Raw genomic sequence first — 54,846 nt, forward strand, 5'->3', positions numbered from 1 at the left:
AACATTTTTAGTACCCAAGGGAGGTAGAGAAAGCTTGTCCAAGCGGTGATTTGGTCGTTGTCGATGCCGAGTTTTTTGTAGAAGATGACGGAAACGCTGCTGATGAGAACGTTGGGGACACCTTCAGCGAAGTAGAGGGTGGGAATGTATGTCCACGGGGAGGGGGTTTGAGGTTTCATAGTATTTAATGAACCGCCAAGACGCCAAGAGCGCCAAGAGAAGATTAAGAAGATAGGATAATACGTTTGATGCCGTCTTTGAGGAGATGGACGTTAAAGTTTATGAGGAGGGCGAGGGGAGAGTTAGTAATTTTTAGGTATGAGATTACTTGTGCTTCATGGATTGGGGCTAAATTCTGGACAGATTTCAATTCCACAATTAGGCAATTAGCAACAAAAAAATCTAATCTACTTGTACCTACTTCCTGTCCTTTGTAAGTAACTGTTACCGACTTCTCGCATTCATAAGGTATTCCACGGGCTAAAAATTCTATAATCAACGCTTGCTTATATACCTCCTCCAAAAACCCTGGCCCTAATACCCGATGTACCTCAATCGCCGCCCCAATCACAGCATAAACTAGCCTGTCCAATTCTTGACTTGGCTCTCTTCTCTTGGCGTCCTTGGCGTCTTGGCGGTTCATTTCCATAAATCCCTCTCCAACCCTGTGGCAAAATTTATTAGAGTCCTTCCAAACGTAGTTTTCCCCGCATGACCGCAACTATACCTAATCTCCCAAGTCTCTACGAACCCTTCTCCACAGAAGCCAAATGGCAAAAATTCTGGGAAGAAAACCAAATTTACAAAGCCGACCCCAATCACAGCGGCGAACCTTACTGTGTTGTCATCCCCCCACCAAACGTCACCGGTAGTTTACACATGGGACACGCCTTTGAAAGCGCGTTAATTGATGTGCTGGTACGCTATCACCGGATGCAGGGACGCAACACTTTATGGCTACCCGGAACTGACCACGCCAGCATCGCTGTACATACCATGCTGGAAAAGCAACTCAAAACTGAGGGTAAAACTCGCTATGAGTTGGGGCGCGAACAATTCTTAGAACGCGCTAAACAATGGAAGGCGGAATCCGGCGGATTTATTGTCAATCAGCTACGCCGCTTGGGTGTTTCAGTGGACTGGTCGCGGGAAAGATTTACCCTGGATGAGGGTTTATCGCAAGCTGTGGTGGAAGCGTTTACTCGCCTGTATGCGGAAGGCTTAATTTATCGCGGTGAATATTTAGTTAACTGGTGTCCTGCTTCCCAGTCGGCGGTATCGGATGTGGAAGTAGAAAACCAGGAGGTAAATGGTAATCTCTGGCACTTCCGCTATCCCCTCAGTGATGGGTCTGGTTATGTGGAAGTAGCGACAACTCGACCAGAAACAATGCTGGGCGATACGGGGGTAGCTGTTAACCCCAGTGATGAGAGATACAAGCATTTAATTGGCAAGACGGTAACTCTGCCAATTACACAACGGGAAATCCCGATTATTGGCGATGAATTTGTCGATCCCACTTTCGGTACTGGTTGCGTCAAGGTGACTCCCGCCCATGACCCCAATGATTTTGAAATGGGTAAGCGTCACAATTTGCCGTTTATTAATATCCTGAATAAAGATGGGACACTGAACGCAAATGCGGGTGAGTTTCAAGGCCAAGACCGCTTTGTAGCGCGAAAAAATGTGATTGCCCGCCTAGAGGCAGATGGCTTTTTAGTCAAAGTAGAAGCTTATAAGCATACTGTTCCTTATAGCGATCGCGGTAAAGTCCCCATCGAACCTTTACTATCTACTCAGTGGTTTGTGAAAATTCGCCCCTTAGCTGACCGGGCGCTGGAATTCCTCGACCAGAAAAATTCTCCCGATTTTGTCCCCCAACGCTGGACTAAGGTTTATCGCGATTGGTTAGTCAAGCTCAAAGATTGGTGTATTTCTCGTCAATTATGGTGGGGTCATCAAATCCCTGCTTGGTACGCAGTTAGTGAAACAAACGGACAAATTGCTGATAATACTCCCTTTGTCGTCGCCAAAAATGCTGATGAAGCATGGGAAAAAGCCAAATCACAATTTGGTGAAAATGTCCAGCTTGAGCAAGACCCAGATGTATTAGATACTTGGTTTTCTTCCGGACTGTGGCCGTTTTCCACATTAGGCTGGCCGCAACAAACCCAGGATTTAGCAACTTACTACCCCACGACTACCTTAGTTACAGGCTTTGACATTATCTTTTTCTGGGTAGCCAGAATGACGATGATGGCGGGTCATTTTACCGGACAAATGCCATTTAAAGACGTTTACATCCACGGGTTAGTTTTGGATGAAAAAGGTCAAAAAATGTCGAAGACTAAAGGTAATGGCATTGACCCCCTATTATTAATAGATAAATATGGCACTGATGCCCTACGTTATACCTTAGTTAAGGAAGTCGTCGGTGCAGGTCAAGATATCCGCTTGGAATATGACCGGAAAAAAGATGAATCGCCATCGGTGGAAGCTTCCCGTAACTTTGCCAATAAGTTGTGGAATGCGGCGCGGTTTGTGATGATGAATTTGGACGGACAAACACCGCAACAATTAGGTGAACCCATAGCCACCGAATTATGCGATCGCTGGATTCTTTCGCGCTACCATCAAGTAATTAAACAAACCAGTAATTACATCGATAATTATGGTTTAGGTGAAGCAGCAAAAGGATTGTATGAATTTATTTGGGGTGACTTTTGCGACTGGTATATTGAACTAGTGAAATCTCGCCTGCAAAAAGATGCAGATCCCGCATCACGACGAGTAGCACAACAAATCCTCGCTCATGTTTTAGAAGGAATTTTAAAACTGCTTCATCCTTTTATGCCTCATATTACCGAGGAAATTTGGCAAACTCTCACCCAACAACCAGCAGATTCCCCCCAAACTATATCCTTACAAACCTATCCCCAACTGAATACGCAGCAGATAGCGCCAGAAATTGAGACTCAGTTTGAGCTTTTGATTGATACCATCCGCACTATTCGCAATTTACGCGCCGAAGCCGAAATTAAGCCAGGGGCGAAAGTCACGGTAAACTTCCAAAGTGAAAACCCAACAGAACGCCAAATTCTGACTTTGGGACAAGCCTATATTAAAGATTTGGCTAAGGTGGAGACTTTAACCATTGCGGATAAGTCTAATCAAGCTACAGTTACTCCTAAAGAATCTGTTAGGGGTTTAAAAACCATAGGCTTAATTATTGTGGCGATTGTGTTTACTCGGTTGGCTTACACTGTTGGTTATGCAATTGATGAAGTTCCGCTATTTGGAACCTTCTTTGAAATTGTCGGTTTAGGTTACACAGCTTGGTTTGCTAGTCGCTATTTACTCTCAGCGTCAGCGAGAAAACAGTTGTGGACAAAGTTATTCCCACCCACAACAGAACAAGCGCCACAAGCAACACCGCAACCTGAATCAGCAGAAAATTCTATTGCTGGTGTTGTGGGTACAATCCAAGTTGTCATTCCCCTCAAGGGTGTAGTGGATATTGAAGCAGTGCGCGCCAAGCTAGAAAAAAGCCTCAGCAAAGCTGAAGCAGAAGCGCAATCTCTCACTAGCAGATTAAGCAACCCTAACTTTGTTGATAAAGCACCAAAAGATGTAGTCCAAACTGCGCGAGATGCTTTAGCAGAGGCGCAAAAACAAGCGGAAATTTTACGCGTACGTCTTCAGACGTTGCCGTAGGCATCGCCTACGTGGTTTAGTATAAATGCAAGCAGTAATGGGTAAATTAATCTATAGTTACCCATTACTCCTTTAAAAGCTCCAAATTTTTGAATTTTGCATTGAAGCTTTCTGCAAAGCAGTTAAACAAAAGTAGCGACAGCCATGCGATATTTAGCCCAAGTTCACAAAAACGAATTTTTAGAAAAGTACCAATTGCGCTTATTAGCACGCCAGGAAGCCGACAATCTTTGGGAAATTATCCCAGAAGAGGCGGTAATTCTCCTCGGAGAAGAAAACACCATGAGCGAAAAATTACTGGTGTTCGTGGAACTTTCCGCAACAGGGGAAATAGAAAGATTAAAAGAAGCCACCAATTGGTAATTACGATCAATTTACCCATTACCAGTTAAACTAACCAAAAAATCGAAAATTAAACATCAAAACTAAATTTTGAGTTTTGAATGGAGCAAATTTACAGCCATGCGATATTTAGCCCAAGTACACAAAAACGAATTTTTAAAACAGTACGAATTGCGCTTATTAGCGCGAGAGGAAGCCGAGCATATTTGGTCAATTATCCCAGAAGAGGCGGTCATTCTTTTAGGTAAAGGTAACACCATGAGTGAAAGATTGCTAGGTAACACCATGAGCGAAGGATTGCTGGTGTTAGTAGAACTTTCCGCTACCGGAGACATCGAAAGATTAGAAGATGCTACCAACTGGGTACTACATTTAGTCCAAGCTTACCTATCTACAGGTGTTAGCCCAGATTTTTTACAACAAGAAGCAGAAAGAGCAGAACATTGGCGACAAACCTTGACTTTACAAAATCAAGATTTAGCCCGACGTTCTTTAGAATTGGAAGCCCGGCGCGAACAAATTCAAGCCTTAGAAGAAAGTATTAAAAAAGAAAAGAATGGCCACCACAAACAAGAGCAAGGTGATTCATAATCAATACAGAAATATTTATTAAAGTAGCCAATTTTTTTGTATCAAAAAGAATTACTAATTAATAGTGATTTTCTCACATTAATTCAGAAACTACAACTCAAACATCCAGATAAAATATTGTATCAATACAAAATCAAAAACCTCATATATAGTAAGGGTTTTGTCATTGACTATGAGTTTAATTAGAATGTTTATAGATTAAATATTTGTAGTGCAACCCTCCGGAAAAGCAAGCTAGCAAAAGCATCTCGTAGAGAAGAGAGGATTTTAGTCCTCAGATAGAAATAAATGCCAATATTTTTACATCAATTAACAAAGTTAGCTTTATTCCCATCAACTTACTGCAATCAGACTTTAGATGGAAAAAATTTCTGATTATTTAGATTTATCTTCAAAGTCTGTTAAGGCGCAAGCAAACTCTCTAAACGAGGTTTTAATTAATACTTCTTTCATTCCCCTTTCTAAAGCAGAATCGCGAATCATATCTGCTAATTCTACAAATAATAGAGAAACCATAAAACGGTCTTGACGATCGATTTGTTTCAAACAAGACGAGATAAATTCATACAACTCTGTTTTTCTGGGTTTGGTTTCTTCTTCCCACAATTGAAAAGCTAACCTAAAAGTTTTCAAGCGGATTTCACTAGTATTATAAGACGTATCTTTGTAGCGAATTGATACGCGCTGGGGCATTTCCATAGATTTTAACAGATAGACTCACTATAAAGTCTTATTCAGTTTTTATCTGGACTCATCCGGAGAAATATTCTTGTTAAGAATGAGGGACTATGAGTTAGGGATGAAGAAAATCAGATTTTGTGCTGAATCAGGGAATGAATTCTGATTTATTGAAATTATAAATTCCTGATTCTCTCTGTGTCTTTGCGCTTCTGCGTGAGATAAATACTCCCGTAATTTTGCAACGTTGTTTATATTATTGAGTAATAGAAAAATTATACATTTACGGGTAAATTCTCACTAAACTTGATCTCAGAAATCGCTACAATCAGAATGTTTACTTAGTTGACGCTGAAGTTGTGGCTACTGTATCTTGTCCTCGCTGTCATCAACTCGTAGATAATCAGGCGATTACTTGTCCTTATTGTCGCGTAACTCTCAAAGCTTACGGTCATCCGGGTATTCCCTTGCATCGTGCTGTTGGCGATGAGTATCTTTGTGATAGTTGTACCTATCACGCTGATGATACTTGCAATTTTCCGCAACGTCCCTACGCTAAAGATTGCACCCTTTACCAAAATATTGCGGAGAGTAAATTACAGTCACAACCGCAACTTACTAATCAAAGTTTCGGTGTAACTGTGAAAAGTTGGATTAAACGCAATCAGGCTTTGCTGTTGTTATTAGGTTTAGTATTGATCTGTTTACTAATTGCGCTTTCAACATCTTAAATAATTTGTTAGTTGTTAAACTAATTTAATTTTACTGGCGGCTCTGGTGGCTTTTTCTCTTGCTTGTTGGATATCTGCACCTTTAGCCAAGGCTACACCCATACGGCGATAGGGATGGGAAGTCGGTTTACCAAATAAGCGGATATCTACATCTATTTCTGATAAAGCATCTGCAACACCTGTATAGGTGATGGAATCTGATTTTTCGGAAGCTAAAATAACCGCACTAGCTGAAGGGCCAAATTGTGCAATGTTGGAAATTGGTAAGCCTAAAACTGCTCTTAAATGTAATTCAAATTCATTGAGATTTTGGGAAATTAAGGTGACCATTCCCGTATCATGGGGTCTGGGAGAAAGTTCGGAAAAAATTACTTCATCTTTAGTGATGAAAAACTCCACGCCAAAAATTCCTGCACCGCCTAAAGCATCGGTAACTTTTTTAGCAATTTCTTGAGCTTTTAATATTTTATCTTCAGATATACCTGCTGGCTGCCAAGATTCTTGATAATCGCCTCTTTCTTGACGATGACCAATAGGAGCGCAGAAAATTGTCGGTGCATTCCACTGTTTAATTGTCAGTAAGGTAATCTCAATTTCAAAGTCAATAAATTCTTCGACAATTACCTTTTGAGTATCACCGCGAGAATTTGCGATCGCATAATTCCAAGCCTGTTCAACTTCATCTTTATTTTGTATTACCGACTGACCTTTTCCAGAAGATGACATCACAGGTTTTAACACATTAGGAAAGCCAATTAAATCAGCAGCAATGCTCAATTCTTCTAGGGAGTTAGCATAACCATATCTAGCTGTTCTAATGGCTAATTGTTGATTGGCTAAATCGCGTATTCTATCCCGATTCATGGTGTAATTTGTAGCCGCAGCCGTGGGAATAACTGTAATTCCCCTCTGCTCAAATTCCAAAAGTTTTTCGGTTCTAATCGCTTCAATTTCCGGTATAATTAAATCAGGTTCATGCTTAGTGACTATCGCTTCTAAATCATCAGCGCTGAGCATGGAAATCACTTCTGAGCAGTCAGCAACTTGCATTGCTGGTGCATTGGGATAACGGTCAACAGCAATTACATAATTACCCAGGCGTTGAGCAGCAATGACAAACTCTTTACCCAATTCTCCCGCACCCAATAGCATTAATTTTTTAGGTAATTTAATCGAATTATTCATTAATCTGATTTTCTGATTTTACGTTTAATTATCATCGGTCGAAGTTCTAAACCTAGCACCACGTATTTGTAAATCTTTACGTTGCTGAGGGGTTAAACCCGTACCATTACTAAACTGACATTCATCTACAAGCGCACTCAACCAAATCGTCTCATTTAAGGTTGCGCCGCTTAAATCTGCATTACGTAAATCAGCGTTGGTAAAATTTGCAAATAACAGGTCTGCATTGACTAAACTGCAACCTTGGAGATTTGCTCCTGATAAATTACCACGAATAAAATTAACTGATTCTAAGTTTAACCCAGATAAATCTGCGCCGCTCAAATTAGGAAATTTCAGATTGCTGGGATTATTTAAAAAACGGCTAATACAGGTGATATTCGCTGTATTTAGCTTTATTTGTGTTAAAAACATATACCGAGATATACCTAATTTTTGGAGTATTTTTAACCGTTGTTGTGGAGTTTGTTCTAAGAAATAAATAGCGCGATCGCGTAACTCTTGAGTTGGGATATTGAGCATTATTCCATTGTTGAGCATTATGATCTAATGTTTATACGTTGAGTATACTGCCGATTGTTTGTGCTGGGATTCTCACCTCGTGAAATAGAAAACAAAAGAGCGATCGCAGAATTCGCCAACAAAGAAAGTAGTTTTTAAATTTCTCTATCTGCTGGATAATCGATATCTCTGTAAACATGCCGATCTATCTAAAATTAAAACTATCCTACCTGTGCAATAACTTTGCCAATTTCTTGAGGGGTTGCACCTGTCGCTAACATTGCGCGAATCAAAAGTTCAATGGAAACAGAAGAGTCACAATTTTCAGCTTTAGCAATACGAGGCTGGCTTGAGTGCAATTTCTCTGCTAATTCTGTTTGAGTCATTAATTTTTGTCGTCGCTCTTTCAAATTACGACTAAGTGCAAGTTTAATCTCAATAAGTGCAGCTTCTTCTTGTGTTAGTTCCAAAAATTCGGAAACATTTCCAACTTTCCAGCCTTTTTCTTCTAAACGTTTTCTTTTAGCTTCATCCATAATATTAATCCTGTGTGTCCTGCTCGTACTGGCTCAGTCTTTTTTTGCTGTTGTCGATTACGCTATTTGGTGTAGTTCTAGTTGTTTTATTAAAGACTTCCAGAATTAAAATCGCATCGTCATCAACGCGGTAAATAATTCGCCAATTTTTACCTGTATCCCGAATCCGCAGTTCATGACAATGTTTTCCAATACTAGGCATTGGTCTTGAATGTGGCAATCCCAGATTTTCACCTTGCTGTAAGCGCCTGAGTAATACTCCTGCTTCTATACGTGCTTCCTGGCTAAAGGGAGAAGTTTTAATCTCGCCATGTAACCAGACTAAAGGTTTGTCGCTTGCGTCCATTTATCAAATATATCAAATTTGATATATTTTATGATTGCAGCAAACAAACTTGTTTAAGTTAGCAGAAAATTGCCATGATTTAAGAATCCATTTCGGCTAATTCTAACCACCGCTCAGTCGCCTTATCAATTGCTTGCTTTAACGTTTCCACCTGCTCGTATAATTTTTGTACTTGGCTATAATTTCCCGGTGAAACATTCAATAAAGCTTTTTCAACTTCGGATTTCTCATCCTCTAATTGAGAAATTTTACCTTCTAATTGTTCAAATTCTTTTCTTTCCCAATTTGACATCCTGCGCCGCTTTTTCGGTTCGGTATCTTGCGGTTTAGATGCAGGTTTTTCTGCCTCTACCTTGTTAGATTTTTCTTTATTTGTGGCTTCTTGTTGTGCGGCTTCCTCAGCTTTTTTATAATCAAGATAAACTGAGTAATTACCAGGATATTGACGCAGCAACCCACCTTCTTCAAAGGCAAAAATAGTATCTACAGTTCTGTCTAAAAAATAGCGATCGTGGGAAACTACAATTACAGATCCAGAAAAATCTTCTAAATAATCTTCGAGTACGGCTAATGTTTGCACATCTAAATCGTTAGTCGGTTCGTCTAAAATTAAGACATTAGGTACGCTCATGAGGACGCGCAACAAAAATAAGCGGCGTTTTTCCCCACCAGATAATTTATGAATTGGTGCATACTGCTGGTTACCAGGAAATAAAAATCGCTCCAACATTTGGGAAGCTGTAATTTTCGTTCCATCAGCTATTTGCACAAATTCGCCTTCTTCTTTGATGTAGTCAATCACGCGCTGATTTTCGTTTAAAGCTGTGAGTAATTCTTCGGAATGTTGGTCAAAATAACCGATATGAATTGTCGAGCCAATATCTACATTACCTGAATCTGGCTGTACTCTGCCAGTTATCATATCCATTAATGTGGATTTTCCCGCACCATTACCACCAATAATGCCAATGCGGTCTTCAGGACTAAATTCGTAGGTAAAATCTTTAATTAAGGTGCGTCCATTATAGCCCTTGGAAATGTTATCTATCTCAATAACTTTTTTGCCAATGCGCCTACTAGCTGTGGAAATATCTACTTTACCTTGAGCTTGTTTAAACTCCATTTGGCGCATGGCGTGAACGCGCTCAATTCTCGCTTTTTGTTTGGTACTCCGCGCTTTAGGGCCGCGTTTAAGCCATTCTAATTCTCGCCTTAATACGCCTTGGTGTTTGCGTTGACTGCTAACAGCAGATTCTTCAGCTAAAGCTTTCTTTTCGAGGTAATATGAATAGTTACCCGTATAGGTGTAAATATCACCTCGGTCAATTTCAATAATCCGATTGGTGACACGATCTAAAAAATAGCGATCGTGAGTAATTAAAAATAAGGCACCACGATAACGATTTAAATAACTTTGCAACCACTCTACAGAAAGCGCATCCAGATGGTTTGTTGGCTCATCCATGAGCAAAACATCAGGTTCAGATAGCAAAGCTGTGGCTAAAGCAATCCGCTTTCTATAACCTCCTGATAATGTGCCAATTACGGTATCAAAGTCAGAAATTCCTAATTTGGTGAGGATAATTTTGGCATTAGTTTCTAATTCCCATGAGCCAGTTGCATCCATTTTTTGCATTACCGCCGAAAGCCGGGACATTAACTGACTATCTTCGGGATAATGGGCTAATTTATCAGAAAGTTCTTCATATTCCCGCACTAAAGCCATGTGTTCGCCACTATCAGCAAAAATCTGCTCTAATACTGTGCGATTTTCGTCTAAATCTGGCTGCTGGGGGAGATAGATAACTTTGGCACCAGAGTTAACTAAAATTTGTCCGCTATCAACTGGTTCTAGCCCAGCAATCATTTTTAATAAAGTTGATTTACCAGAACCATTAGTACCAATTAAACCAACTTTATCAGTTGCATCTAAACTAAAGTTGGCATCTTTTAAAATTTCTTTGATGCCAAAATCTTTTTTAACTGATTGTAGGGTAATAACGCTCATAAAAGTTAGTAATTGGTCGTGCAAATTGATGTTCTAGGTAAGATATCTACCCTACCTAGAAACGCAAATTTTAGAGAAATAAATCCAGAGGTAAATGTCCATACATTTCGTTAATTCCTCCAGGATTGTGAGATTGGCAAGAAACTAAGACTCCACGATGATGTCCAGAATAGGAATCGATATAACATAAGCCATTCTTACCATTTAATTTGATATAAACTGGGCCTTCAATGTCGGGTAAGTTGCTGGGAACTTCATAACCTAAAGCGTGGGTATAGGTTTTCATTGCTAGCTTACCTGCTTCGGCGTTATCAGCACAAATACCCAAAATTTGGTAATCGGAAAGTTTGGCGATCAAAATTAAAGCTCGCCTCACGGAAGCTTTTTCTGATGGCTTGAGGATGGGAGCAATATCGAGACAAGTAAATTTATTGAGAACCTTTCTGGCGTCTTCAACTGTGAGATTGGGATGATTAGGAGTTGACATGAATGTAGTTGGTTGGAGTTCTGGATGACGATTAGGAATTTGCGGTTGAGATTGTTTACTATCCTAAGAGGATGTACTGCATTTGGCGGATCTTGTTTGTTCTGGTTTCATACTCCATGCGATTTGTGAGTAGTTTCAATATATCTTTACAACTGACTACTGACTACTAACTACTGACAAACTTAAGGCTGATTTTGATTATTCCCTAGGTTAAAAATAAAAGGTACGCTGCTTTTGGCGTCGTTCCCCATAACTAAAACATTTGGCATTTGCGAACCACCAGCTTTCCAAGCTTCTATCGCTTCTTTTTGTAGCACTAATTGCCCACCTTGGGCTTTAAGGGTTTCTGCCAACAGCCTCTGCGCCTCCGCCTTACCTTTAGCGCGATTAATTTCTGCTTGTGCTTCTTGTTCTGCTTCTCGCGCTATGTACACTGCTCGTTGTGCCCTTTGTTCAGCGATTTGTTTTTCTTCCACTGCTCTGGCAAATTCTGGGGAAAAAGTCAAGTCAACTACACTAGTATCCAGCACGATTATCCCATATTTATCTAAGCGATCGCCTAAGGCGTTGTCAAAGTCTTCCTTCAATTCGCTACGTTTGGTAATTGCCTCTTCCACGGTTCTTTTCGCAGCCGCAATTTTAAATGCTTCTTGGGTTTGGGGAGCAATAATTTTTGAGACAATATTTTCTAAGGTACCTTGTTTTCTTCTCACCTCTACTACCTGGGTAGGATCGAGACGAAAGTTAATGGCAAATCGTGCCGATAAATTTTGCAAATCTTTGGTAGAACTCTCGGCGGGAACTTCAAATTTTTGCACTGTTAAATCGTATACATCAATTGCCGATATAAAGGGCGGTTTTAAGTGAATACCCTCCAGTAAGGCTCCATCTTTAGCTTTACCCAAGATACTAATTACTCCTGCTTGTCCTGGGTTAATAATGATAAAGGAATTCAGACCGATACTCACCAGTATGGCTAACACCACTCCTAAAACTGTAGTTTGCCAATTCGCAAATTGCTGATTTTTCAAATTGTTATCTCCTTATGATATGGGCATTGGGCATGGGGCATTGGGCAATTCAATTTTGGATTTTGGATTTGCGATAGCGCAGCGTTAGCGAGTCCGCGAGCGTCTTTTGGATTGGGTTTGAATCTAAAATCTAAAATCTAAAATTCCTTGTCCCCCTGATCCCTGCTCCCTGCCCCCTTGCCTAATCTCCCTCATCACCTTGTATAAATCGTGGTAATATCAGTTGCACGCGACTGAGACTAATTGTGGCTACAGCATCTAAATCTCATCAGGTATCAAGAAGGCGTAGACATTCTGTGCATCCCCTCCAGCGTCTCTTAGACTATGGGCATCAGTATCGTAAACAAATTTGGCTAGCTATTGCTTGTTCAATCCTCAATAAGTTTTTTGATTTAGCACCACCGGCTTTAATTGGGGTGGCGGTGGATGTGGTAGTTAAGCAACAGGATTCTATTATTGCTCAATGGGGAGTAAAAGATGTTTTTGGACAATTTTTAATTATCTCCCTGCTGACGGTTATCATTTGGATACTAGAATCGGTTTTTGAATACGCATACGCTCGACTTTGGCGAAATTTAGCACAAAATATTCAGCATAACCTGCGTCTGGATGCATATAAACATTTGCAAGATTTGGAATTAGCTTATTTTGAAGAACGCAGTACTGGCGGTTTGATGTCGATTCTCAGTGATGATATCAACCAACTAGAGCGATTTCTCGATGTGGGAGCTAATGACATTATCCAAGTAGCCACAACAGTTGTAATTATCGGTGGTGCTTTTTTTGTTTTGGCTCCTAGTGTAGCGTGGATGGCGATGTCACCAATGCCATTTATTCTCTGGGGTTCTTTTGCATTTCAAAAGTTGTTAGCACCACGTTACGCCAATATACGGGAAAAGGTGGGTTACCTGAATGGGCGATTGGTGAATAATTTAAGCGGAATTACGACGATTAAAAGTTTCACCGCCGAAGATTATGAAAATTCTAGGGTAGCACAAGACAGTAATGCTTACAGACAAAGTAACGCTAAAGCTATTCAACTATCTGCGGCGTTTGTACCTTTAATTCGGATGCTGATTTTGGTAGGGTTTACAGCTTTACTATTGTACGGCGGGATGGCGGCGGCGGCAGGTACTATGTCTGTAGGTACTTACAGCGTGTTGGTGTTTTTAATTCAACGCTTGCTGTGGCCTTTAACTAGATTAGGGGAAACTTTTGACCAATATCAACGGGCAATGGCTTCTACTAATCGCGTCATGGATTTATTAGATACACCAGTCGCCATTCATCCAGGGAATATGGCTTTACCTGTGGAGACGGTGCGCGGTGAGGTGGAATTTAAAAATGTGACTTTTGCTTATAAAGATAGATTACCAGTGATTAAAAATCTATCTTTGCAGATTCCTGCCGGACAAACGATCGCCATTGTTGGTTCTACAGGTTCGGGTAAAAGTACTTTAGTTAAACTTTTGTTACGGCTGTATGAAATCAAAACTGGCAATATTACCCTAGATGGCATTGACTTACAAGATTTAAACTTGCGAGATTTACGCCGTTGTATTGGTTTAGTTAGTCAAGATGTATTTTTATTTCATGGCACGGTAGCCGAGAATATTGCTTACGGTACCTTTGAGGCGTCAGAAGAAGAAATTATGATTGCGGCGAAGGTAGCAGAAGCTCACGACTTTATTATGCACCTGCCCCAAGGTTATGAGACAATTGTTGGGGAAAGAGGACAAAAGTTATCTGGTGGACAAAGACAGAGAATTGCGATCGCGCGTGCAGTGTTAAAAAATCCCCCAATTTTGATTTTAGATGAAGCGACCTCGGCGGTAGATAATGAAACAGAAGCTGCTATTCAGCGATCGCTCGAACGGATTACAGTTAATAGAACCACAATTGCGATCGCTCATCGTCTTTCTACTATCCGTAATGCCAATTGCATTTATGTCATGGAACATGGAAAACTAGTAGAATCTGGAACCCATGACCAATTGCTACAGCAAGATAGCGTTTACGCTAGTCTCTGGCGCGTACAAAGTGGGTTGCGGTAAGTCAATAGTCAAAAGTCAGTAGGGGCGGGTTTATTGAGAATCATCGTTGATAGGTGAAAATATTTGTGAACCCGCCCTTACATTGATCAACAGTCAAATGACAAATGACAAATGACAAATGACAAATGACGAATTACAAACTACGAATTATTTATGTTTTTTGGTACTAGCCAAACGGAATCAGGCGATAGTAAATGGCGTAAAGAATTGGATAGATTTGTGAAAGCAAATCAACCAGAATTGGCGGCGCTGTTTTGGGGATTGTGGTTAGAAAATGGTAATAGTCAAGGTACTATCGGGATTGATTTACAACCTGCACCGCATTTTGTTTATTGTCCGCAAGATGAGATAGAAAAATTAAATAGTCGAGTTGAGAATCGACTGCAAGAAATTATAGGAATTATCGAGAATCATAAACCAGAAGTAGAAGTGGTGATGATTGGTATTGGTAAGGGAGAAATTAAGTTAATTCAGTTTGCGCCAGAACCAGCACCACCTGTTTGTTTTGAGCAAGTTGGTAAGGATGTTGATGGGTTATTAGAATTATTAGAACAAAGGATGAGGGAAGAGATTGTAATTTAACGCAAAGGTACGCAAAGGTATGCGCAGAGTATCGCAGAGGAAGATAAATAACTCTGCGCTTATTTTTTAGTTTATTAATTGTGCCAAGCTGTATAAAAATCTGGATAGTTTAGATTATTGGCACAATGCCAGATAATATTAAACACAGCATCGTAGCGATAAGAACTGTTTTTAGCAAACTGTTCGCTGAGGTAGCCTTTTAAAGCTGTGATGACTTGCGGAAGATGTTCGGTGCGGAGGATTTTTGTCAAAACATCAGCTATATCCATTAAATAATCTTCGTAGGATGGCTGATTTGTGGTTTGACTGTTGAAGCAGTTTTGATTGTCATCATCTGGCGTCAATGGTTGAATAAATTGGATGAGAGTAGAGATAACTTTGTTCAATTTCTCTGGTAATATTTGGTTTGCCAGATGAAGTTGTTCTAAATTAAGAACTGTAGCAAATAGGATTGATTCATATTGACATAGATTGCTTTGTCGTATTTGGAATAAAGTAGCGATCGCAGTTGGATTAGTCAAGTCAATTTTCAAGAGATTCTGAGTAGCAGATATCCGCACCCACTCATTTTGAGTAGTTGTAATTAGGTGAGATAACTTGTTAATTGCGAAGATGTTACCGGGAATTAATTCTCCTAAGTAAGCAGTAGCTTGGCAACAAATAGACTCATCCTCAGTAGTTTCAATTATTTGCAATAAAGTAGGGATGGCTATTTCATTACCGGGATTAATTTTACCTAAAGTAGGGGCTATATCGCATAATAGGTAATCATTTTTCGTAGTATAAATCAATTCGATTAATGCTGCAATTACCGCTTGATTTCCTTCATTCAGGCTGGTATGAACCTCCAACAATCTCTCAGTTGCTACACATGCAATATATCTGGCATAATCTACATGTTCTGAAAATTTGGCGATATTTTTAATTGAATCGCATAGAGCATCAATACCTACTTGATTAGCTGGTTCAATTTCGAGTAAATACACAGCAGCACATTCTCTGATAGATGTACTTGCAGAATTTTCCAGAAGATAAATTAAAGCCTGGATTACAGCAGCATTACCAGGATCGATTTGCCAAAGTACCTTAGCTGCATCTAAACAGATTCTATCGCCTTGGTTGATTTGCAAGAATTTAACGAGAGATGCAATCGCAGTTTGATTACCGACAGCGATTTTTCCTAAAGTTGCGATCGCCTCCAGGCAATTATACTTGTTTGGCGTTGTCTCCATCATTTGAATTACAGATGCGATGGCTGCGCCAACGTCTTTGACGAACGCACTTTCACCGCCAACAGCTATTTTCTCCTGACTTGGAACAGAATGTAGTAGCGCCAAAGCTGCTAATGCACTTTTATTACCCGGATCGAATTGTGCTAATTTCTCTGCTGCTAGACGCATAATTGTGCGACTTTCAGTAGTATGAACCAAATCCACAAAGCCAGCAACTACCCGTTTTCTATCGGTTAATTCCAGAGTTTTTCTAGCTGCTTTCACTAAAGGTTTTGGAACTATTTGCCAATCTCGCTTATCCTGACGAAAAAAGCCATAACTCCATTTCAGCAGTTGTGCAACAATCGTATCCCCTAAACTGCATTCAGGGAAGTAAGCTAAAGCTTCAGCCGCTAAAAAGTAGGCGCGGTAACGATAAAAATCGCCGCAATTATCATCAAAATCTATTAAAGCTTGAATAAATGCTTCTTTTTGCGCCTTAGCTACATCCTCTCGCCTAAACCATTGGAGAATTTCGGTTTTCCAGCTTGGCTCAAAGATGCGGTAATTATCTTGATTTAGAAAAGTGCGATCGCAGTTAAAGAAATATTGCCAATCATGCATAGCCTCCTATCCACTTTACAGCGTGGTACGAAAGGGACTTGAATCGAATCATGCTACATCTATTGGCTTGTTGTCAAGTCTCAGCAAATAGCCTGCTTTTAACTGCGAGAAAATCGCCTTACCTGGGAAACATAACAAATATGACTATTCAGTTAATACCTGTTTATTTTCCTAAAATATGTAAAGTTTTATGCAGCAGTTCAAAAATAAAGTTACAAATAAATTAGAGCGAATATTAGAACAATATTTAATACCCCGTTTAGTCAAGTGGGGAGAATATTTAGAAAATAAAATCAGGCGTTATAAACATCAGCAATTGAAACCGCAATTAAAATTTTGTGGTGCAGATGTGCGATTTAAGCGAGATATTACAATTAACCACCCGCAAAATGTTTCTTTAGGTGATAAAGTCTACATTGGCCCGGATGTATTATTAGATGGGCGTGGTGGTATCACTATTGGTGACAATAGCACAATTGGATTTAATGTTGTCATCCTCTCTGCAAACCATGATTATCAAAGTAATGACCTGCCTTATGAATATAATGTTTATATTCATAAACCAGTGGTAATTGGGCCCAATGTTTGGATTGGTGATAATGTGCTAATTATTCCCGGAATTACTATAGGAGGTGGAGCAATCATCGCTGCTGGTACAGTTGTTACTAGCAATGTTGAACCCTTAGCAATTGTGGGTAATCAACCAATGAGAATAATTAAATATCGTGATAAGGAACATTATGAACGTCTAGCAAATGAGCAGAAAAATACAAATTTATTAGTTCACAGTATTGATAATCAAAAGTAAAATATTAAAATTATTGTAGGTGCGTTATTAGTCATGAACGCACCCTGATTTTTAATTACAAATTAAACCCCTACTGGCTTACTTGCACGCTTAACTTGAGGTTTGGCAATCATCCGCATTCCTGATGGTGGAGCAACAGTAAAACCACGCCTTACAGGTTCTATAGGGCGTTTATTCACCAGCGAAATTTGAAATGTTGACAGAATTGTTGCTAAGACAATTTTCATTTCATATTGGGCAAATGCTAAACCAATACAGCGACGATTACCACCACCAAAAGGTAAGTATTCATAGGGAGAAAATTGCCTTTCTAAAAAGCGTTCTGGTTGGAATTGTTTAGGATTAGGGTAAACTTCTGGGCGATGATGTGCTAAGTAAATACTAGGGATAATTACATTTTTTTCAGGAATTGTATAACCTTTAATTTCAATTGGGGATTTAACAATTCTCGGTACCCCATTCATCACAATAGGATAAAGCCGCAATGTTTCCTGACAAACTGCTGTCAAATAGGGTAACTTAGCAATGCTACTCGGATCTGCATTAATATCAATAGTATCTAGTTCTCGCAGTAACTTTTCTTGAACTTCTGGTAATCGGTCAATCCAGTAAAAAGCCCATGTTAATGCAGAAGCTGTAGTTTCATGTCCGGCGATTAACAATGTCATTAATTCATCACGTAATTCTACATCAGACATTGGTTGCCCATCTGCATCACGAGCAGCCATCATTAAACTGAGGATATCTTGGCGATTTTCCTGAGTATCATTGCGTCTTTCCGCAATGAGAGCATAAATCAATTCATCGATTTGTCCTAATAAACGCGATACTTTACCCCAAGGACTCCACACACCTAAATCTTTGCGTAAGAAGCTGAAAAATAAAGCGCCAGATAATAAAGGAGAACCGAGGAAATCTAAAACAGAAGATAGTAAATGCTGAAGTTCTTGAAATCGCTTTCCTTCTTCTAAGCCAAATACTACTCGTAAAATCACGCGCAAGGTGATTTCTTGCATTAGATTGCGGATATTGAAAGGTTTACCAATCAAGATTTTGCTACTTACTTGCTCGGTAATTACACGAATATCTTGACCGTAAGCCCGCATTCGATCGCCATGAAAAGGAGGGGTTAATAATTGACGTTGCTGCTGATGGCAATCGCCATCTAGTAAAATTAACGAGTTATCGCCCATTAAAAACCTTAAAGGCCCGTTACCTTCCCCAGACTTAAAATACTTGGAATCAGCAGTAAAAATCTGTTCTAGGGCTTCCGGATCGCTGAAGTAGATAATATGCACATCTTTGCTACCCCAAATAGTAAAGCGATCGCCATAAACTTTGGCAAAGTCTTCTACATATTTTATTGGCTGAGTAATAAATTTAACCAGCCGCAGAAAGCGCGATATTCTAGGCCCATCCGGTAAACTGTTTGTGATTGTCATATCAATGCAGAATATAAGTGTTGGATTTTATTGTGACAAGTTTTTCGTAAATTGACAGTCAACCCTAGCGGCTCATCTACTTTTGCAGTGAATTTGCAGCATATTCTCAATCTTAGGTTTTTCAGAGCGTTTTTTGTGGCGATCGCATCAACTTGAATTTATTAAATATCAATCCGTATTTTTATATAAATATTATATCATCAATAAATATCCATTTGTAAGTAATTACCATGATTTGTGAGGATATTTGAAGCTTTTTTTATTATAAAAAAACTAAAATTTTATCCATATATTATCCAAAGAAAATACAAATAATAAACACATGGATATATAGTGTTTTTATCATAAAATCTTAGCAGTAAATCAAACATTTCCGTGAAAAATAATCTCAAAATGATGGCAGCAAAAACACATTTATCTCAGATGATGTCTCTGGTAATTGCTGCAAATGCCTTAATTTTTCTGACTTTACCTGCACAAGCAGTAACATTTAACTTCACATATAATGATGATGTTACACAAGAGCAAAAAAAGGCTTTTGAATTCGCTGGAATATATTGGTCTCAAAACCTAGCTGATGATGCCTCGGTCAACATCCACGTAGATTTTGCTAATTCTGTGCAAATGCCCAGTGGGGTACTAGGTGGTGCTATTCCAGCTTTTATGAATAATGTCAGCTATAGTAGCTTGCGGAATGCACTGAATAATGACAAGACTTCAACCTACGATAATACTGCTGTAAGTAACTTATCTGCTGGTACCTCTTGGAATGCAGTTGTCAGAGATCCATTATCTACAAACACTAGTTCAATTTCTAATAGCACGCTCAGTTTAACAACAGCCAATGCCAAAGCTTTAGGTTTAATGAGTAATAACAACAGTGCTTTGGATGGCGTAATTCTGTTGAATAAGTTAGACAACACTAACTATTCTTGGGCAACTAGTGAAGTCATTAACACTGTAGGTAATCAACAATTTGATATGACTAGTGTTGCTATCCACGAAATTGGTCATATTCTCGGTTTTGTCAGTAGCTTAGACGGTGTTAATGCAAACAACTACTGGGATATGAATAACCGCAAAAAAATCTTTACCCCCTTTGATTTGTTCCGCTATTCTAGTTACAGCGCTAATAGCAAAGTATCCGATATCAGTAATGGTTATGATACATATTTCTCTCTTGATCGTGGTGCAAGTAGCATCGGATATTTATCTACTGGAACAGATAAAAATAGCTTAAAAGGTGATGGCTTTCAGGGGAGCCATTGGAAGAATTACGATACCACTATCGGTGTGATGACACCTGCTTTACGTATGGGTACATATCGTGACATTGATGTGCGAGATAAAACAGTTTTTGATGTGATTGGTTGGCAAACAAGAAATGTGAGTTTATCCCATAGTGACATGCTAAGCCAAGCAATAAGTAGATCACAGTCAGCAGTTAGTATCAATCGTACTGCTGACATTAACAATATGTTCAATCAAAATCGTTGGGGTGCTGCTAGCACGACTACTACCTTAAACCAAACACAAGATTTAGCAGATTATTTAGCCCAACAAGGATTTTATCAACAAGGTATGCTCTGGGATAGTATACCTACAGATACTACTTCCGTTCCTGAACCAGCTGTTACTGTTGGCTTAATTAGTTTATTGGGTTTAGCTGGTTTGAAATTGAAAAAGTTTCCTCGCAATCATCCAAATTCTATCCAACATTGAGTTCTGACAAATTTGATTTTGGTAGTGAGGAAATATTGGCATCATATTCTCACTACATACCAAACTTTAAACGTACATGATGGTGGGCGAATCGAGAAACTCTTATGGGGTAGGCTTATGGGATAACTAGAGTTGTTGATCATTCATCCAAATCAAGCTTTTCTTCTTGTTTCCTCGGTTCCCTATGTCTTGGCGTCACCCTATCTCCCTACAACCCAATTGTAAGTAAGTGTTAGCAAAGTAAGTCTTTGAGGCACAAAGCATTATATTCTGGTATGACAGCAGCGTCGGAAATGTGAAGTGCCAAAAATTATCGCTATACTCAACGGTAAGGGAGGTGTCGGTAAAACGACGACAGCAGTCAATCTGGCTGCGAACTTTGCCCGAAAACAAAATGTGATTCTGGTTGACGCAGATATTCAAGGATCTGCCAGTTGGTGGTTCGGGCGCAATCAGGATGCTATGGGATTTGATCTGGCTCAAGAAAGTAATCCAAAACTTTTAAGTGATTTAAGAAAGCTAACAGGTTACGATCTAGTAGTAGTGGATACGCCTCCGGCGCTGCGCTCTGAAGCATTGGCGACGGTAGTAGCGATCGCAGATTATCTGGTTTTACCTACACCCCCAGCAGCAATGGATCTCGCTGTCTTGATTGAGACTGTCAGAAAAGCCGTCATCCCTGTGGGAGTTCCCCATAAGGTGTTGCTAACCAAAGTTGATACGCGGAGTCTGGGGGAAGCCATTGAGGCGCAAAAAACTCTCATGGGATTAGGAATTCCTGTATGTAAAAACTTAATCCGTGCTTATAAAGCTCACGAAAGAGCAGCACTTGAGGGTGTACCAATTACTCAATGGCGCGGAAACAACGCACGGGAAGCAGAATCTGATTATCGCCGTGTGGCTAATGAATTACAGCTCGATTGGAGGGAATAATGGTTAAGAAACGTGTCTCTGTATCTGACTTATTACAAGAAGAAGCACAAAAATTTACACCCAATGACGGTGAATCAGCTATTGAAGTGACTGCACAACCAGTGACAGAAGAAAATGTTGCAGCAGAAGAAGCACCTACGCAAGCACCAGAAACAGGAACAACCGCTAGGCGCACAGTTCCTACCAAGGCTGATTTAGAAGCAACTATCAAAGAATTAAAAGAATCTCTAGAACAATCTCAGCAGCAGGAAGCTTCCCTGCAAAAACAAGTTGCAGATTTACAATCATCTGTATCAGAACAAAAAACAGTAGTAAAACGTCTCACAAAAGAGCTTGATGAAGCGAAAAAAGCTGCATTGCATCTGGCTGAATCTAATTCTCAGCTAATCGAAGAAATTAAATCTTTAAAGCAAGAAAAGGAAAATATTGCTGCATCTAATTCTCAGCTAACAGAAGAAATTACTGCATTAACTAAACCAAAGGAAACTTATAAACCAGTAAAACATACCTATAATCAAGATCACTACAGAAAATCTTACCGGACTTCTGAACATCTAGCGACAACCCAACCAGACGAATCAGAAGATACTTCTTCTCAGATGTGGTTGCTTGATTAATATGTAATTCGTAATTACGTTTTTGTTAGGTAAGAGAATCTGATATGTTGATGGTGCGTTGTTGCATAGGGCAACGCATCAGACATTTAAATCTTTGAATTTTAATTCTCTATTGGCTGGATAATTATGTATTATTGCCAAATTCTAAAATAGTTTGCGCAGTAATTTGTGGTTGCTCTAAGTGGGGAAGATGTCCACAATCTTGAATCCAGGAAAGTTTACTTTGGGGAATGGCGTTTTGAAATTTCTGTGCGTCTTTAGTACCCAAAATTTTATCGTTATCGCCCCATAAAATTAATGTAGGTTGGGTAATTTCCGCTAGTTTTTTAATTTTAAAAGCTCGATAACCACCACTTTTAGTAAAAGCAATTAAAGCTTGACTCCAGCTTGGCATTTGTAGATGTAATGCGGCACAATCTACACCATCATTTGATACCAGGTGTTTGGCTTTATAAGCAGCGCGAGAAATGCGATCGCGGACTTTAGGATTACGCAAAAACTCTGTGGCTAAATAATCCAAAGGGGGAAACATTAATTTGCTAATAGGCGAACCTCCCTGCAAACCTGCACTATCCATTAACACGAGTTTTTGCACCGCTTCTGGATAAGTGAGGGTGAAATCAATCGCTGCTGCACCTCCCATTGATGCACCTAGCAAAATTACAGGTTGGTTAATTAGGGTTTTCCAAAAATAATAAAGATGGGTTTTAATAGCAGTTGGACTATATTGAATATCAGCCAATCTTTCTGTAAAACCAAAACCTAACAAATCCATCGCCCAAGTTTCATTTTTAGCGGCTAATAGCGGTAGTAATCGGCGGAATTCTAACACAGAACTATCAAAGCCGTGAATTAAGAGAATTGGTACGCCACCACTACCTTGATGTACATAGGTAGTATTGATTGGTTGATTGGTTAGAGGAGTGGCGATCGCTTGAGATTGAATACTCTGCGCTAGGGCGATCGCGGCTGGTTCTTTTAGTTGCCCAACGGCTGTAGGTAAAAAACTTGCAAACATAAAATCTAGTTTACCATGTTGTGTCCGCAACTGTTTACAACATTGTACATGTACATTAGTTACAGTAAAATCGTCTTTTTGTTGTTTTGAGATGGAGTGCGATTCAGAAGCGCATGAAAACAATTACCATCCTAAAGTTTGCGCCACCTGATTAGAGATAGTCACTGGGTTGAAAGGTTTGGCAATCACACCAGCAACACCCATCTGCGCAAAACGACGGCGATCGCTTGGTTGGACTTTTGCTGTTAATAGTACTACGGGAATAGCTTGTGTATAAGGATCTGATTGCAGCTGTTTAAAGACATCAAATCCATCCATATCAGGCATAGAAATATCGAGAACAATCGCATCCCATTGTCCAGTTTTAACTATCGTTAATGCTTGACTACCAGACTCCGCTGTACTCACTTGCCATCCGGCGATTTCTTCTAAAGATACTTGAAGAATACGACGAATATCTGGTTCATCATCAATAATTAAAAGGCGTTTCGTCATAATTTTCCCTGGCTCAGTGGCAATGTAAAATAAAAATTGCTTCCTTCCCCAACGACGCTTTCTACCCAAATTTGGCCGCGATGCTGTTGGACGATACTTTTACAAATTGCTAGTCCTAGTCCTGTTCCTCCTTTTTGTCGCGCATCAGAGACATCAACTTGTTGAAATCGTCCGAAAATAGTTTCTAATTTATCTTTAGGAATACCCCTACCTTGGTCTTTAACACAAAAAAGAATATCAGAATTATCAAAAGAATTTTCTAACTCTGCGGTTAACCAAACAATGCTATTTTTAGGAGAAAATTTCATCGCATTGCTTAATAAATTGATGAGAGTTTGCACGATCGCATCAGGTGCAGCGGTAATTGTCACAAACAGGGGTTTAAATTCTAGAGTAATTCCCTCTTGGGTAGCGATCGCTTGCACTGCTTCTATCGCCTGTTGCATTAAATCTGCTACTTGACAGCTTTCCATGACTAGCTGCGTTTTCCCAGATTCTAAGCGTTCTAAATCAAGTATGTCGTTCACTAAACGTACTAGGCGATCGCAGTTATTTGCAGCAATCGTCAGCATTTCTTTGACTCTTTCGGGACGTTTGTCAAATACTCCTGCGATCAACATTCCCAAAGCGCCATTAATAGCTGTCAATGGCGTGCGTAATTCATGGCTGACGACGGCGATAAACTCGTCTTTCATTTGGTCAATTTGGTGGCGATCGCTGATATCTTGGACTATGCCATGCCAAGCAATCTCTCCATTTTCTCGTTTTTCTGGTCGAGAATTCGCCTCAATCGATTTAATCTTGCCTGAAGGGGTAATTATGCGCCATTCATGCTTGAATTGCTGCATATTTTCCATACTGTATGCCACTGCCTGTTGATATGCCAAACGATCTTCAGGATGAATCTGGTTAAAAGTTATGCTGGCATCTTCCAGCGCTGAGACTACTGAAATTTCATGAATTTCTGCAAAAGCTGGGCTGAGATATTCATAACGCACCTGGCCACTAGGGTATTCGACAACGGTATAAATTATTCCTGGGGAAGCGGCTGCTAAATGTTGGAATCTTTCTTCGCTTTGCTGTAATGCCGTAGCAATACGTTTACTATTGGTAATATCTGTTACGCGCACAAGATACATTGATTGCCCTGCAACCTGAATCATCTTCACCGCTAAATTGCCCCAAAAGGAATTGCCCTTTTTCGTGAGATATTCTATTTCTAGGCTCCAAAATCCCTGCTGTTCGATTTCCATGCCAATTGCAGCTAATTCTTCCTCTGTGAATTGCCGTTTTTGGAGAATATTTCCTTGAAGTCCAATTAATTCAGCCTTACTGTCTAGTTCAAACAGAGTCACAGCGCGCTGATTGCAATCGAGAATGTATCTATTTGGGGGTGGTTCTACCAAGAAAATAGCATCAGTAGATTCATGAAAAATGGCTTCTCGCAAGTCACGGGCTGTTTTCAGTTCCAGTTCTACTTGTTTGCGTTCCGTGTAGTCTTTAAATACAGAGAGAATGTAACGCTTTCCTGCGAAATCAATCCATTCCGAAGAAATTAAGCCTATTTTCCGTTCCCCCGATTTAGTGTGCAATTCCAACTCAAAATCCTGCACTCGCTGCTGAGTCTGTAATATATCGCACATCTGTTTTATTGTTTCAGGGTTGGCAACTATTCCCAATTCTAAAGGAGTATGGTCAATCACCTCTGCACGGGAATAGCCAGTCATTTCTAAAAAGCGATCGTTCACTTCTACATAACAACCTGTCTCGAAGCTAATAATATGGGCAAAATCGGGGCCGTTGCGGAAAATTTTGGCAAATTTATCCTCTGATTCATTCAGAGCCACTTGGGCAGTTGTAAACGCTTGTTTGAGGTCTTTTGCTGTCTGGTTAAAGGATTGGGTAAGTAGCTTGAGTTCTGCGATCGCAATTTCTTCTGATAGGGGTTGCTGCCATTGTCCTTGTGCTAAAGCTTGACTAGCTTGACTCAAACGCACAATCGGCTTAGTAATTAGCCTTGCAGTAAATATACCAATTATAATTGTCGCAAATAATGCAAATAAACATAAGATATATGTCTGAGCCTTGCTCGCTTCAATTTCTCTCGTAAAGTCGGATGCTGGCACAGTCGTGACCACTAGCCAATCCAGTCCATAGCGATCGCGGTAAGGGGTGATTTGCACAAACTGCTTTTGCCCATCGAGTTCTAAACTCAGTTGGGTAGTGTTTTCTAGCTGACGAAAACCACCGGATTTTTTGACTATTTGTTGAGCGAGCGATCGCGTTTGTGCATCCTGACTCTGGATGGTTGGTAATCTTTGCGGTTCTCCTTTAGCTTTTGCTATATAAGGCAATTCTAATGTAGAAGTAGCTACTAAATTTCCAGAGCGATCGATAATTAAAGCCTTTCCAGAAGGGGAAAAATTTAGCTGATTTAAAAAAGTACCAATCTCCGATAAACTAATATTAGAAAAAAATATTCCTTGAAATTCGCCAACATTGTTATAGACAGGAGCCATTGCTTGAATTACTAAAGTTGGTGCAATATTAGACACAAAAATTGGCGACCAAACTTGTTTTTTTGCAGCTTTGCCATAACGATACCAGGGCAGCTGGCGGCTATCAAAGTCCAGAGTATAAATTAATTTTTTGGGCTGTCCTTGAAAATCAACCAGATAATGTTTTCGTTTGCCTAAGTGAGTAGTTTTAATTTCCGCCAAGAAGACAGTGCCAATTGCTAAGTTTTCCCCAGTTAGCTTATTGGCTATATCCACTAACTCTTGACTTTGGAGTCTTCCGTAGCCAATTTCTTCTCCCCGCTCATTTACATAAGTGTTGCTACCCAACAATGGAGCTAGAGTAATTTGCTGCCATAAGTAATTTTGCAATTGCGTAAAATCTCGGATATTCAACGCCCCTTGTTTAACAGTTTGGGCATTAATCGCCATTGCTTGCTGCTGGGTTTGCAAATAATTATCGAGGCGATCGCTAATCCGGTGGCTGACTTCGTGCATCAACTTATTAGCCAAATTCTCAACCGCTTGTTCACCACTGCGATAAGACAAATAACCCACAAGTCCAACGGCTCCAATTGTCTGCAATACAAAAGGAATCACTAGTACCCACCGCAGGGTAATTTTCGTCAACGGCAGACGCAGAAACAGCATAGGGAAGAGAGCAGAGGGAGCAGAGGGAGTAGAGGGAGCAGAGAGAGCAGAGGATCAGGGAGCAGGGAGCAGAGGAAAAGTAATTACTGACTAATAACTAATAACTAATGACCCATGCGCAATGCCCAATGCCCAATGCTCCATGCCCCATACCCAATGACTAAGTATCCAAGAAAGTTGAGGCAAATGTCAAAATTGGGACTAAAGCCTCGTACAATTGATATCACTTATATTTAACTCAGGAGAATCTAGCCATGCCAATGGCGGTTGGCGTAATAGAAACCTTAGGTTTTCCTTCGGTGTTGGCAGCAGCAGATGCAATGGTAAAATCTGCCGCAGTCACGCTGGTGTATTATGGCCAAGCAGAAAGCGCTCGTTTGCTAGTTGCAGTTCGGGGACATGTTGCTGAAGTCAGAACAGCTGTGGAAGCAGGAATTGCCGCAGGTGAGCAAGTAAAGGAGGGTACAGTCATTACCCATTACATAGTTCCCAATCCCCCAGAGAATGTGGAAACCATACTTCCTATTCACTTCACCGAAGACTCTGAACCATTCCGTCTCTTCTAAACAAGTTTGCGCTTAAAATTTGTAGCGAAGCTTCGTACAATTAACTTGTAACACTACCTAAGTTTATTCATACAGGAGATTATTAATGTCATTACAGGCAGTTGGAGCGCTAGAAACTAAAGGTTTTCCTGCTGTGTTAGCCGCAGCAGATGCAATGGTTAAAGCTGGTCGAGTTACCCTTGTAGGGTATATCCGCGTTGGTAGCGCTCGTTTTACAGTCAATATTCGCGGCGATGTCTCGGAAGTCAAAACCGCTATGGCTGCCGGTGTGGAAGCTGCTGAAAATGTTTATGGTGGTACCTTGGAATCTTGGGTAATTATTCCCAGACCTCATGAAAACGTTGAAGCTGTTCTACCTATTGGCTATACCGATGCGGTTCAACAGTATAGAGAATCTGTAGAAAACCCCATTATCAGATCTGGCAACGGGCGCTAGATTTAATTTCATCGTTTCTCGCCCCAAGTAGAAATAAAATATTACCCTCTGCGCCTTGACAATTAACTTTTGCCAAGACGCAATTAATTATATTTCTACATATTTATTACCGATTTTTGGAGATTGCCCTGTGCTATCTACTATATTTTGGCGGACATTGTCAGCAACACAATGTAACATAAACGCGATCGCAGAGGCTGTGAAAGCTGAAGAAAATCTTCATTTATGAGAAATTTAAGTATATAGAGCAGGATATTACCCTGATGGGTACTATCAAATTTCCAGTAATCCTATTAGATAATGGTGGTATATCTTGCTTTTAAGTTAAATAAGGTTGGCAAAATGTTGAAGAGAGTTCAAAAATGCTGATATTCTCACAGAGAGACTCTGGAGATATGAAACTTATATGAATCAAACTACGTCTGGATTTGAGGTGAATTTTATTCACTCATGCGATCGCTTGCAACATGCCAGCTTTTCTTGACCCCTCTAGAAGACAAGTGTATCTTAATTGACTTACACTGCGCAGGTCGGTTCTCTCAGTTGTGAATTTATTAAGTTTACAAAAATTTATAACTTACAAAGTAGAGAAAAATGCCTCAATTAGTTGGGTTTCCAGTAGTTGGCGATCGACAGTTAAGACCGACAAAGGATAATTTCTGCATAAGTTTAGTCCTTTGAGACGTAATAAAAATGGAATCACTAAAAAATCTTCCCTAGAAGATTCAGTTAGGGGCAGCTGCCAGTTAATAAGTTAAGTGCAGAAAATGGGGGTTGTAATGCAAACTTTAAAACAGGGTTTTGAGGAGTACAATCTCACTATGGCAACAGAAGCCGACAAACTGGCACAATATTGGCGACAACGTCTTGTAAGTGAGTGTCCACAACAAAGTCAGGCAGCCATAGAAAGTATAGTCCTTTGGTTATTGGGGCGTGATAACCAACGCTTTGATATGCTCAATCCCAAAGAACTTGAGATAGCCAAGCAAGCAATGGAATATCGTTACCGGATTTTGTTACAACGTTACTTAGGTACAGGAAGAGAACGTGCTTATCGTAACCTCATCACACGCTTAGCCAGTTTGATGACCTTAAGGAACAAAATTCAAACTTGGGTATCTTTAAGCCGCGATCGCCAGCGCAGTGTCATGGATGTACTACAAGAAATTATCCAAGAATTATTACAAAGCGATTCTTACATTCAAGACCAAATGGCTTGTATCGCCGAAATTACCACCGATCGCCGTTTACGAGATACTTTGCTATTTGCTAGTATCGAAGAATACTGCTTGCGCCCAGTACGCAATCAACCCTTGCTAGTTTATCGCTTCGTCAATTACCTCCGTCGGACTCAACGAGGAGGCTTAACTCAAGTACCCAGCAGCGATTTGATTCGCCTAATTTCCGAAGAAATCCTCACAGATGACAGCGATAATCGGATTAACTTAGTTGATAGTCAAGCGATCGCGGAATATGAAGAAGCGCAAGAACTAGAACAGCAACAAATTTTGCGTCAGTCCGTCCAACAAGAATTTGAAGTATACTTACAAGAAAATCTGGGAACCGAAGCAGTAGAGTGGCTGCGACTGTATCTGCAAGGTAAGTCTCAAGACGAAATCGCCAAAGTCCTCAACAAGCAAATTAAAGAAGTATACAGATTGCGGGAAAAAATCAGCTACCATGCCGTGCGCGTATTTGCCCTCAAAGGTAAACCGGAACTAGTAGATAATTGGTTAGCAATTTCCTTGCAAGAACACAACCTAGGGCTTACACAAAACCAATGGCAGCAACTCTATGCCCAATTGTCTCATCTGGGACAGCAGGTTTTGAATTTACGCAAAGCGGGTAACTCTATTGAAGCCACAGCACAACAATTAAAACTAAAAACCCATCAGGTGATGGGAGAATGGGCTAAAGTCTATCTCGCCGCCCAAACTTTAAGAACTCAGGAGTAACAAAATTTAGATATAATCCTGGTATATACGCAGCGATTCTTAGGTAATACTTATACTGCCTGATAATCTATTTATAAATAGAAACACTGAAAGTTAAGTATTGCAAAAATCGACAGATTCAAGTGTTAGATTTTGGATTAGGGATTTATCCCAAATCCACAATCCTAGCTCTAGTTCCTGCTAGATAGGTATTTGGATGGAGAATCACTTTCTGGGTCTGGCTGATAGGGACTATAGACATTAGTATTTAATTTCACTAGTGCTAACATCTATAAAGTATCTTTATTTACTAAAGCAGAACTTAGACGCACAATAGAATAATAAACAAATAAAAAAAATATTAAATAATTAAACATATGTTGTCTTCAGAAGGCAATTTTACTGATAACAACGCCAGCGTGCCAGTTACAGATGAATTAGAATTAACGAATCTTGAGGAGTTACTTCGCGATCGCCAGCAGATCTTTTCCTTAATAGATCGTCTTTTATCCTTAGAAGTTTGCTTGTATCACCAAATTTTACCTTTGGAGTTAAAAGACAAGCAACTTTTACTAGGTATGGTTAATTCACAAGATACAGAAGCATTAGATTACGTTAATCGAATTTTTTCCTCCCTTCAGTACACAATAGTGGATCGGGTAATTCCCAAAGAAATTCACCAAGCTACTCTTTCAGCCTACCTCAGCTATAAAAACACATCCTCGCCACCAGTCAACTCTACTTCCAATCACAAAGCAGATCCCCCTATAGATCCAATAGATCAGTTTAATACTTACGCCACTACATATATTGAGACACCAGAAGAAATTGCACCAGCTTCTTTTCCCCAAGTAGATACATCTTTAAAAGAAAATCAAGAAAATCAAGAAAATAACCCTAGTGTTTCTAGAAATAGCAACCCTAAGCCGGAGCAGAATGAACAGAAAAAGACTGCTGAGGTAATACCGCCAAACCGCCTAACTGTTCCACCATTGCAAACTTCAGAGATATCCAGGCCCCTAGAATTTCTCATCGATTTACCGCCGAGGAAATTATTAGAACAGTTATTAGCTAGAGTTGTGCGTGGGGGAATTGGTCGCTTGTATTTGGAAAGACAGTACGATCAAGGCAGAATACTCTGGAGTGATAACGGAGTCTTGCAGTCAGTAGTAGAAAATCTGCCTACCTCGGTTTTTCAAGACATAATCAATGAATTCAAGAACTTTGCTGGTTTACCTATAGCCGCGCTGTCAGAACCAAAACAGGTAGAAAAGGAATGTAAATATAAAAATAATAATTTGTTGTTACGTTTACGGGTAATGCCGGGAATTTATGGTGAAGAGGCAACATTACAAGTGTTGCGGGGAGCCGCATTAAAATTTTATCAGCAGCAACAGTTAAATCGTCTCAGTCGCGATACTTTGGTTATGGCCCAAAAACTCAGCTTCAAGTTGCACGAACTAGAAAAAAGGCTAGTGACCAACAATAATATGCAATCTGAGCAATTAAAAGCGGTGGTTACCCTAACTCAACTAGTAGAAAATTTAGACAAACAACTCAACGTCTTAGCTGGGGATACTCAGCCACCTAAAAATAGTAACTAACATTCTGCTGTGTCAGTGAAACCGCTGATTTCGATCCCATACATAATTGTTATGTTGTACTAGAATATCAGACCTTATACCAATTCTTAATTTCTCCTTTTTAATTAAGAGACTTCAGATTGCATCTAAGTTTCTAGACTGAAATGTCTGGCTGAATTGGAGCAAATTGGTATAAACATCTGAAACTTCTCAATTAATTTGCGATCCTATTCCTACCGTATTCATCTGCTGATTACGGTTTTAAAACTTAAAATATCCGCTCTAATGTTCTCCTCCTAAATCCATTTTTTACAGATATTTCATGCAGACTGAGGTTTTTAGTGAACTTTTCCCCTTACTCAGTACAGCCAATCCCCAAACTTTAGAGTGGCTGCTGAATGTTGCGATTGAACATGAATACCCAGCAGAACGAGCCGTTTTAATGGAAGATGCGTGGGGTAATGCCGTTTACTTCGTGGTTTCAGGATGGGTGAAAGTCCGGCGCACATCCGGAGATAATTTTGTCGCCTTAGCAATTTTAGGGCGAGGCGATTTTTTTGGAGAGATGGCAGTTTTAGATGAATCTCCCCGCTCAACTGATGTCATTGCTCTTTCAACGGTAAAATTGCTGAGTGTTGCTAGAGAGCGTTTTATTCAAATATTGTTTAAAGACCCGCATTTACATCACCGAATGCTACAACTGATGGTGCGGCGATTGCGACAAATCAACCTCCGCCTGCAAATGCGTTCTTCACCACCAGCCGTCAAACTAGCTCAGACTTTAGTGAGTTTGGGAGAAAGTTACGGTCAAAAATCTGACAAGGGAAGAGAAATTTTTAACATTCCCTTTAAAGATTTAGCGGAAGTCACAGAAATTAGTGTTGATGAAACTAGCAAAATTATGGACAAGCTCCATGAAAAAGGCTGGATTGAAATTGACAGTACAAATAACATTATTTACTTGGTCAATTTCAAACAGTTGATTAATTTAGCTGGGAAAGTTTAGGGATTGGGCATGGGGGAGCCAGTGGTTGGACGGGTTCCCAAGGGCGCAGTGGCTCCAAAATCTTCCAAAATATAAGATTTCTTATCTCCCTTGCCCTTCTATTCCCTGTTGCTCTTGTTTGCAAGTTCCACCTGTGAGGGTATAGTTATCTACCTGAACCCAGCTATCTTGACCTATTGCCCAGAATCCCGTGACGATGTGGTACTCAGATTCATTACCTGTGACGAATCTTAGTGTTAAGGGTAGGTATTGGGGTAATCTGCCAAACTTGATTTCTACAAATGATTTTTGATTAGCATCTCGCACGCCAAAAGAACCATCTGTGACATTTTCGGATGTGCGCACGTAGGCTTTTAACTCATATTCGGTATTAGGCTGTAGTTTAAGGCGCTGGCTGATACCATTCCATCCATTAATATTGCGCATGGAAATATTGTTTTGACCGGAATTGCTGTTTCCTATGGCTAAATCAACAGCAGTGTTCCCTTCAGCAACCCAAGGACTGCTAACTTTTGGGCTGATTTGTTCTTCAAAATCGCCATCCAAAAGGGGAGTAGGACAGGTGGCTGCTACTTTAGCGGAGCCAAGATCATGGATAATTCCAATGGTAATAAATAATGCAACTGTGCCGAGCGCGAACTGTTTGCTAGTCATTTATGCTGACCTTTTGACTCAGGGCGATTACCCAAGCCAATGAGTATATAATATGCCCAGCAAATCTGGTTGAGGGAAATTACTGAAGGTTGTGATTTTCGCCATCAGAGCGATCGCACTCAGCTTTGTCATGGTAGAAAACAGTTAAAAGTGCGATCGCTTATTGTAGGGAATTCCCTAGAATTGTTTTTGATTACCTACCATTACGAATTTTTCTTTCGATCACCGAAATCCGCTCTTGAGTTCCTGGATGGCTACTCAAAAACGATGGTGCAGAAGATTGACGCACTAATTTTCTCATAAATGCAGGCATCGCATTGAGATTGTACCCAGCCCTTCTCATATACTGCAATCCCTTGTCATCAGCGTCAAATTCTGCTTCCCGGCTATTAGGTAAGTCCACAGCCAGCTTATAAGCTATGGCGGTGACAGCACTTTGATCTAAACCTGCAAGGGAGGCTGCACCTTGAGCCAGTTGTGTTTGTTTCAACTTATCGATCAGGTCGTTGTTGCAAATATGCGCAATTTCATGTGCGATCACAGATGCTAATTGGTCTTCATTATCGGCTGCATTTATTAGCCCAGTGTTAACGTATACATATCCACCTGTGGTTGCAAAGGCATTAATACTAGAGTCTCGAACTACGTAAAATTTAAAGGGAACTTGAGAGCAGTTACTAGCTCTAGCTAGGCGTTGACCAACACGGTTCACATAAGCATTGGTTTTGGAATTAGAATCTAGTCGATAATTTTGTCTAACCTGCTGGTGAATATTTTGTCCTAAGGCGACTGTTTGCTGTGGGGAAATGTTGGACAGTTGTAATAATTGCACCCCATTAAATATTAGCCGCTCCCAAGGAATTGCATTAGCTGGCGTCAGGGAGGTGAAGCCTACGCCTACAGCAGTTCCTACACCAAGTAAGACAGAAAGACTTTTACGCATTCTGGAAATCATAACAAAAAGTTTCAAAGTAATGAACAGCAAAATTGGGTTTTTATTTTTGGGAAACTTAATTATTTTGCTTAAAAAACATAAGAAAATATGTTATTAACTTATTTCCATAAAACGATAAAAGTATTGAATAATCTGCTTAATTAGTTAGATTAGTTAATATTTTAGCGAAACATTTGGGCAAAGAAACCAGCACAAAGGAGGAATTTTACTTGAAAATTCATACTTTCACGATCAGTCGCCAGCATTCAACAACTGTGTGCCGCAATCCAAAGTATGAAGATAACGCTCAAGATTATCGCAGTAAGCTGATATTAAATCACATCGAGCAATATATTCAAAAATTTAACCATAATAACGATTTTTTTAGTGAGTTTTGCAAGAAGGCGGCTCAATATTCTTGCTTTTGCAACTTAGCGACACTAATAAAAGTTTGGTAACAAAAAATCCGAAAATTGGAAACTTGGCTTTGAAGCTTACAATAATCGAACCTTCAATCACTTAATAATTAGAGAATCTATTTACTAACAAACTTAGCCATATTTTAGGAAGTTAATTGTATGATTCATCACATTTCTATTGCGGTTCAAAACCCCCTACATGTTGCCCAAGTTATCGCTGAAGTTTGGCGAGGACAAGCTTTTCCGTTCTTTCCTTGTCCAGGTAGTTACATGGCTTTACCTATGGATGAACATGGAACAGTGATTGAAGTGCTACCGTTACAAACTCAGCTAGTACCGGGTACAGATGATGAGCAGTCTCAGTTTGTACAGGTTAATGACTCTAGAGGGATCACAGCTACTCATGCAGCTATCTCTGTTCCAATTAGCCAAGAAGAAATTGAAGCAATTGGTAAACGAGAAGGTTGGCGGGTATTGCGTTGTAATCGAGATGGTTTTTTTGATGTGATTGAGTTCTGGTTGGAGAACACAGTAATGTTAGAATTGCTCACACCAGAAATGACTGCTGAATATTTAGCAGTGATACATCCAGAAAATCTCAAGAGAATTTTTACGGCTAACCCCATCCTAGCCAGTGTTTAAAAATTTTAGTTTAGGGATTTCCAAGTCAAAAAATATTCTCTTGCTATTGTTCACCGTTGACGGTTGACGGTTGACTGTGAACCGTCAACAAAATGAAGCTGTAGTTTATTTTTTGGAGTTCCCTAAGCTTTAGCCTTCCTAGAAATCTAGGATAAGGCGTTGATGAACTGTTGTACTTTTTCTACAAGCGGTTGATATTCGATTTGTGTAGCTAAATCATGGGCGTTGCAATAGCATGATAGGGCTAATTTTTTGCGTCTTCTTTTGGCGTAAAGGCTACCCATATTTAAGAAAGTAGAACTTTCTCCTAAGCGATCGCCCAATTCTTTATAAATTGCCACAGCTTGTTTATAGCATTTGAGCGCTTGCCAGTGATTTGCCAGGTTATTGTAAGTAAAACCAAGGTTGTTGAGGGTTGTGGCTTCCCCTGCTCTGTCTTTTAATGCCCGACGTGTTAATAGTACTTGATAGTAGATTAACAGTGCTTGTTTAGGTTGCCCTAAATCGCTATACATTGAGGCAATATTATTCATGGTGGTAGCTTCGCCAACTAAACTTTTGACAGCTCTTTGAATTGGCAATGCAGCTTGAAAATATTCTAGAGCTTGCTGATAGTCGCCTAAAGCACTGTAAGCAAACCCAATTCCATTTAGTGTTGTAGCTTCACCAGAAAAGTCCCCTAGTAAGCGCCGCATCCTTAAAATTTGGTTTTGTAGCAATAGCGCTCGTTTTGGTTCTCCCAATCTGGTATAAATTAATGCCACATCATTAAGTGTGGAAATTTCCCCTTGAGCGTCCTCTAATTTTCGGAAAATTTGTAGTGCGCCATCAAAATATTCTAGTGCTGGCGTAAACTTGCCTAGGCGGCTATAGGTAGAACCTAAATTGCTCAGTGCTGTGGCTTCGGCTCGGAGATTCCCAAATTCTCGCGCCACTTCCAATGCTTCCACAAAACAATCTAATGCTCTTTGAGTTTGCCAGCAACCGAGGTGACCTAAACCAATGTCGTTTAATGTATGACCTTCTCTAGCTCGATCTGGGATAATGCGAGCTAACTTTAAATTTTCGGTAGCTAGTGCGAGATATTCTTGAAACTCCCCCCGCTTGTAGTAGCGGCTTGCCCGATCGCGACGTTGTTCCCATTCGGTGACTGGATTTAAAGGTTGCGTCATCTGACCTCGGTTGCACTAAAAGATAGATAGGCTAGTTTTGCTTGAGCGGGTTGATTTAAGAATTAACCCCTCTCAAGTAATAATTCCCAAATTTGAATTAACCATTATTCTCTATCTTTAGATATAAGACGTAAATAGAGGTGATATAGTATAATCTCATACTTATCTTGGCTTTATGAAAAAAGCTCTAGATCAAAAGCAGCGATCCTTGCAGAGTCAGAGTTATAGGAATCTCAGCATAGCTCCCCGCTTCAGAAATGGACAACCTGCAAAATATGATTGTTTTAAGTTGAATATTGCTTTTATTTAGCGATCGCTACCGAATATTGTCTCTATTATGTAACTTGGAATACAGGGAACGTAGTGATTACTGAGTAGCCAAGTTAACAAAAAAACTAAAATTTTGGCTTTGACAAAGTCCAGCAGGAACTTTCCTGACTTTGTCAAAATCTCATAACTTACGAATTCAATCGACTTAAATGCGCCTACCTATTTTGATCACGACAGGATTATTACTGACTCTGAGTTTAAATACTCCTGTGCTCTCGCAACCTGTCAACCCAGCACCCCAATCACCTGCGATCGCTAATTCGCAGTTACAGCAATTAACTGCTAACCGTCAGTTATGGCGAAAGCAAAATATCCGCAACTATCGCTATAAATTGAGCCGCAGTTGCTTTTGCGTACCGCAAGCTAGAGAACCAGTGATGGTGACAGTCCGAAAAGCGCGGAGGACGTGGATTACTGATGGAGCTGGTAAAGCCGTAGAACGAGAATTATTCCAACAATACGATACAGTTCCCAAGCTTTTCAATCTGATCGAGGATGCGATCGCTAAAAAAGCATCTAACCTGACTGTGCAGTACGATTCCAAATTTGGCTACCCAACCCAAATTAACATCGATTACGACAGTCAGATGGCTGATGAAGAACTGTATCTAACAATTGAGAATTTGCAAAAAATTAATAGATAATTCGTAATTCGGAGTTCGTAATGGGTAATTTTGGAATTACCAGACCAATATATAGAATTCAGCCTCCAGATTAGAGCAATTGATGAGCGGGTTAGCGGGTTGCACCTTAGTTGATTACCTATCACCCATTTTCAACCTTGGTTGTGAAACTATAAATTACAAATTACGAATGATAAATTACGAAATTATTTAACCTATTCTGACTTCTCCCATAAACTTTGATAGCCCGTGACAATCCGACTACCATCCTTGAGGACATGGATTTCTATCTGATCGCTAGCCCAAGAAATTTGGTCTTGGAAATCAGGATTAAAAATATGTACTCGTTGATTGCTAGAAGAGACAGGAGAAGTAGGAGAATGAATTGCCAAAGACTCGACAAAAGGCCCGTCAATCAAAATATCTAATTGTTCTAATAACTCTTGAGAACCAGGCGGAGCAGATTCCGATTGTAATAGCTTCAGGGTAAATCCTGTAAAAGACATCACATTTAACCCAGCAGCTTTTAACTTCCGCGCCAAAGATGCTAATGCAGGTGCTTGCCAAAATGGTTCGCCACCAGAAAAAGTCACACCTGTATTTTTTGGGTTTTTGAGAATATTTGCAGCCAGAGTATCAACAGTTACCAATTGATTAATTTCAAATGGCCAAGATGCAGGATTAAAACAGCCAGGACATTCTCGAAGACAACCTTGCACCCAAACAACTGCACGACAACCAGGCCCGTTGACTTCTGATTCATCAACATAACCCATGATGTTTAAATGCTCAGGGGGAATTTCTATTAATGCTAGCGATGGGTTGCTGGATTTTGTTTCCATCTGTTTCCTCCTTAAAAGCGTTACATGTTAACCATTGATAATAGTTAAGCCACTGCCGGGTAAGTTACCGGGATATTGATGGCATCGTGAATTTGAGTAGCAACAGCAGCAAGGATGTCACCGCTGACACATTTGAGGTTTTGAACAAGGTAAGGAGTAGATTGAGCAATATTGTTACCGCGTGCCTCCAATTGCCTTACCAAAACACGGGGACGGGAAGGCACGTTGATTTGAATTTCATTAGGTTGGAGACGTTGAATAATTTCGATATAATCCTTGACCATGTCGGGTGTCCAACGAGACAAGACCATTGTTTGAATAGCCAAATGGCCCTGGTATTCTTGCCTAAATTGCTCGATTCCCGCTAATATGTCTGGCAGATTAATTGTCTCTACAGGACGATTAATTTGCTGCAATTGATTTGACGAAATTGCATCTAATTTTGCGGCAACTATATCTGCTAATTTTAAAGCGCTGCGAACTGTCGGATCGTGCAACATTGTGCTATTAGTTAAGACTACTGTTGGTAGCCTAGTAACTTTCTTAACTACCCCAATAATTTTTTCTAAATTTAATGCCAAGGTCGGCTCACCACTACCGCTGAGAGTCACCACGTCTATTTGTTCTAAAGGCAATTTAGCGCGTAAATCATCGAAAATTTGCATTGTTGGCACAAAAATTTGCCTTTGTGTGGTAGTTACTTGAATTTTCCCCAACTGACAATAGACACAGTTAAAAGAACAAGTAGATACTGAACAAATCGGATCGATACCAAGCGATCGCCCAAATCGCCAAGAATTTACCGGGCCGTAAACCGCAGAATGCTGTGGCTGCTGTCTAGATAGGGTTGCACTCATACTTGCCTCTTCAGGAAATCAAACATACACTGGTATCAAAAATCTATTCAATATTTAGATTCACTACAAATTTATCTCTAGATTTTGAGGAACTTGTGAGGGTATGGGGCATTGGGTATGTTTAAATTTTGAATTATTTCTCGCCCTTTCCTTCCTTTGGCATCTTCACATTGTCCTGGTGTTTCCTGTGCTTTGAATTCACAATGGCTCATCCGCAATCAAACATCTATGAATGATGGGAAATTAAATTAATAATTGGTATGGCAATTAATAATCAGCAATTCACAATTTTATTGGTAGATAGCAATCCCGAAACCTGGGAGTTTTTAGCAAATATTATCGGTGCGCCAGATTATCAACTACAAAGGGTAACTGCGGGAAATTTGGCTATCAATGCGGCACTTGCTTCTTTGCCTAATTTGATTTTGCTGGATCTGATGTTGCCAGATATGCATGGTTATGAGGTTTGGCAACATCTTCAGTCTCACAAAGAGACAAAGTACATACCAATTATTTTTCTGGGATTTGATGAAGAGTTAATTCAAAAAATATTACCTAATAAATTTGATTTAGTTGATTTTATTGCTAAACCATTACGTCGTGAAGAAGTTTTATTACGGCTGCAAAAACAACTGAATTTTCAAAAGATTAAATTTCGTTATCATGAGCATCAACACCAATTAATTAGCAGAAAACGAGAGCTAATCAAACAAAATAGGCATAATCAATCTATTTTAGATGCTACCAAAGTAGGAATTTGTCTCACGGATGAAAATGGCTATTTTGTCGAGGTGAATCATGATTATTGTCAAATGTATGGCTGGACTCGTGAAGAACTGATTGGACAACAATTTACAATCCATTATGCTAATTCAACAGTTGGGGAAAAAGCACATTTAATTCAGCAATATAAAAATTTTATCTCTCTCAATGCTCAGCCTGAAAAACGAGAATTTAGTATTACCCGTAAAGATGGTTCGCGGTTAACTGTAGAAACAATCCAAGCGATTTGTCAAAAGGATGATGGCAAATTTGTGGTGACTACTCTGATTGATATCAGCGCCCATCAACTTGCACAAGCTCGCCAAAAATCTCGTGAACGCTATTTAGCAGCCTTGGGACAAATTCAACATCAGTTATTAAGTTGTGATAGCAGCAATAAATATTACAAGAAAATAGTAGAGATTCTTGGCCCCGTATCAAAAGCTAGTCGTGTATACATTTATGAGAATCACCCATTAATTGGAAGTGACTTTGCGATTAATCTATGTGCGGAATGGTGTGCGCCAGGAATTCCGCCGAAAATTCTCCACCCAAATCGCAAAACTTTTTCTGCGGAAGATTTTTCTGTAGGTTGGGCGGCTTTATTATCACAAGGTGAAATGATTGCGGAGATTGTCACCGAATGTGCAGACGCAGAACGGGAAAGATTAGAAATTCAAGGAGTTTTCGCGATTTTAATGTTTCCGCTGTTTGTCAACGGCGAGTTTTTTGGCTTGATTGGCTTTGATAACTGTGTAGAAGTGAGAGGTTGGGAAGCTGGGGAAATTTCCATTTTACAAGCAGTCGCCACCGCGATCGCGATCGCCCAGGAACGCAAACAAGCAGAGGATAGTCTCAAAGCCCAAATTACCCAACTCCAGCAAGAATTTCGCGTCAGCGAAGCTTCTCGCAAAGCGCGCCTCGTCGCCCTCAAATCTAGCGAAGGTAAATATCGTCAGCTAGTTGAGACATCTCAAGACGCGATTTGGTCTGTGGATGGAGATGGTTTAATTACTTTTATTAACCCAGCGGTTAAACAGTTTTTTGGTTACGAACCCCAAGACATGATTGGGCGTAACTTTACTGATTTTATTTTCCCCGATCAAGTATCTCTAATTGAACAAAAATTTGCCAGTCTGTTACAGGGAGAGTCTGTTTTTCAGGAAGAAGTTACTTGTTTTGCCAAAGACGGTAGCATTTTGTATTTAACAATTAATGCGATCGCTGTACGCAATCACGACGGTTCTGTTGTTGGTATTACAGGTACAGCAAGTAATATTACTGAACGTAAACGCGCCGAACAGGCACTGCATACCAGCGCCTTTAAACTGCGTCAGCATAACTTAGTATTAACAGAACTAGCTAAAAATCAAGTACTTTATCAAGACGACTTGAAAGCAGCTGTCAAAGAAATCACAGAAGTAGGTGCAAAAAATATTGAAGTAGAGCGCGCTAGTGTTTGGCTGTATGGAGACAACGACAACATTTTGCAATGTCTGGATTTATTTACCCAAAGTCAACAGCAACATAGTGAAGGCTCTTCTTTGCTAGCAGCAGATTATCCGAGTTATTTTCAAGCTTTGCACTCAGACCAAATTATTGTCGCCCATGAAGCCGCTACAGATCCTCGCACCAAGGAATTTTTAGATTCTTACCTCACGCCATTTAACATCACTTCCATGCTAGATACACCAATCCGGCTAGGAGGAAAGACTGTAGGCGTTTTATGCTTAGAAGCAGTAGCCATTGCCCATCATTGGACATTAGAAGACCAAAATTTTGCTCGTTCCTTAGGAAATTTAGTTTCTTTAGCTTTAGAAGCTAGGGAACGCAGACTTGCAGAAGCAGCAAAACGCATGTCGGAAGAGAAATTAGGCTCGGCTTTTAGATCCTCTCCTGATCCGATTAGCCTGATTACTTTTCCGGATATGCGCTATATCGAAGTTAACGATAGCTTTTGTACATTTTTTGGCTATTCTCGCTCGCAGATAATTGGTCATACCAGTCAAGAATTACAGATTTGGACTAATCCAGAAGAGTCTAATTTCCTCCGCCAAATGTTGCAACAAACAAAAGTGATTCGCAACCATGAAGTTGATGTCAGGACTGCAACAGGGGAAATTAAGACAACACTGTTGAGTGCGGAAATGAGCGAAATTGATGGAAAAAAGTACATACTAGCTACAGCCAAAGATATCACCGAGCGCAAGCAAGCGGAAAATGAAAGTCGGTTGTTGCTGTTGACAACCCAAGCCATGACGCGCGCCATTGATGTTAACAGTGCTTTAGCGATTGTTTTGCGCTTAATTTGCCAAAATATTGACTGGGACTTTGGCGAAGCCTGGATACCAAGCGATGACGGGGCGATTTTAGAACATAGTCTGGGTTGGTATGGCGATCATAACAGCTTAGAAGAATTTTGCTTAGATAGTAAAAACCTGAAATTAGCTTTAGGTGAGGGTTTACCCGGAAGAGTTTGGCAAAGCAAGCAGCCAGAATGGATTGAAGATGTTTCCCTTGTCACCCAACCAATTTTTATGCGATCGCCCCAAGCAGCCAACATCGGTTTAAAAGCTGTCTTTGGCGTTCCCATTCTCGCTGCTAATAAAGTATTAGCTGTTTTAGTATTCTTTAAAAGCAGCGCCATGTCAGTGGATCGGCGGTTACTATTGCTAGTGGGTGCAGTAGCTTCCCAATTAGGCGGATTAATTCAACGCAAAGTAGTAGAAGCAGCCCATAGAAAGAGCGAAGAACGTTTACAACTAGCTTTAGAAGCTAGCGATTTAGGATTGTGGGATTGGGATTTTTCTACTGGTAAAATCTACCGGGATTGGCGCTGGAAGAAAATGCTAGGTTATGCAGAAAATGAAATTGAGGAAAATCAACAAGCTTTTGAGGAATTAGTCCATCCAGAAGATTTAGCTTCAGTCAAATCAGCTTTAGAAAAGCATCTTCAAGGTGCTACTCCCGTTTATGAAGCAGAATTTCGGATGCGCTGCGCTTCTGGGATTTGGAAGTGGATTCAAACTCGCGCTCAGATTTTTGAGCGTGATGAACAAGGTGTAACGCTGCGCATGACAGGTACACACAAAGACATTACTGAACGCAAAACCCTAGAACGAGAAATAGCCCTCAGAGAAGCTCGTCTCAATGCTTTTTTCTCTGGCGCACCTGTGGGAATGGATATTTTAGATAAACAACTGCGGTTTGTGCAAATCAACGAATTATTGGCAGAAATTCACGGTAAACCGCAAAAAGACCACATTGGTAGAACTATTTATGAAGTTGTGCCCCAAATGGCTCTTTTTGTTGCACCATTTTACAAGCAGGTGCTACTAACTGGTCAACCAATTCTCAATCTAGAAGTCAGTATTCCCTCACCCAAAAAACCAGAGACGGTTCGTCATTTTTTAATTTCTTATTTTCCCATTCCCGGTGAAGACGATCGCCCTTCGGGTGTAGGGACGGTAATGGTAGAAATTAGCGGGCGCAAATATGCAGAACAAAAATTACGTTTAGCCAACGAACGCTTACAATATCTGCTCACTTCCAGCCCAGTAGTTATTTATAGCAGCAAAATCTCCGGGGATTTTGGGCACACATTTATGAGCGAGAACGTGAAAACTATGCTCGGCTATGAAGCACGGGAATTTCTGGAAAATCCCAATTTCTGGTTGCGTCACGTTCACCCAGAAGATGTTGAGTATATTTTAAGCAAATTTTCTCTGCTATTTGAGCAAGAATACAGTTCCTATGAATATCGTTTTTTACATGCTGATGGAACTTATCATTGGTTATACGAGCAGGTAAGGTTAATTCGTGATGAAGCAGGTAAACCCATAGAATGTGTGGGTTATTGGGCGGATGTGAATGCGCGAAAATTGGCAGAATTAGCTTTGCAAGCCAGTCAGCAACGCTATCAACTTTTAGCCGAAGCCTCGCCAGCTTGTATTTTTCACACTGATGTTGAAGGCAATGTATTATATTTAAATCAACGCTGGACGGAAATTACTGGACTTTCCTTAGCTGAATCTCTGCGTAAAGCTTGGACAAAAGCAATACATCAAGAGGATCGCAGGCGAGTTTTGAGCAAATGGAATCAAGCCAGAGTAGCAAAGCATGGGTATAAACTAGAATATCGTATTGTCCGTACTAATGGCACGATTGTTTGGGTATTGTCTCAGTGTTTACCAGAAGTTGGCGATGATGGCGAAATTAAAGGCTACATCGGTACTGTGACAGATATTACCGAAAGGAAATTAGCCGAAGAAGCTTTAAAAGAAAGTGCAGAAAGAGAAAAAGCGATCGCCCAAGTCATTCAAAGAATGCGTCAAACCTTGGATTTAGAGAAAATATTCGCCGCTACTACCCAAGAATTGCGCCAAGTTTTAGATTGCGATCGCGTTGCGGTCTATCGTTGCGATTTAGAAGGTAATGGCGAGTTTGTTTCCGAATCTGTAGGAACTGGTTGGATTTCTTTAATTGAACTCCAAGCAAATCACCCCAATCTCAAATTAGAAAACGATCGGGGCATTATGACATTATTACTGAATACAGATATCTTACCCAATCCCGATTTACCCACACAGCAAAATGTTCTCTATCAATGTGTAGCAGATATTCATCATGCTGGATTTTCACCGGAAACAATCAATTTATTAGAGCGTTTTCAGACCAAAGCTTATATTACAGTACCCATATTATGTGGCGATCAACTTTGGGGATTATTAACTAGTTATCACAATTCTAGCCCCCGGCAATGGAAAACAGAAGAAATTAATATTGCCGTGCAAATTGGCAATCAATTAGGAGTAGCCTTACAGCAAGTACAATTGTTAGCACAAACCCAAAGTCAATCACAAGCATTACAAGCAGCCGCGATCGCAGCTGATGCGGCGAATCGTGCCAAAAGTGAATTTCTTGCCAATATGAGTCATGAATTGCGAACTCCACTCAACGCTATTTTGGGGTTCACACAAATTATGAGCCGGGAAAATTCTTTATCTCATGAACATCAACAACACCTAGCAATTATTAATCGTGCTGGCGAACATTTATTGAGCTTAATTAATGACATTTTAGAAATGTCGAAAATTGAAGCAGGTAGAAGCAGTTTAAATATTAACAGTTTTGACTTAATTAACCTGTTAAAAAGCTTAGAACAAATGTTACACTTACGTGCCGCTTCTAAGAACCTCCAGCTAATATTTGAATATGCTCCTGATATTCCCCAATATGTACAAACTGATGAAAGTAAACTACTACAAGTTTTGCTTAATCTCTTAGGTAATGCCATCAAATTTACTAATAAAGGCAGCGTCATCTTACGAGTTACTACTACATCTGGGGAACAGGAGCAAATGCAAACAGAAAATCCTCCTTGTTCCTCCCACATTCTCTTTGAAGTCGAAGATACTGGACTCGGTATTGCTCCCGAAGAAATTAACTTATTATTTGAAGCCTTTGGACAAACTGAAACCGGCAGAAAATCCCAACAAGGAACAGGACTTGGTTTAGCAATTAGCCGTAAATATGTACAGATGATGGGGGGAGATATTACTGTTAGCAGTATTTTAGGTGAAGGTAGTAAATTTACTTTTGATATTGAAATTCATCCTGCTTCAGCTAGTGAAATTCAGACTCAGCTAACTAAATCTTTAGCGATTGGTTTAGAACCACCTCACAAAGAATATCGCATTTTAGTAGTTGACGATGCCGCAGAAAGTCGTTTGGTATTAGTAGAATTACTGTCATCTATTGGATTTACCGTATGGGAAGCTACTAATGGTGAAGAAGCGATCGCACTCTGGCAAGAATGTCAGCCCCATTTAATTTTAATGGATATGCGAATGCCTATCATGGATGGTTATGAAGCTACAAGAGTGATTAAAGCTACTGAAGCTCAAAATTCTCCTGGCGAACACCAAACGATCATTATTGCTTTAACCGCCAATGCTTTTGAAGAACAACGAGCCGCCATGATTCAAGCTGGTTGTGATGACTTAATTAATAAACCATTCCGCGAAGAAATTCTCTTAGAAAAACTCAGCCAATATTTAGGAGTAAAATATTTTTATCAACAAGAAAACCATCAATTAATCACAGCAAGGCAAACTTCAGCACAAATTTTACCACCTGCTGATTTATTGTCTTTACTATCACAAATGCCAACTGTACTGTTAAAAGAAATATACCATGCCGCTGCTCAATGTAGTGACGATATGCTCTTAAACTTGCTCAATCAAATTCCACCAGAAAACCATGCATTAAAAACATATTTGAGTGATTTAGCCAGTAATTTCCAATTTGAGAGAATTATAGAATTAACAGAGAAATTAGATATGCAAGATGACTAATTATAAAGGAGACAATTGCATGTGACTGCGATCGCTTAAATTGCTTAGGGTGCGTTGTACTGTGCAACAATGCACCATTCAGTAAGTCTATCATCACTAAACTAATACCATTTAAATCATATTTGCGCAGTTCAGGAAATGTTTACCGGATTTAAACTCATGAATTGCGAATTGCTATGACTCGTTTCCTCTCGCGTATTGCGCAAATGAGTTAACATTAACTCATCTCTTTGATGCCAAACTGCAAAAATTTTATCTCTACCATCATATAAGGTTTCTAAATCAATTTGATATCCTGTATCGACTCGCTTCAGCTTTAATCCCAACAAACTTAACAGTCGGCTGAGAATCTTAATCGCGGAGATATTTTCTGTATTGCTACTCAAATTAATCCCCAAGACTCGCTTGATATGCTTACTATTTTGACTTGCTAAATTTTTCAGCAAAATCAATTCTGGATCGTTTTCGGTAAATTCTTTTGTAGCGGCGAGAAAATCTACCATCCCTAAGGCTCTCATCGCCTCAACTTTCAAGGTATAAGTTTTGATATCTGGGAGAAAAACTTGCCCTTCTCCCCAATATAATTGTTGATGCCACTCCTGGCGATCGCGAATGTGAAAATACTCGCTTTCGTGGGTTAAATAATAGTGCGTTAACAGTTGTCCATAATAGCCTTTATCATCCTGCAATTTTAATTCCGGTGTCACCTTCAGACCATACCGTTGACGCAGGATATATTTTTGCATGGCGTGACGTTCATCATCGGTGAGGGAATGTTTAGCTAATAACTGCTCATATTCTACATAATCAATATCTCTGGCTTTGGCGACAGCATTAGCAGCTAATAATTGATTTTGTTGCTTAATATCGCGAATTTTGCGTTTAATTTCTTTCGCTTTAATGCGTTTATCTGTCCAATCTTTTTGGACTTTGACAATTTCTAAAATTAAGCGTTTGCGATTCGCTAAATCTTGCGGATCTGTTGCTAAGAATGCTAGGCGTAAATCGCGAATAATATTATTATGTACGGCGTTGCTTCTAGTTCTAATTTGATGTCCGTCAGCAATTAAGCCTTCTTGTAAAGATTGGCGATAAAGGCGGATGGAAGCATTTACCCTTGCAGATAATTTCGCCCAGGTGCGTAAATGAATCGGATCGTAAACCAAGGGTAAATCTACATCGATTTTATGTAGGGGACTGAGCAAAGCTAAATTATCTTTTTGATTCTCCTGATACCAATAGGAAAGCAAGCGATAATTGGTGCTACCGCTACCAATTAAGCCAATACCTCGTTTAGCACACCAAACCACACGGGGAACATCATCTCTGACTCTGGCTAAGGCTTGTCGCGCATCGGAATCTGGAATTACGCCTTGAAAAATGCCATACACTCTATCAAAATGTTGCACATCAATACTAATTCCTGTACCGATTGTCGGGGTAACAAATACAGTGTCATATTCGGGAATTTTTTGATTAATTGCGGCGACAAAATCAACGGCTGGGTGTCCTGGTGTATTTGTAGTTTGACTGCTGACGACTAAAGTTTTTGGAAATTGTCGCCGGAGTTTTTCTAAACGTTCTTTTAAATAACGTTCGATGGTTTCACAACTGTAACGTCCTGTACGACTATCGGTAGTAACGTAACATTTTCGCCCAGCAATTAAATCTAATTCTAATTGATGAATTAAGGGTGTTGGGTTGGGAGAATCGTAAAATGTTACATCCCATCCCCGTTGAGGTTGCCATTGATTTAAGACTAACCAAGGAGTTAATTTATGTTCAGCTAATCCTTGTAAATATTCTAGGGATACATCCGATAAATCGGCATCTTGAGCGATAACTAAGCCGCCTGTTCTAAATACTGTGGCGATTAATTGTTGGAAGATTTTGAGAATTTTGACGCGCTTTTGTTTGCAAGTATTGCTGTTGAGTAAATGCCATAAAGATTGCTCGACTTCATCTAAAATTACGATTGCACCTTGCCAATCTTCGGGGTTAAGTTTCCAAATAGAATCAACGCATAAGCCAAATGATTTGGGCATGGGGCATTGGGCATTGGGCATTGGGCATTGGGCATGGTTTTGTGGATTGCGTTCTGTGTAATTGATGCCCCAGTTGATGCCGATTTTTTCACAGAGAAAGCGTCCTAATTGGATGCGGTGGGTAATTAATAAAACTGGTTGATTTTTACTTTTAGCACGATGGACTAGAGATTTTAAGCCTGTGGTTTTACCTGTACCTTTGGCTGATTTAACTCCTACTAATCCAGATGTGGGGAAAGGAATTTCGCCTAAATAAGGACAGTTAACGGTGATTGCAGCCGGAATCGTTAATTCTGTATGGGGTTTTGTCTGGGCGAGATAAACTTCTAAATCAATGCTTTGACGATAAACTTTATCGAAACTACTTGCACCTTTCGCTACGATAAATTCATCAACGCCTTTTTCCATTCCTGGTAGTTCGATAACTTTCACAGGACAGTTTTTTTCTTGTAATAAAAAACCGAGTTGAGAAATGGCATTATTAACTGCGGCGATGGTGTTGGGTTTGGTTTCAAAATCAAAGCATATATAAAAGGTGCGTTGTTTGAGGGCGAAAATTCCTAAATCGGGTATTAGCTGACGACGGGTAACTTTCCCAAAGTTATCTTTCACAACGCGATAGCCGCTAGTAATTCCCGGAATTGCGATCGCAGCGTATCCTTGAGTTAGGAGTGTGGCGGCTTTCTTTGCACCTTCGCAAATAATCACGGGTAATTTCTGTTCCATTACCCATTGCCAAAAACCGACAGCTTCACCATGTGGGGCAATAGTAATATTATTGGGTAGAGGAAGATTGTAACGCTGGGCGACTTGCTGCCAAATTTCTAATGTCACTCGCAGACAAAATACCCGCGTTGCTGTGCTGGGTGGATGTTCGTATTTAATCGCCTTACCATTTTGATTCAGGCGCGGTTGGTTAGGCTTAAAGCATCCCCATTCCATTGTCTGCCAATCGGTGAGGGGATCGAGTCCCGAACACCACCAACCGCCTGCTGTAGTGTGGGCGTAACGTTGTAACCAGGCATTTTTTACCATACCGCTATTGGTGCGGGGAAGTAACTCGGAAATCAACAGATATTCATAGGCGTTGATTCCTTCCAGCGACAAAAAATTGAGCTTCGCAAGGTGTAAATTTATGCCACTGCTATTGACTAATTCCTCAAGGTGTTGCGGGTGTAAATAGTGCAGATGCATAAGGCAAAGCTCTAAGGGAGGACGATGGATTTAAAACTTATCATGCCTCTCTCGATTTTCTATCATGGTTTTTATGAGGGTTTGCTGACACTTTTTATACACTGATTTATAAGGCACATCGGTACAGGCTAAAGTCAGCGATTTTTTCTATTGTCTTGGTTCGGTAATAAGTTTGTATTGTGATAAATATTCGCGATTAATTTTTAATTATCAGTAGAATCCTAGATTAAGGAATGCGATCGCATCAAATAACAAAACCAAATCGTTGTCAAGGTGCAGGAAACCGCAACATATAGGCGTTATTCACGACTTTTGCGGTAAAAGTAACAAAAGTTACTGAAAATATAGAGAAGTTGAGGTTACTAACAATTGGGCAAGGAAATGCTATGGCGATCGCATTTTCGCTCATATTTGCAAAATAAAACTATCTCTGCGGTGAAAGTCAGCCTCAGCACCTTGATGAATCAACGCCCAATAAGTTACTTCGCCATCTCTGCGTTTAATTACAGTGGTAATCGCAACTTCTAAAGCTTGTTCTAAAGGAATAATTTTATTTAAATTGAATTCTAGAGTCAGTTGTAAACTATCTTCTTGCTGTTGCACAATAAATGGCAATGCAGAAAAAGCTGTTTCCTCTTGCATTCCTTGACGATAATCATCAAAGTGGTAAACATTCCAATCACCAGATGGAGAAAGATTAAATTCCCAATAACTTGGAGAATTCTGCATTCCTAAGAAAAACTCAAAGCAAGTATCTTCCCATAATTGATGCTTGCGCGATGGTGTTGGTGATGGTGAACCAATGACAATTTCTTTGATATTACCAATTAAAGTATATTCAATCGTCAATTTATTAGGGTTGCGGGCAATTTTAGCGGCAATTTCTATATTAAGTAATTGCCCAATACCGGGGAAAGGTTGCAGAGAAAATGATTGATTGCTCATTTTACATCCTGAATTATGGCGCGAATTTGACTTTCCTGAGTTTCAATGCTTTTTGTTAAGCCAAATTGTACTAGCGCCCTAGCTAAGTTATGTTCTGGATGCTTAACTTTAAAATAGACATTCCCCGCTAAATGATCTGTAAAAAATCTTAACCCTAATTCAAAAGCTATTAACCGAATGGCATCATACATATATGCATAATCATTTTCGGTGAGAAATTCCTTAGCTACGGAAAGATATCCTTGTAATATGCCTTGACAAATATCAGTATCAAAAATAACGCTCTGCCAATCTGCTGTTTCTTCGCCCGATGGATTGCAACCAGAACGCAAACAATCGCCAATATCGTAATGTACTAAACCAGGTTTAACGGTATCTAAATCAATTACACTGACAGCTAAACCAGTTGTAGTATCAAACATGACGTTATTAATTTTGGGATCGCCATGCATCAAACGCAGAGGTAATTTACCTGTAGCTTTGGCATCTTCTAAAGTATGCACAAAATTTTGGCGATCGCTCACAAATTGCAAGCAATAATTTACCTCGGCTGTTCTCTCTACAGATGTTGTCGCCAACACTTGGTTATATTGTTCCAAATAACGCGGCGTAATATGAAACCCTTCTAAGGTATCAGCTAGTTTTTCCGGTGGTAAATCGCTGATTAAATTGTGGAACATTCCCAAAGCATAACCGACTTCGCCAGCTTGAGAGCGATCGCTCATTTGATCAAATGACTGGGAATTACTAATAAAACTAATCGCCCGCCAAAATGAACCATTAGCATCTTTCCAGTTATCTTGTCTATCCTTGGTAAAAAGTACTCGCGGTATTTCCCAGCGTCGATTGAGGGGGTGTTTTTGTAGCCGTTGGCGAATATGCTCAGTGAAAGTACACATGTTATGCATAATCAATTCCGGCTGACGAAATACTTGTGTATTAATCTTTTGCAACACAAAATGCTGTTCAGTTGCTCCATCTAGAGTAACTAAAAAAGTGTCATTAATATTACCACTCCCAAAAGCTTGAATATCTCTAACATTACCTTGAAGTGTAAATTGTTCTGCGATCGCCTGTAAATGATTCGTACTTTGAGTTTTGATATCTTCGATTGTACTCATACTGAACTTCTACGACTCCCCGTGTAAAGACCTAAAAGGAATTAGGGGATATGTTAGCTTATGTTGGGCTTTTGCGCTGCCTTATTTTCACGATTGATATTTACGCCTAGTGATTGACAACCTGATAATTTTTATTTCATCTTGCAAATAAAAATTTCAAAATTCACCATTGATTTAAATTTAATTGTCCGGATTTGATTGAAAAACTGCTCGCTTTTTAAAGATTAGATAAAGTTAAGAACTTTCCAGATAAATTATGATAAATAAAGTAGTCAGGTTATAAATTGGTTAAAATTTAGTTAAAACTTTAAAACTGACAAAAAATTTTTTGTAATTTTCTAGTAAATGAAAAAAACTTACTTAAGTAGGTAGGCGTAATGAAAATATTGGCATAAACCTGAACTGCACAAAGTTCCATATAGCCTCTCGCAGATGAGAAGAGTGAAGTTTTTCAAAAGTAATTTTTATCGATTGGGGTGGTAAATGTCTTTACATTAAGTCATATATTTAAATGCGATCGCGCTGTTTGGTAATGAAAAGTGCGATCGCTTAATTAACTTGCTTTATAGGGTGGGGATTGTGCCCTCATAAAAAATTCTCTAGTTGAGAATACAAGATTTTCCAGGAATAAAACAATGGCAACAATTAAAGGTACATCACTCAACGATATCCTCAATGGTGGTAGTGGTAACGATAGCCTTTATGGTTATCAAGGAAGCGATCGCCTTAATGGTGGAAGGGGTAACGACACCCTCAATGGTGGCAGTGGCAAAGATACCATGTCCGGGGGAGCGGGTAATGATACATACATCGTTGATAACATCGCTGATGTTGTCAGAGAGGATAAGAGTTCCGGCGGTGATGCTGGTGGTAGCAAAGATACGGTTAGGTCTTCTGTTGACTGGATATTGGGGAATTATATTGAAAGGTTAACTTTAACTGGCAGAGCAATTTCCGGAACAGGAAACGCACTCAATAATAAAATTACAAGTAATAAATATCACAACATCCTCAATGGTGGCAATGGCAATGATACCCTTGAAGGGCTAGCGGGGAAAGACTCACTATATGGTGGGCTAGGTAATGATAAGCTCTACGGTGGTGACGATGATGACTACCTGTTTGATAATCAAGGTAAGAATAGCCTGTACGGAGAAAGTGGTAGCGATCGCCTAGATGTTTCCTTCTCATCAACAAATAATACTTTAGATGGTGGTTCTGGAAATGACACCTTAAACGCCGATAATTCCAGTGGCAATAATACCCTCAAAGGGGGATCTGGTGACGATTGGCTGTATGCCAATAATTCCTCAGGGAATAACAGACTCAATGGCGATCGCGGGAATGATTACTTTGAGATTAACGAATCTAGCGGTAATAATACCTTATCTGGCGGTGATGGTAATGATAGCTTTTATGCACAGGAAGTTACAGGCGCTAATAAATTTTCCGGCGGGAATGGTGACGACTTCTTTTATATCTCCAGTGGTGAGACATCCGATTCATCATTTACTCAGATCGTAGATGGTGGTGCTGGTAACGATCGCGTCTACGCCGAAGGCATGGAGAATAATATTACCATCTATGGTGGTGCTGGTGACGATGGGTTAATCTTATTTAACTCCTCAGGCAATAACATCATAAATGCAGGCGCAGGTAACGATTATGTAGATTTTAGTGAATCTTCAGGCAGCAACATCATAGATCTTGGTACAGGTGACGATAGAGTATTTGCCGAATTTCCTGATGGTAATCAGACTATCAACTTGGGTGACGGCAATGACTACGTCTTTATGAAATATGGTTTTGGCTATCAAACCTTGAACGGTGGTGAGGGCAACGATACCCTAACATTCGATTATTATAATGGCGAGCTAGTTTTTAACGGTGGCAATGGTAACGACTCTATCAGTTTAAAAGATGACTCTGGTGGCAATCACACCTTAAATGGTGGAAATGGCGATGATACCCTCAGGGGAGCCGAATATGGTAGTCATGTCTCCAGTGGCGGTGATGGTAATGATGTCATATCTGGCGGTTATTATAATGATGTACTCAGTGGTGGCAATGGCAATGATAGCATCAGGTGTGGCGATGGGAATGATATCGTCGATGGTGGTGCAGGTGAAGATTTCTTAACTGTTAGTTACGACGAGACTGATGATGGTGGCATTACTATGACTTTAGATGCCACCACTACTAACGGTACGATTAATTACGGTACGAAATTTGTTAGCTTCCAAAGCATCGAACGCCTAGCCATATACGGTACAAGCTATGACGACAATATTCAAGGTGGCAATGGTGACGACACCCTAAGCGGGGGTAATGATGGCAAAGATACCATTAATGGTGGTGCAGGTAACGATTACCTGTTCTTTGCTACTTTTACTTTTAATACTGGCATCACCATGACCTTGGATGAAACTACTACTAATGGCTCAATCACTGGTGAGACTCACTCTGTGAGCTTTTCGAGTATTGAACAGTTCTCCATCCAAGGTACATCCTACGATGACAGCATTCAAGGTGGCAATGGCGATGATGCCTTTCTTATGTCTGGGGGCAATGATAGAGTTGATGGCGGTGCAGGTAACGATCTATTGTCGGTGTCTTACTTTAATGGTAGAAATGGTAGCACGATAACTGTAGATGGAACCGCGACTAGTGGCGTAGTTACTGATGGTACTGACTCTACGAGCTTCTGGAATATCGAACGACTAGAAATAAAAAGTACGTTCTACAATGACACTATTCGCGGTGGAGCAGGAGATGAAACCTTTATTTCTTACAATGGCAACGATCTTCTAACTGGTGGCGGTGGTAATGATATTTTTGCCTTCGAGAATTTTGACGGTATTGATACAATCACTGACTTTAACACAGCTGATGATTTAATACAGCTGACTGTTTATGGTTTTGCTTATAGCTTATCGCCCGGTGTACTCTCATCGAGTAAATTTACCATCGGTGCATCTGCCGCAAACAGCAGTCAGCAAATTATCTACAATGATGTCACAGGCGCTTTGTACTTTGACAGAGATGGTAATGCTACAGAATTTAGTCAGGTACAATTTGCCCAATTGGATACGGGATTATTACTGAGCGCGAATAATTTTATTGTTGTTTAATCTAGCTTAACTGCTGGGGAAATAACCTGACGCGATCGCACTTGTTGGTAATGAAAAGTGCGATCGCTCAATTATCCCTTATTTTTCAGTACAAAGTTTTTTCATTCAGAATTTCAAGATTTTACAGGAATAAAACAATGGCAAAAATTAAAGGTACATCACTCAACGACATCCTCAATGGTGGTACTGGTAATGATAGCCTTTATGGTTATCAAGGTAATGATGTCCTCAATGGTGGTAGCGGTAACGACACCCTTGATGGCGGTACTGGAGATGATACCATGTCTGGGGGTGTAGGTAATGATACATATATCGTTGATAGCAGCAGTGATATTGTTAGCGAAGATAATGGTTTAGGCGGCGATGCTGGCAGGGCAAACGCATCTAAATAGAGAAAAGTGCTAAGTAGAGGTGTGTTTTGAGTAGTACAAGAGAACTATATATAACTGGTGAAGAGAGCGATCGCTAAAA

At 39.9% G+C, this 54,846-nt stretch carries 42 protein-coding genes and 1 pseudogene (1 of these 43 cut by a window edge); 20 read left to right on the plus strand and 23 right to left on the minus strand.

Going from position 1 to position 54,846, the window contains the following annotated elements:
- Positions 1-179, minus strand: the start of a protein-coding gene (locus H6G41_RS17625) for an AmpG family muropeptide MFS transporter (RefSeq protein ID WP_190747483.1). It extends 1,090 nt beyond the left edge of the window; the window shows 179 of its 1,269 coding nt (coding positions 1-179); it begins with the start codon at positions 177-179; the stop codon falls past the left edge of the window.
- A gap of 44 nt (positions 180-223) precedes the next feature.
- Complete coding sequence (locus H6G41_RS17630; RefSeq protein WP_190747484.1) at positions 224-649, minus strand: GxxExxY protein; 426 nt, start codon at positions 647-649, stop codon at positions 224-226.
- A gap of 62 nt (positions 650-711) precedes the next feature.
- Here H6G41_RS17630 and H6G41_RS17635 point away from each other — a divergent pair, with 62 nt between their 5' ends.
- The 3 genes and pseudogenes from H6G41_RS17635 (at position 712) to H6G41_RS17645 (ending at position 4,647) form a co-directional block, all read left to right on the plus strand.
- Positions 712-3,714 (plus strand): valine--tRNA ligase, encoded by a 3,003-nt coding sequence (locus tag H6G41_RS17635; protein WP_190747485.1) that lies wholly within the window; start codon positions 712-714, stop codon positions 3,712-3,714.
- Between the two features lie 144 nt (positions 3,715-3,858).
- Positions 3,859-4,074, plus strand: a pseudogene (locus H6G41_RS17640) (hypothetical protein); the annotation flags it as partial.
- A gap of 102 nt (positions 4,075-4,176) precedes the next feature.
- Positions 4,177-4,647 (plus strand): hypothetical protein, encoded by a 471-nt coding sequence (locus H6G41_RS17645; protein ID WP_190747486.1) that lies wholly within the window; start codon positions 4,177-4,179, stop codon positions 4,645-4,647.
- Positions 4,648-5,022: 375 nt separating this feature from the next.
- Here the strand turns inward: H6G41_RS17645 and H6G41_RS17650 are convergent, their stop codons facing one another.
- Positions 5,023-5,346, minus strand: coding sequence for a hypothetical protein (locus H6G41_RS17650; RefSeq protein WP_190747487.1), 324 nt, complete (start codon positions 5,344-5,346; stop codon positions 5,023-5,025).
- A gap of 338 nt (positions 5,347-5,684) precedes the next feature.
- On the opposite strand from H6G41_RS17650, the gene H6G41_RS17655 reads away from it, so the two are divergent.
- Positions 5,685-6,056, plus strand: coding sequence for a zinc ribbon domain-containing protein (locus H6G41_RS17655; RefSeq protein ID WP_190747488.1), 372 nt, complete (start codon positions 5,685-5,687; stop codon positions 6,054-6,056).
- A 15-nt stretch (positions 6,057-6,071) separates the two neighbouring features.
- Here the strand turns inward: H6G41_RS17655 and purT are convergent, their stop codons facing one another.
- The 7 genes from purT to H6G41_RS17690 all read right to left on the minus strand — a co-directional run bounded on the left by purT (position 6,072) and on the right by H6G41_RS17690 (position 12,150).
- Positions 6,072-7,241, minus strand: coding sequence for a formate-dependent phosphoribosylglycinamide formyltransferase (gene purT, locus H6G41_RS17660; protein WP_190747489.1), 1,170 nt, complete (start codon positions 7,239-7,241; stop codon positions 6,072-6,074).
- A gap of 24 nt (positions 7,242-7,265) precedes the next feature.
- Positions 7,266-7,763, minus strand: a complete 498-nt coding sequence (locus H6G41_RS17665) for a pentapeptide repeat-containing protein (RefSeq protein WP_190747490.1) — start codon at positions 7,761-7,763, stop codon at positions 7,266-7,268.
- A 200-nt stretch (positions 7,764-7,963) separates the two neighbouring features.
- Positions 7,964-8,278, minus strand: a complete 315-nt coding sequence (locus tag H6G41_RS17670; RefSeq protein WP_190747491.1) for a helix-turn-helix domain-containing protein — start codon at positions 8,276-8,278, stop codon at positions 7,964-7,966.
- Between the two features lie 4 nt (positions 8,279-8,282).
- Positions 8,283-8,624 (minus strand): type II toxin-antitoxin system RelE/ParE family toxin, encoded by a 342-nt coding sequence (locus H6G41_RS17675; RefSeq protein ID WP_190747492.1) that lies wholly within the window; start codon positions 8,622-8,624, stop codon positions 8,283-8,285.
- A gap of 79 nt (positions 8,625-8,703) precedes the next feature.
- Complete coding sequence (locus tag H6G41_RS17680) at positions 8,704-10,632, minus strand: ABC-F family ATP-binding cassette domain-containing protein (protein ID WP_190747493.1); 1,929 nt, start codon at positions 10,630-10,632, stop codon at positions 8,704-8,706.
- 70 nt (positions 10,633-10,702) lie between these two features.
- The gene (locus tag H6G41_RS17685) at positions 10,703-11,119 is read right to left on the minus strand and encodes a DUF1824 family protein (RefSeq protein ID WP_096645997.1); all 417 of its coding nucleotides are present in this window, start codon (positions 11,117-11,119) and stop codon (positions 10,703-10,705) included.
- Between the two features lie 182 nt (positions 11,120-11,301).
- Positions 11,302-12,150 (minus strand): prohibitin family protein, encoded by an 849-nt coding sequence (locus tag H6G41_RS17690; RefSeq protein WP_190747494.1) that lies wholly within the window; start codon positions 12,148-12,150, stop codon positions 11,302-11,304.
- Between the two features lie 245 nt (positions 12,151-12,395).
- Between H6G41_RS17690 and H6G41_RS17695 the strand changes: the two genes are divergently transcribed.
- Together H6G41_RS17695 and H6G41_RS17700 are read left to right on the plus strand one after the other, a co-directional pair.
- Entirely contained in the window at positions 12,396-14,204 is a 1,809-nt protein-coding gene (locus tag H6G41_RS17695) for an ABC transporter ATP-binding protein (protein ID WP_190747495.1), read from the plus strand.
- A gap of 153 nt (positions 14,205-14,357) precedes the next feature.
- Entirely contained in the window at positions 14,358-14,786 is a 429-nt protein-coding gene (locus H6G41_RS17700) for a hypothetical protein (RefSeq protein WP_190747496.1), read from the plus strand.
- A 74-nt stretch (positions 14,787-14,860) separates the two neighbouring features.
- Here the strand turns inward: H6G41_RS17700 and H6G41_RS17705 are convergent, their stop codons facing one another.
- Positions 14,861-16,621, minus strand: coding sequence for a hypothetical protein (locus H6G41_RS17705; protein ID WP_190747497.1), 1,761 nt, complete (start codon positions 16,619-16,621; stop codon positions 14,861-14,863).
- A gap of 190 nt (positions 16,622-16,811) precedes the next feature.
- On the opposite strand from H6G41_RS17705, the gene H6G41_RS17710 reads away from it, so the two are divergent.
- Positions 16,812-17,429: a DapH/DapD/GlmU-related protein gene (locus tag H6G41_RS17710; RefSeq protein ID WP_190747498.1), complete on the plus strand. Its 618-nt coding sequence runs from the start codon at positions 16,812-16,814 to the stop codon at positions 17,427-17,429.
- Positions 17,430-17,491: 62 nt separating this feature from the next.
- Here H6G41_RS17710 and H6G41_RS17715 read toward each other — a convergent pair whose 3' ends face one another.
- Positions 17,492-18,871: a cytochrome P450 gene (locus tag H6G41_RS17715; RefSeq protein ID WP_190747499.1), complete on the minus strand. Its 1,380-nt coding sequence runs from the start codon at positions 18,869-18,871 to the stop codon at positions 17,492-17,494.
- A gap of 375 nt (positions 18,872-19,246) precedes the next feature.
- Between H6G41_RS17715 and H6G41_RS17720 the strand changes: the two genes are divergently transcribed.
- The 3 genes from H6G41_RS17720 to H6G41_RS17730 all read left to right on the plus strand — a co-directional run bounded on the left by H6G41_RS17720 (position 19,247) and on the right by H6G41_RS17730 (position 22,143).
- The gene (locus H6G41_RS17720; protein ID WP_190747500.1) at positions 19,247-20,593 is read left to right on the plus strand and encodes an NF038122 family metalloprotease; all 1,347 of its coding nucleotides are present in this window, start codon (positions 19,247-19,249) and stop codon (positions 20,591-20,593) included.
- A 300-nt stretch (positions 20,594-20,893) separates the two neighbouring features.
- Positions 20,894-21,526 carry a ParA family protein gene (locus tag H6G41_RS17725; protein ID WP_190747501.1) on the plus strand — a complete coding sequence of 211 codons (633 nt, stop codon included), beginning with the start codon at positions 20,894-20,896 and terminating at the stop codon, positions 21,524-21,526.
- Entirely contained in the window at positions 21,526-22,143 is a 618-nt protein-coding gene (locus H6G41_RS17730) for a hypothetical protein (RefSeq protein WP_190747502.1), read from the plus strand. Before H6G41_RS17725 ends, H6G41_RS17730 begins: the two co-directional genes overlap by 1 nt.
- Before the next feature lie 124 nt (positions 22,144-22,267).
- Here the strand turns inward: H6G41_RS17730 and H6G41_RS17735 are convergent, their stop codons facing one another.
- From H6G41_RS17735 to H6G41_RS17745, 3 genes are all read right to left on the minus strand, one after another.
- Positions 22,268-23,161, minus strand: coding sequence for an alpha/beta fold hydrolase (locus H6G41_RS17735; protein ID WP_190747503.1), 894 nt, complete (start codon positions 23,159-23,161; stop codon positions 22,268-22,270).
- Positions 23,162-23,284: 123 nt separating this feature from the next.
- Positions 23,285-23,656 carry a response regulator gene (locus H6G41_RS17740; protein WP_190747504.1) on the minus strand — a complete coding sequence of 124 codons (372 nt, stop codon included), beginning with the start codon at positions 23,654-23,656 and terminating at the stop codon, positions 23,285-23,287.
- The gene (locus H6G41_RS17745) at positions 23,653-26,823 is read right to left on the minus strand and encodes a PAS domain S-box protein (protein WP_190747505.1); all 3,171 of its coding nucleotides are present in this window, start codon (positions 26,821-26,823) and stop codon (positions 23,653-23,655) included. Before H6G41_RS17745 ends, H6G41_RS17740 begins: the two co-directional genes overlap by 4 nt.
- A gap of 254 nt (positions 26,824-27,077) precedes the next feature.
- Here H6G41_RS17745 and H6G41_RS17750 point away from each other — a divergent pair, with 254 nt between their 5' ends.
- The 5 genes from H6G41_RS17750 to H6G41_RS17770 all read left to right on the plus strand — a co-directional run bounded on the left by H6G41_RS17750 (position 27,078) and on the right by H6G41_RS17770 (position 32,348).
- Complete coding sequence (locus H6G41_RS17750; RefSeq protein WP_190747506.1) at positions 27,078-27,389, plus strand: carbon dioxide-concentrating mechanism protein CcmK; 312 nt, start codon at positions 27,078-27,080, stop codon at positions 27,387-27,389.
- An 85-nt stretch (positions 27,390-27,474) separates the two neighbouring features.
- The gene (locus tag H6G41_RS17755) at positions 27,475-27,825 is read left to right on the plus strand and encodes a carbon dioxide-concentrating mechanism protein CcmK (RefSeq protein WP_190747507.1); all 351 of its coding nucleotides are present in this window, start codon (positions 27,475-27,477) and stop codon (positions 27,823-27,825) included.
- A 767-nt stretch (positions 27,826-28,592) separates the two neighbouring features.
- Positions 28,593-29,780 carry a HetZ-related protein 2 gene (locus tag H6G41_RS17760; RefSeq protein ID WP_190747508.1) on the plus strand — a complete coding sequence of 396 codons (1,188 nt, stop codon included), beginning with the start codon at positions 28,593-28,595 and terminating at the stop codon, positions 29,778-29,780.
- A 356-nt stretch (positions 29,781-30,136) separates the two neighbouring features.
- Positions 30,137-31,363 (plus strand): pilus assembly protein PilB, encoded by a 1,227-nt coding sequence (locus H6G41_RS17765; protein WP_190747509.1) that lies wholly within the window; start codon positions 30,137-30,139, stop codon positions 31,361-31,363.
- A gap of 301 nt (positions 31,364-31,664) precedes the next feature.
- On the plus strand, positions 31,665-32,348 hold the full coding sequence (locus H6G41_RS17770) for a Crp/Fnr family transcriptional regulator (protein ID WP_190747510.1): 684 nt from the start codon (positions 31,665-31,667) through the stop codon (positions 32,346-32,348).
- An 81-nt stretch (positions 32,349-32,429) separates the two neighbouring features.
- Here the strand turns inward: H6G41_RS17770 and H6G41_RS17775 are convergent, their stop codons facing one another.
- Positions 32,430-33,002 (minus strand): carbohydrate binding domain-containing protein, encoded by a 573-nt coding sequence (locus H6G41_RS17775; RefSeq protein WP_190747511.1) that lies wholly within the window; start codon positions 33,000-33,002, stop codon positions 32,430-32,432.
- Between the two features lie 193 nt (positions 33,003-33,195).
- Positions 33,196-33,957 (minus strand): M48 family metallopeptidase, encoded by a 762-nt coding sequence (locus H6G41_RS17780; RefSeq protein ID WP_190747512.1) that lies wholly within the window; start codon positions 33,955-33,957, stop codon positions 33,196-33,198.
- Between the two features lie 557 nt (positions 33,958-34,514).
- Here H6G41_RS17780 and H6G41_RS17785 point away from each other — a divergent pair.
- The gene (locus H6G41_RS17785; protein ID WP_190747513.1) at positions 34,515-34,997 is read left to right on the plus strand and encodes a hypothetical protein; all 483 of its coding nucleotides are present in this window, start codon (positions 34,515-34,517) and stop codon (positions 34,995-34,997) included.
- Positions 34,998-35,143: 146 nt separating this feature from the next.
- Here the strand turns inward: H6G41_RS17785 and H6G41_RS17790 are convergent, their stop codons facing one another.
- Entirely contained in the window at positions 35,144-36,169 is a 1,026-nt protein-coding gene (locus H6G41_RS17790) for a tetratricopeptide repeat protein (RefSeq protein ID WP_190747514.1), read from the minus strand.
- Between the two features lie 479 nt (positions 36,170-36,648).
- Between H6G41_RS17790 and H6G41_RS17795 the strand changes: the two genes are divergently transcribed.
- Positions 36,649-37,143, plus strand: coding sequence for a DUF6174 domain-containing protein (locus H6G41_RS17795; RefSeq protein ID WP_190747515.1), 495 nt, complete (start codon positions 36,649-36,651; stop codon positions 37,141-37,143).
- 194 nt (positions 37,144-37,337) lie between these two features.
- Here the strand turns inward: H6G41_RS17795 and H6G41_RS17800 are convergent, their stop codons facing one another.
- Together H6G41_RS17800 and H6G41_RS17805 are read right to left on the minus strand one after the other, a co-directional pair.
- Positions 37,338-37,964: a 4Fe-4S single cluster domain-containing protein gene (locus tag H6G41_RS17800; RefSeq protein ID WP_190747516.1), complete on the minus strand. Its 627-nt coding sequence runs from the start codon at positions 37,962-37,964 to the stop codon at positions 37,338-37,340.
- Between the two features lie 44 nt (positions 37,965-38,008).
- Positions 38,009-38,821, minus strand: a complete 813-nt coding sequence (locus H6G41_RS17805) for a radical SAM protein (RefSeq protein WP_190747517.1) — start codon at positions 38,819-38,821, stop codon at positions 38,009-38,011.
- A 260-nt stretch (positions 38,822-39,081) separates the two neighbouring features.
- On the opposite strand from H6G41_RS17805, the gene H6G41_RS17810 reads away from it, so the two are divergent.
- Positions 39,082-45,939 (plus strand): PAS domain S-box protein, encoded by a 6,858-nt coding sequence (locus H6G41_RS17810; protein ID WP_190747518.1) that lies wholly within the window; start codon positions 39,082-39,084, stop codon positions 45,937-45,939.
- Positions 45,940-46,070: 131 nt separating this feature from the next.
- On the opposite strand, the gene H6G41_RS17815 is transcribed toward H6G41_RS17810, so the two are convergent.
- The 3 genes from H6G41_RS17815 to H6G41_RS17825 all read right to left on the minus strand — a co-directional run bounded on the left by H6G41_RS17815 (position 46,071) and on the right by H6G41_RS17825 (position 51,244).
- Positions 46,071-49,178, minus strand: a complete 3,108-nt coding sequence (locus H6G41_RS17815; RefSeq protein ID WP_190747519.1) for a plasmid replication protein, CyRepA1 family — start codon at positions 49,176-49,178, stop codon at positions 46,071-46,073.
- Positions 49,179-49,583: 405 nt separating this feature from the next.
- The gene (locus H6G41_RS17820; RefSeq protein WP_190747520.1) at positions 49,584-50,123 is read right to left on the minus strand and encodes a DOMON-like domain-containing protein; all 540 of its coding nucleotides are present in this window, start codon (positions 50,121-50,123) and stop codon (positions 49,584-49,586) included.
- The gene (locus H6G41_RS17825) at positions 50,120-51,244 is read right to left on the minus strand and encodes a phosphotransferase enzyme family protein (protein ID WP_190747521.1); all 1,125 of its coding nucleotides are present in this window, start codon (positions 51,242-51,244) and stop codon (positions 50,120-50,122) included. The genes H6G41_RS17820 and H6G41_RS17825 overlap by 4 nt, the downstream gene beginning before the upstream one ends.
- A gap of 635 nt (positions 51,245-51,879) precedes the next feature.
- Between H6G41_RS17825 and H6G41_RS17830 the strand changes: the two genes are divergently transcribed.
- Positions 51,880-54,375, plus strand: coding sequence for a calcium-binding protein (locus H6G41_RS17830; RefSeq protein WP_190747522.1), 2,496 nt, complete (start codon positions 51,880-51,882; stop codon positions 54,373-54,375).
- Positions 54,376-54,512: 137 nt separating this feature from the next.
- Entirely contained in the window at positions 54,513-54,767 is a 255-nt protein-coding gene (locus tag H6G41_RS35795) for a calcium-binding protein (protein WP_277878146.1), read from the plus strand.
- The last annotated feature ends 79 nt before the right edge of the window (positions 54,768-54,846 follow it).

Source organism: Tolypothrix sp. FACHB-123 (assembly GCF_014697075.1).
Classification (GTDB): Bacteria; Cyanobacteriota; Cyanobacteriia; order Cyanobacteriales; family Nostocaceae; genus Aulosira.

Coding starts and splice junctions, on each gene's coding strand:
- H6G41_RS17645 (WP_190747486.1), top strand. CDS start 4,177: ATGCGATATTTAGCCCAAGTACACAAAAACGAATTTTTAAAACAGTAC.
- H6G41_RS17800 (WP_190747516.1), bottom strand. CDS start 37,964: ATGGAAACAAAATCCAGCAACCCATCGCTAGCATTAATAGAAATTCCC.
- H6G41_RS17795 (WP_190747515.1), top strand. CDS start 36,649: ATGCGCCTACCTATTTTGATCACGACAGGATTATTACTGACTCTGAGT.
- purT (WP_190747489.1), bottom strand. CDS start 7,241: ATGAATAATTCGATTAAATTACCTAAAAAATTAATGCTATTGGGTGCG.
- H6G41_RS17675 (WP_190747492.1), bottom strand. CDS start 8,624: ATGGACGCAAGCGACAAACCTTTAGTCTGGTTACATGGCGAGATTAAA.
- H6G41_RS17755 (WP_190747507.1), top strand. CDS start 27,475: ATGTCATTACAGGCAGTTGGAGCGCTAGAAACTAAAGGTTTTCCTGCT.
- H6G41_RS17770 (WP_190747510.1), top strand. CDS start 31,665: ATGCAGACTGAGGTTTTTAGTGAACTTTTCCCCTTACTCAGTACAGCC.
- H6G41_RS17750 (WP_190747506.1), top strand. CDS start 27,078: ATGCCAATGGCGGTTGGCGTAATAGAAACCTTAGGTTTTCCTTCGGTG.
- H6G41_RS17740 (WP_190747504.1), bottom strand. CDS start 23,656: ATGACGAAACGCCTTTTAATTATTGATGATGAACCAGATATTCGTCGT.
- H6G41_RS17745 (WP_190747505.1), bottom strand. CDS start 26,823: ATGCTGTTTCTGCGTCTGCCGTTGACGAAAATTACCCTGCGGTGGGTA.
- H6G41_RS17730 (WP_190747502.1), top strand. CDS start 21,526: ATGGTTAAGAAACGTGTCTCTGTATCTGACTTATTACAAGAAGAAGCA.
- H6G41_RS17710 (WP_190747498.1), top strand. CDS start 16,812: ATGCAGCAGTTCAAAAATAAAGTTACAAATAAATTAGAGCGAATATTA.
- H6G41_RS17670 (WP_190747491.1), bottom strand. CDS start 8,278: ATGGATGAAGCTAAAAGAAAACGTTTAGAAGAAAAAGGCTGGAAAGTT.
- H6G41_RS17765 (WP_190747509.1), top strand. CDS start 30,137: ATGTTGTCTTCAGAAGGCAATTTTACTGATAACAACGCCAGCGTGCCA.
- H6G41_RS17665 (WP_190747490.1), bottom strand. CDS start 7,763: ATGCTCAATATCCCAACTCAAGAGTTACGCGATCGCGCTATTTATTTC.
- H6G41_RS17815 (WP_190747519.1), bottom strand. CDS start 49,178: ATGCATCTGCACTATTTACACCCGCAACACCTTGAGGAATTAGTCAAT.
- H6G41_RS17830 (WP_190747522.1), top strand. CDS start 51,880: ATGGCAACAATTAAAGGTACATCACTCAACGATATCCTCAATGGTGGT.
- H6G41_RS17775 (WP_190747511.1), bottom strand. CDS start 33,002: ATGACTAGCAAACAGTTCGCGCTCGGCACAGTTGCATTATTTATTACC.
- H6G41_RS17805 (WP_190747517.1), bottom strand. CDS start 38,821: ATGAGTGCAACCCTATCTAGACAGCAGCCACAGCATTCTGCGGTTTAC.
- H6G41_RS17700 (WP_190747496.1), top strand. CDS start 14,358: ATGTTTTTTGGTACTAGCCAAACGGAATCAGGCGATAGTAAATGGCGT.
- H6G41_RS17810 (WP_190747518.1), top strand. CDS start 39,082: ATGGCAATTAATAATCAGCAATTCACAATTTTATTGGTAGATAGCAAT.
- H6G41_RS17790 (WP_190747514.1), bottom strand. CDS start 36,169: ATGACGCAACCTTTAAATCCAGTCACCGAATGGGAACAACGTCGCGAT.
- H6G41_RS17685 (WP_096645997.1), bottom strand. CDS start 11,119: ATGTCAACTCCTAATCATCCCAATCTCACAGTTGAAGACGCCAGAAAG.
- H6G41_RS17735 (WP_190747503.1), bottom strand. CDS start 23,161: ATGTTTGCAAGTTTTTTACCTACAGCCGTTGGGCAACTAAAAGAACCA.
- H6G41_RS17825 (WP_190747521.1), bottom strand. CDS start 51,244: ATGAGTACAATCGAAGATATCAAAACTCAAAGTACGAATCATTTACAG.
- H6G41_RS17820 (WP_190747520.1), bottom strand. CDS start 50,123: ATGAGCAATCAATCATTTTCTCTGCAACCTTTCCCCGGTATTGGGCAA.
- H6G41_RS17705 (WP_190747497.1), bottom strand. CDS start 16,621: ATGCATGATTGGCAATATTTCTTTAACTGCGATCGCACTTTTCTAAAT.
- H6G41_RS17715 (WP_190747499.1), bottom strand. CDS start 18,871: ATGACAATCACAAACAGTTTACCGGATGGGCCTAGAATATCGCGCTTT.
- H6G41_RS17760 (WP_190747508.1), top strand. CDS start 28,593: ATGGGGGTTGTAATGCAAACTTTAAAACAGGGTTTTGAGGAGTACAAT.
- H6G41_RS35795 (WP_277878146.1), top strand. CDS start 54,513: ATGGCAAAAATTAAAGGTACATCACTCAACGACATCCTCAATGGTGGT.
- H6G41_RS17650 (WP_190747487.1), bottom strand. CDS start 5,346: ATGGAAATGCCCCAGCGCGTATCAATTCGCTACAAAGATACGTCTTAT.
- H6G41_RS17630 (WP_190747484.1), bottom strand. CDS start 649: ATGGAAATGAACCGCCAAGACGCCAAGGACGCCAAGAGAAGAGAGCCA.
- H6G41_RS17635 (WP_190747485.1), top strand. CDS start 712: ATGACCGCAACTATACCTAATCTCCCAAGTCTCTACGAACCCTTCTCC.
- H6G41_RS17780 (WP_190747512.1), bottom strand. CDS start 33,957: ATGATTTCCAGAATGCGTAAAAGTCTTTCTGTCTTACTTGGTGTAGGA.
- H6G41_RS17680 (WP_190747493.1), bottom strand. CDS start 10,632: ATGAGCGTTATTACCCTACAATCAGTTAAAAAAGATTTTGGCATCAAA.
- H6G41_RS17785 (WP_190747513.1), top strand. CDS start 34,515: ATGATTCATCACATTTCTATTGCGGTTCAAAACCCCCTACATGTTGCC.